Origin of the sequence: Novipirellula aureliae, assembly GCF_007860185.1 — a bacterium.
Taxonomy (GTDB): Bacteria; Planctomycetota; Planctomycetia; order Pirellulales; family Pirellulaceae; genus Novipirellula_A; species Novipirellula_A aureliae.
The window spans coordinates 1-57,671 of record NZ_SJPY01000008.1 but is presented as its reverse complement, the minus strand read 5'-3'; the positions used below and the strand labels follow the sequence as shown (position 1 = coordinate 57,671).

At 52.7% G+C, this 57,671-nt stretch carries 41 protein-coding genes and 3 pseudogenes (1 of these 44 running past the window's edge); 16 read left to right on the top strand and 28 right to left on the bottom strand.

From position 1 onward, the window contains the following. The 6 genes from Q31b_RS22595 to Q31b_RS22570 all read right to left on the bottom strand — a co-directional run. Positions 1-177 carry the start of a hypothetical protein gene (locus Q31b_RS22595; RefSeq protein WP_231617771.1) on the bottom strand. The gene continues 744 nt to the left of window position 1, outside the view, so 177 of the gene's 921 nt are visible here — the first part of the coding sequence; the start codon lies at positions 175-177; its stop codon lies beyond the left edge, outside the window. 6 nt (positions 178-183) lie between these two features. Beyond that, a complete protein-coding gene (locus Q31b_RS22590) occupies positions 184-468 on the bottom strand; it encodes a hypothetical protein (RefSeq protein ID WP_146601941.1) in 285 nt (94 codons plus the stop codon). Positions 469-473: 5 nt separating this feature from the next. Next, positions 474-818 carry a low molecular weight protein tyrosine phosphatase family protein gene (locus Q31b_RS22585; RefSeq protein ID WP_146601940.1) on the bottom strand — a complete coding sequence of 115 codons (345 nt, stop codon included), beginning with the start codon at positions 816-818 and terminating at the stop codon, positions 474-476. Positions 819-854: 36 nt separating this feature from the next. Further along, on the bottom strand, positions 855-2,018 hold the full coding sequence (locus Q31b_RS22580) for an AAA family ATPase (protein ID WP_146602123.1): 1,164 nt from the start codon (positions 2,016-2,018) through the stop codon (positions 855-857). Continuing rightward, complete coding sequence (locus Q31b_RS22575) at positions 2,011-2,391, bottom strand: hypothetical protein (protein ID WP_146601939.1); 381 nt, start codon at positions 2,389-2,391, stop codon at positions 2,011-2,013. Before Q31b_RS22575 ends, Q31b_RS22580 begins: the two co-directional genes overlap by 8 nt. A gap of 529 nt (positions 2,392-2,920) precedes the next feature. Then, on the bottom strand, positions 2,921-3,628 hold the full coding sequence (locus Q31b_RS22570; protein ID WP_146601938.1) for a transposase: 708 nt from the start codon (positions 3,626-3,628) through the stop codon (positions 2,921-2,923). 523 nt (positions 3,629-4,151) lie between these two features. Here Q31b_RS22570 and istA point away from each other — a divergent pair. Continuing rightward, positions 4,152-5,252, top strand: a pseudogene (gene istA, locus Q31b_RS29730) (IS21 family transposase); the annotation flags it as partial. Between the two features lie 220 nt (positions 5,253-5,472). After that, entirely contained in the window at positions 5,473-6,354 is an 882-nt protein-coding gene (locus tag Q31b_RS29725; protein ID WP_390622345.1) for an ATP-binding protein, read from the top strand. 83 nt (positions 6,355-6,437) lie between these two features. On the opposite strand, the pseudogene Q31b_RS22560 reads toward Q31b_RS29725, so the two are convergent. The 3 genes and pseudogenes from Q31b_RS22560 to Q31b_RS22550 form a co-directional block, all read right to left on the bottom strand. Further along, positions 6,438-6,959 (bottom strand): annotated as a pseudogene (locus Q31b_RS22560) (transposase); the annotation flags it as partial. A gap of 62 nt (positions 6,960-7,021) precedes the next feature. Then, entirely contained in the window at positions 7,022-7,729 is a 708-nt protein-coding gene (locus Q31b_RS22555; RefSeq protein WP_146601935.1) for a transposase, read from the bottom strand. Positions 7,730-8,419: 690 nt separating this feature from the next. Beyond that, positions 8,420-10,054: a sialate O-acetylesterase gene (locus tag Q31b_RS22550; RefSeq protein WP_197172100.1), complete on the bottom strand. Its 1,635-nt coding sequence runs from the start codon at positions 10,052-10,054 to the stop codon at positions 8,420-8,422. A 312-nt stretch (positions 10,055-10,366) separates the two neighbouring features. Between Q31b_RS22550 and Q31b_RS22545 the strand changes: the two genes are divergently transcribed. Next, the gene (locus Q31b_RS22545; protein ID WP_146601934.1) at positions 10,367-11,017 is read left to right on the top strand and encodes a hypothetical protein; all 651 of its coding nucleotides are present in this window, start codon (positions 10,367-10,369) and stop codon (positions 11,015-11,017) included. Between the two features lie 387 nt (positions 11,018-11,404). On the opposite strand, the gene Q31b_RS22540 is transcribed toward Q31b_RS22545, so the two are convergent. The 4 genes from Q31b_RS22540 to Q31b_RS22525 form a co-directional block, all read right to left on the bottom strand. Continuing rightward, a complete protein-coding gene (locus tag Q31b_RS22540) occupies positions 11,405-12,115 on the bottom strand; it encodes a hypothetical protein (protein ID WP_146601933.1) in 711 nt (236 codons plus the stop codon). A 169-nt stretch (positions 12,116-12,284) separates the two neighbouring features. Beyond that, on the bottom strand, positions 12,285-12,551 hold the full coding sequence (locus tag Q31b_RS22535) for a hypothetical protein (RefSeq protein ID WP_146601932.1): 267 nt from the start codon (positions 12,549-12,551) through the stop codon (positions 12,285-12,287). Further along, the gene (locus Q31b_RS22530) at positions 12,548-13,894 is read right to left on the bottom strand and encodes a D-arabinono-1,4-lactone oxidase (RefSeq protein ID WP_146601931.1); all 1,347 of its coding nucleotides are present in this window, start codon (positions 13,892-13,894) and stop codon (positions 12,548-12,550) included. The genes Q31b_RS22535 and Q31b_RS22530 overlap by 4 nt, the downstream gene beginning before the upstream one ends. A 334-nt stretch (positions 13,895-14,228) precedes the next feature. After that, positions 14,229-15,269, bottom strand: coding sequence for a TlpA family protein disulfide reductase (locus Q31b_RS22525; protein WP_146601930.1), 1,041 nt, complete (start codon positions 15,267-15,269; stop codon positions 14,229-14,231). 317 nt (positions 15,270-15,586) lie between these two features. Here Q31b_RS22525 and Q31b_RS29720 point away from each other — a divergent pair. Both Q31b_RS29720 and Q31b_RS22510 read left to right on the top strand, forming a co-directional pair. Continuing rightward, positions 15,587-15,715 (top strand): annotated as a pseudogene (locus Q31b_RS29720) (peptidase M28); the annotation flags it as partial. 61 nt (positions 15,716-15,776) lie between these two features. After that, positions 15,777-16,061 (top strand): hypothetical protein, encoded by a 285-nt coding sequence (locus Q31b_RS22510; RefSeq protein ID WP_197172097.1) that lies wholly within the window; start codon positions 15,777-15,779, stop codon positions 16,059-16,061. A 63-nt stretch (positions 16,062-16,124) separates the two neighbouring features. On the opposite strand, the gene Q31b_RS22505 is transcribed toward Q31b_RS22510, so the two are convergent. Beyond that, on the bottom strand, positions 16,125-18,644 hold the full coding sequence (locus Q31b_RS22505; protein ID WP_146601927.1) for an HzsA-related protein: 2,520 nt from the start codon (positions 18,642-18,644) through the stop codon (positions 16,125-16,127). A gap of 429 nt (positions 18,645-19,073) precedes the next feature. On the opposite strand from Q31b_RS22505, the gene Q31b_RS22500 reads away from it, so the two are divergent. The 4 genes from Q31b_RS22500 to Q31b_RS22485 all read left to right on the top strand — a co-directional run bounded on the left by Q31b_RS22500 (position 19,074) and on the right by Q31b_RS22485 (position 24,910). Further along, the gene (locus tag Q31b_RS22500; protein ID WP_197172094.1) at positions 19,074-22,844 is read left to right on the top strand and encodes an SUMF1/EgtB/PvdO family nonheme iron enzyme; all 3,771 of its coding nucleotides are present in this window, start codon (positions 19,074-19,076) and stop codon (positions 22,842-22,844) included. 253 nt (positions 22,845-23,097) lie between these two features. Further along, positions 23,098-23,418: a hypothetical protein gene (locus Q31b_RS22495; RefSeq protein ID WP_146601925.1), complete on the top strand. Its 321-nt coding sequence runs from the start codon at positions 23,098-23,100 to the stop codon at positions 23,416-23,418. Positions 23,419-23,738: 320 nt separating this feature from the next. Next, positions 23,739-24,419, top strand: coding sequence for a multiheme c-type cytochrome (locus Q31b_RS22490; protein WP_146601924.1), 681 nt, complete (start codon positions 23,739-23,741; stop codon positions 24,417-24,419). 32 nt (positions 24,420-24,451) lie between these two features. Further along, complete coding sequence (locus tag Q31b_RS22485) at positions 24,452-24,910, top strand: hypothetical protein (protein ID WP_197172091.1); 459 nt, start codon at positions 24,452-24,454, stop codon at positions 24,908-24,910. On the opposite strand, the gene Q31b_RS22480 is transcribed toward Q31b_RS22485, so the two are convergent. Further along, entirely contained in the window at positions 24,876-26,057 is a 1,182-nt protein-coding gene (locus tag Q31b_RS22480; RefSeq protein ID WP_146601922.1) for a sialidase family protein, read from the bottom strand. The genes Q31b_RS22485 and Q31b_RS22480 overlap by 35 nt on opposite strands. A 602-nt stretch (positions 26,058-26,659) precedes the next feature. On the opposite strand from Q31b_RS22480, the gene Q31b_RS22475 reads away from it, so the two are divergent. From Q31b_RS22475 to Q31b_RS22465, 3 genes are all read left to right on the top strand, one after another. After that, positions 26,660-27,280, top strand: coding sequence for a hypothetical protein (locus Q31b_RS22475; protein ID WP_146601921.1), 621 nt, complete (start codon positions 26,660-26,662; stop codon positions 27,278-27,280). A gap of 266 nt (positions 27,281-27,546) precedes the next feature. Continuing rightward, positions 27,547-28,602: a DUF1559 domain-containing protein gene (locus Q31b_RS22470; RefSeq protein WP_146601920.1), complete on the top strand. Its 1,056-nt coding sequence runs from the start codon at positions 27,547-27,549 to the stop codon at positions 28,600-28,602. Between the two features lie 62 nt (positions 28,603-28,664). Further along, entirely contained in the window at positions 28,665-29,528 is an 864-nt protein-coding gene (locus tag Q31b_RS22465) for an SAM-dependent methyltransferase (RefSeq protein WP_146601919.1), read from the top strand. 1,014 nt (positions 29,529-30,542) lie between these two features. Here the strand turns inward: Q31b_RS22465 and Q31b_RS22460 are convergent. From Q31b_RS22460 to Q31b_RS22415, 11 genes are all read right to left on the bottom strand, one after another. Continuing rightward, a complete protein-coding gene (locus Q31b_RS22460; protein ID WP_197172088.1) occupies positions 30,543-32,900 on the bottom strand; it encodes a heparinase II/III domain-containing protein in 2,358 nt (785 codons plus the stop codon). 86 nt (positions 32,901-32,986) lie between these two features. Next, entirely contained in the window at positions 32,987-33,892 is a 906-nt protein-coding gene (locus tag Q31b_RS22455; protein ID WP_146601917.1) for an HAD family hydrolase, read from the bottom strand. 3 nt (positions 33,893-33,895) lie between these two features. Continuing rightward, positions 33,896-35,701, bottom strand: coding sequence for a hypothetical protein (locus tag Q31b_RS22450; RefSeq protein ID WP_146601916.1), 1,806 nt, complete (start codon positions 35,699-35,701; stop codon positions 33,896-33,898). Between the two features lie 6 nt (positions 35,702-35,707). Then, entirely contained in the window at positions 35,708-37,114 is a 1,407-nt protein-coding gene (locus Q31b_RS22445) for an alpha-L-fucosidase (protein ID WP_197172084.1), read from the bottom strand. 129 nt (positions 37,115-37,243) lie between these two features. Beyond that, entirely contained in the window at positions 37,244-39,052 is a 1,809-nt protein-coding gene (locus Q31b_RS22440) for a sodium:solute symporter family transporter (protein ID WP_146601915.1), read from the bottom strand. Further along, positions 39,049-39,771 carry a sugar phosphate isomerase/epimerase family protein gene (locus Q31b_RS22435; protein ID WP_197172081.1) on the bottom strand — a complete coding sequence of 241 codons (723 nt, stop codon included), beginning with the start codon at positions 39,769-39,771 and terminating at the stop codon, positions 39,049-39,051. The genes Q31b_RS22440 and Q31b_RS22435 overlap by 4 nt, the downstream gene beginning before the upstream one ends. A gap of 1 nt (position 39,772) precedes the next feature. Further along, positions 39,773-39,907 (bottom strand): hypothetical protein, encoded by a 135-nt coding sequence (locus Q31b_RS29410; protein WP_261343878.1) that lies wholly within the window; start codon positions 39,905-39,907, stop codon positions 39,773-39,775. A 12-nt stretch (positions 39,908-39,919) separates the two neighbouring features. Further along, the gene (locus Q31b_RS22430; RefSeq protein WP_197172078.1) at positions 39,920-41,767 is read right to left on the bottom strand and encodes a glycoside hydrolase family 3 protein; all 1,848 of its coding nucleotides are present in this window, start codon (positions 41,765-41,767) and stop codon (positions 39,920-39,922) included. Between the two features lie 38 nt (positions 41,768-41,805). Next, the gene (locus Q31b_RS22425) at positions 41,806-44,001 is read right to left on the bottom strand and encodes an alginate lyase family protein (protein ID WP_197172075.1); all 2,196 of its coding nucleotides are present in this window, start codon (positions 43,999-44,001) and stop codon (positions 41,806-41,808) included. A gap of 251 nt (positions 44,002-44,252) precedes the next feature. After that, a complete protein-coding gene (locus tag Q31b_RS22420; RefSeq protein ID WP_146601911.1) occupies positions 44,253-45,293 on the bottom strand; it encodes a LacI family DNA-binding transcriptional regulator in 1,041 nt (346 codons plus the stop codon). Between the two features lie 65 nt (positions 45,294-45,358). After that, positions 45,359-47,134 (bottom strand): alpha-L-fucosidase, encoded by a 1,776-nt coding sequence (locus Q31b_RS22415; protein WP_231617769.1) that lies wholly within the window; start codon positions 47,132-47,134, stop codon positions 45,359-45,361. Positions 47,135-48,249: 1,115 nt separating this feature from the next. On the opposite strand from Q31b_RS22415, the gene Q31b_RS22410 reads away from it, so the two are divergent. The 4 genes from Q31b_RS22410 (at position 48,250) to Q31b_RS22395 (ending at position 56,372) form a co-directional block, all read left to right on the top strand. Beyond that, entirely contained in the window at positions 48,250-49,692 is a 1,443-nt protein-coding gene (locus Q31b_RS22410; protein ID WP_146601910.1) for a DUF6298 domain-containing protein, read from the top strand. Positions 49,693-49,804: 112 nt separating this feature from the next. Beyond that, a complete protein-coding gene (locus Q31b_RS22405) occupies positions 49,805-50,185 on the top strand; it encodes a hypothetical protein (protein ID WP_146601909.1) in 381 nt (126 codons plus the stop codon). Positions 50,186-50,478: 293 nt separating this feature from the next. Further along, positions 50,479-52,050 carry a type I restriction endonuclease subunit R gene (locus Q31b_RS22400; RefSeq protein ID WP_197172072.1) on the top strand — a complete coding sequence of 524 codons (1,572 nt, stop codon included), beginning with the start codon at positions 50,479-50,481 and terminating at the stop codon, positions 52,048-52,050. A gap of 23 nt (positions 52,051-52,073) precedes the next feature. Continuing rightward, entirely contained in the window at positions 52,074-56,372 is a 4,299-nt protein-coding gene (locus Q31b_RS22395; RefSeq protein ID WP_146601907.1) for a hypothetical protein, read from the top strand. Here Q31b_RS22395 and Q31b_RS28570 read toward each other — a convergent pair. Together Q31b_RS28570 and Q31b_RS22385 are read right to left on the bottom strand one after the other, a co-directional pair. Beyond that, on the bottom strand, positions 56,342-56,701 hold the full coding sequence (locus Q31b_RS28570) for a hypothetical protein (protein WP_197172069.1): 360 nt from the start codon (positions 56,699-56,701) through the stop codon (positions 56,342-56,344). The two genes, Q31b_RS22395 and Q31b_RS28570, sit on opposite strands and share 31 nt — an antisense overlap. Before the next feature lie 96 nt (positions 56,702-56,797). Beyond that, positions 56,798-57,187: a DUF2721 domain-containing protein gene (locus Q31b_RS22385; RefSeq protein WP_146601906.1), complete on the bottom strand. Its 390-nt coding sequence runs from the start codon at positions 57,185-57,187 to the stop codon at positions 56,798-56,800. Between the last annotated feature and the right edge of the window lie 484 nt (positions 57,188-57,671).

Here is a 57,671-nt window from a genome sequence, read left to right as displayed (position 1 = left end):
ACCCAAAGAGACCCTCAGCATCTCCAGCCATTCGCGAGCCAATTCTGTCCAAACTTGGTTCAGTGAACAATTGCGAACATGTGTATCAACCCATTCGGCAATCGCCGACCAGTTTGGCTGTGGAAAACGCTCCCCGTTCTCAAGTGCGTTTGGAATGGACGGAAGAATGAGTTGCATCGTCAATCAGTCGCAGTGTTCCCAGGACTCGTCAACAAGAATTATCAACGAATGATAGTGTATGCCATCGGCTTCCGCGAGTTCGACCTCGAACCAAGGTGCGCCGAACTTGTCGATGCGCACAATTGTCACTACCGGATCCATGGCGATGATTCGTTCGATAATAGTTGCAGTCGAATCAGAGGTTTCAGTTCCATCCATAATCTCACGTTCACGCTGAGCTAGGTCGCATTCAGGAACAAACATCAACCGGATCTGATCACCAACACGAAGTTTGTTTCGGTCTGGCATTGAAATCAGTTCCGCTGGATCGTAGCGATAATCGGCTCAGTAGCCGATCGGATCAGGACTACCAATTCGTCATCCATGAATGGGTAGTCGTCGGGGATGTCCAACACATGCACTGGCGTCAACTTTGATTCGTCGGGGAAGTCGGCCAAGATTCGTTGTCGGTGTTTGTCTTCCATCACCAAAACCGCGTCTGCCCAAACGATGTCACTCGCTCGAATTGTTTGCACGGCGGACCTCGAGGTGCCGCGTGAGCGAACCGAAATGCGATCGTTGTTACGATAGATCGCTTCCGCCGTTGGACTCCGCCATGGGTTCTTACTGCAAACGAACAGGATGTTGGGACGCTTCATGATTGAACGGCTATTCTGTTTGCCTGTTAAGTTTTCCTAGCGTGCCGGCCAATTCCAGCCGCATTGACTGAGCAGGTTTGCATCTTGCATGATCGTTTCACCGAGTCGCTTTTCAAGTCGGATGGGGACGCAAATCTCGTCCGACTCGAGTTGCTCGACGAGCGGCTGGCTATGGCTTACCACAATCACTTGGCTCCTCTCGGCAGCAAGTGTGATGAGACGTGCGAGCGCGGGAACGAGATCAGGATGGAGACTATTTTCCGGCTCATTGAGCACCATCAACTCGGGTGGACGTGGCGTTAGCAAAGCTGCAACCAACAATAGAAAACGAAGCGTGCCGTCAGAGAGTTCCGCAGCGGTTAAGTCACGCAGCATGCCTGGCTGAGTCAACTTCAACTGCATCCCAGAATCGGTTGTTTGGACGTGAACGCGGGCACCAGGAAAAGCGTCATGGATTGCTCGGTCAAGTGCCTCGCGGTCTCCTACTTCCCGGATCGTCTGAATCGCAGCAGCCAAGTCGCTACCGTCGCCTGACATCACCGGCGTGCGAGTGCCTGCGGACGTCCGACGTGCGGGTGCGTCGGCGTCAGTGCGAAACGTGTCATAAAAACGCCAGGACCGAAGGATGTCTCTGATCACGATCAACTCCGGTGCAGCGAACGGATCTGCATACTCCGATAACATGCTGGCATAGGTCGTGATCGGGAAATCGACATCTTGCCATTTGCCTTTCTCGCTTCGACACCGTAGTGACGACTGCCGACGATCGGCACAAAGTGATTTCGCATCCATTGCAGTGCCACGCCACAAGCATTCGCGTTTGACCTCGGGGTCGCCATCAAACATGGATTGCGAAGGTTGCGGCAGCCCGAGTTCGAGAGAATAGCTGAACGGATCGCCGGTAAAGCCCATTCTCAGACTCACGGGCTTTTTGCGGACGGTGCCTTGGATCGGGACCTCGCCACGAATCATTTCTCTCGTAATGGTCTCGGGACCAGCCCATCTGACGGAGTCAAAGCCACCTTCTTGAGCCAGAGAATGCACGAGTCGTCCATCGGCCGCGTCCGCCAGAAGTCGCAATGCCCGGTACAGATTTGACTTACCCGAACCATTCGCTCCCGTAATGACATTCAGCCACCCAAGTTGCAAAATGATCGAACGAATCGACCGGTATCCGGAAATAGCAAGCCGATCAATCATGGGTTTGGTCTTTCGGATCCATTGTTTTTCGTTCATCGAAATACTTAACAAATAAACGCTCGGACCGGAACCCGGTGATCAAGGCGTTCGCAAAGTAGCCAATAGCCGCGTGAAGGTGCATCCCCAGTGTTGCTCCCAGTAGAAAAGCAACGACTAGAAATATCTCGTTGACGTTGACGCCAAGAGCATTGTTCGGATTGAGATCACGAACAAAATTGAACAAGAATACAAAAAATGCGACCATCGAGGCGATGACAATCGCGAACACGATCAGTAAGAGAACCCACCATCGATCCCAAAACGCAAGCTTTCTCGCGACGGATTCAACGTCGTCCCAATCCGATTGTTTCTTGCCGATCAAGTTGCGTATCATGTCAGTGAAAAGATGTTTGCGAGATTTTCAAAATCGTGACTTCGCCACGCTTGAAGAGACTAAGCCGTTCTGCGACGAGTGCCAGTATACCGAATTTTTCAGAGAACCCTTGCATCATCTTGTGGTACAAAGGAAGTCTGGACCGGCTAACAACAGAAACGGCTCTACATCAGTTATCGCCCCGTTTGATGCTGTCTTGCGGTGATTTCAGTAGTGGATCTTGTTAACGGCGTGTCGATTTAATCAGCCCGACTCGTCTTATTGTTTAACGACAAGCCGTAGGCGACCGTTTGCGGAATAGCTGACGCCTTCGGCTAAGCGTTAAACGATTAAATCGACACGCCGTTAAAGATCCCATGTGAAGATAAAGGTGTCAGGACTCATTTCTTGGTGAAGATAAAGGTGTCAGGACTCATTTCTTGGCAATCGTGAAGATAAAGGTGTCAGGACTCATTTCTTAGCAATCGGAAGATAAAGGAAGATAAAGGTGTCAGGACTCATTTCTTGGCAATCGAGGAAGATAAAGGTGTCAGGACTCATTTCTTGGCAATCGAGACTCGTTTGGTAGCTTTTTCTTCGGGCGTCCCCGAGGGCGTAAGGTTGACTCAAGGTCCAAGCGACGTGCGATTGACTCCACCCATCCTGGTTCCCCAAGCGGACTACCGCGCCGGATCGACCAACGGATTGAATCGATTTCTTTTTCATCAAGAGGCTCATTGACCCGTCGAATCCAATTCGCTTCGCGTGGAATCGGCCACGGAGTTAACAATCGAGGCAACGGTTCACTTGATCGACTCCAGCGATACAACGAACCCCAACGCCAATCTTCGGCATCCTTCACTAGTTTGGCGCGTTTCGCGTTACGCTCAACGTATCGGCACAAAACCAGGAAGTGATCGTCATCCTGAACCGGAAAACTTTTGAATCGGCCTTGATAAACATGTCCCTCCCCTGCGGTTTTGTAATGGGCATGATAACGCATCGTATGCGTCAGGCTAACCCAACGCAAGAAGTCGCTCATTCCGCCATCTACAGTGGGTTGAAGTACAAAGTGCCAATGATTGGGCATTAGTTGATAGGAAAGAATGCGACAGGAGGACCGCGTCAGACCTTCGGCGAGGATGTTTTCAAAAGCCTCGTAATCTGCATCCTTCTTAAAAATCGTCGACCGGCCATTGCCTCGATTCAAGGCATGGTAAATCGCATCTTTCTCGTCAGCACGTTTAGGCCGGGGCATGTCAATAGAATAATACCAATCAAACCGCTGGTAAAGAGTCCTGACACCTTTCCATCTGCAATAGAATAATACCAATCAAACCGCTGGTAAAGAGTCCTGACACCTTTCCATCTGTCAAACCGCTGGTAAAGAGTCCTGACACCTTTCCATCTGTCTAAAGAGTCCTGACACCTTTCCATCTGTCAGACGATTAAACACGAAGTGCTCAATGCGTTCTGCATCGTGACCGACGCACACCTTGATCACGTATTGAAAGAAACCGCCATCTGGTACAGCACCGAACGTTGTCACAGTGCCCGGGATCATTTGCCTCCGGTGCGTGAAGGCGATCCGGTGGCGACTGTGAAGTTCCGTGTCTAGCGACAATTAGTTTTCCCTCCCGGCGACAATTAGAATTCCCCTGTTGAGCTGATCTGGCGGCGTGTTTCACGACGGAGCGTTTCCCGAATCAGCGACAATTAGAATTCCCTTGTTGGGCAATTCAATAGCATCATCTCGGTTCACCCCTTTTCAGGAGACCGCGATGACCACGGATGGACAAGTTCTTGAACTTAGGCGATGGCTAGCTGTTGGCAAGTCACTCGCCGCTTCTGCCAGGATGGCTTCGATGGATAATAAAACTGCGCGGTCTTACCGTGATGACGAGCGACTTCCCTCCGAGCGTAAAAGCGACCGCAACTACCGAACTCGCATTGATCCCTTTGCCGAAGTCTGGCCCGATATCGAGCGAACGCTCCAAGCCGAACCACGACTCAAGGCAAAAACGCTCTTCGACGATCTACAGCGAATGCATCCCGCCGAGTTTCCTGACTCCACGCGCCGAACATTTGAACGTCGCGTCGCAGCGTGGCGGTCTCTGCATGGGCCAAACAAAACGGTATTCTTTCCCCAGGATCATCATCCCGGCAGATTCGCTGCCAGCGATTTTACTGTCTGCAATGAACTAGGGGTCAAGATCGCGGGATCCCAATTCAATCACAGCCTCTTTCACTGTGTCCTGACCTACAGCAACTTCGAATCGGTGTCGCTCTGTTTTTCCGAATCCTTTGAAGCACTAAGCGAAGGTATTCAAAATGCGTTTGCGAAGTTTGGCGGTGTACCACAGCAACATCGCACCGACTCTCTTAGTGCGGCAGTTCGTAACCACTCGGATCGGACGACACTTACCAAGCGGTACGCAGCATTGATGGATCACTACGGTTGCACAGCCCAACGAACCAACGCACGCTGTGCTAACGAAAACGGCGATGTCGAATCGCAGAATGGGCATCTTAAAGATCGAATTGACCAAGGTTTATTGCTGCGTGGTAGCCGTGACTTTGCAGACCGCGAAGATTACATGAGATTCGTTCAAAGCATCATCGAACGAGCCAACGCAAATCGTCAAGCTAGGTTTACGCAAGAACGTGAGGTACTGAGTCGATTACCCGTCGAACGGTTAGACACAGATGACTGCCTCGGAGGCATTCGCGTAAGTAAAAGTAGTACGATCACCGTTCGTGCCAACACCTATTCGGTCCCCAGTCGTTTGATCGGTGGCAAGGTCGATGTGCGAATCAGCGCGGAAACAATCACCGTCACCCATCAAGGCCGATTGATCCAAACAATGCAGCGGCTTGTCGGCAAAAAGGCGGCCAGTATCAACTATCGACATGTCATTGATTCGCTCGTCCGAAAACCTGGTGCCTTTGCCGATTACCGTTACCGCGAAGAGATGTTCCCGAGCAGCCAGTTTCGCTTCGCCTACGACATGCTCAGGTCCAACCACAGCGACAAGGTCGCCGACAAACTCTATCTGCAAATCCTGAAGCTTGCTGCCGACGAAAGTCAGCAAGCTGTCGAGGATGGACTGCGGGTTCGTATGGCCTCCGGTGAAGCGATCGATCTGGATCAGCTGCGTCAATCGGTTGCCGATGCCAATTCACTTCCGGCGGTTACCGACATTGATGTCGAGCCGCCGTGCCTTAGTGACTTTGATTGTTTACTTTACACGTTTGACAAGGAAGGTTCTAACGATGACTACGACGACCACCAAGACACGCCGCAAGACGACGGCGGCCTCTCGGGTAGCAGCCAAATCCGGCAAGATCGAAACATTGACGACGCAGTTCCGCGAACTTCGGATGCCGACGTTCCGGGATCAATTCGTGGCAGCGGCGACGCGAGCCGAAGCGGAGAACTTGAGTCACTTAGATTATCTTTTGGAGTTGACGACGCTGGAGTGCGAGACACGCCGCGAAGGACGGATCAAACGGCTGATGACTCGTTCGAGTCTTCCGCTGGGCAAGAGTTGGCAATCGTTTCAATTCGATCGCTTGCCGATGAATGTGCGTCGCCAACTGGAGACACTTCGCGACGGGACGTTTCTAAACCGCCGGGAGAACATCCTGCTGTTTGGCAAACCCGGTTCGGGAAAGAGCCATGCCTTGTGCGCGCTGGCCGAGCAACTCGTGCTGCAAGGCCGGAGCATGTTGTTCACGACTTGCAGCTTGTTGGTGCAGCAACTGTTGATGGCCAAGCGGGACTTGCGACTTCCGAAGTTGATCAAACAACTGTCATCATTCGAGGGACTCATCATCGACGACCTGGGCTACGTGCAGCAGAGTCGAGAAGAGATGGAAGTGTTGTTTACGTTACTGGCCGAGCGCTACGAGCGAGGCAGTGTGCTGTTGACGAGCAACTTGGCATTTTCGTGGAAGATAAAGGTGTCAGGACTCATTTCTTGAGAAGATAAAGGTGTCAGGACTCATTTCTTGTGGAAGATAAAGGTGTCAGGACTCATTTCTTGGCAATCGTGAAGATAAAGGTGTCAGGACTCATTTCTTAGCAATCGAGACTCGTTTGGTAGCTTTTTCTTCGGGCGTCCCCGAGGGCGTAAGGTTGACTCAAGGTCCAAGCGACGTGCGATTGACTCCACCCATCCTGGTTCCCCAAGCGGACTACCGCGCCGGATCGACCAACGGATTGAATCGATTTCTTTTTCATCAAGAGGCTCATTGACCCGTCGAATCCAATTCGCTTCGCGTGGAATCGGCCACGGAGTTAACAATCGAGGCAACGGTTCACTTGATCGACTCCAGCGATACAACGAACCCCAACGCCAATCTTCGGCATCCTTCACTAGTTTGGCGCGTTTCGCGTTACGCTCAACGTATCGGCACAAAACCAGGAAGTGATCGTCATCCTGAACCGAAAAACTTTTGAATCGGCCTTGATAAACATGTCCCTCCCCTGCGGTTTTGTAATGGGCATGATAACGCATCGTATGCGTCAGGCTAACCCAACGCAAGAAGTCGCTCATTCCGCCATCTACAGTGGGTTGAAGTACAAAGTGCCAATGGTGAAGATAAAGGTGTCAGGACTCATTTCTTGGCAATCGTGAAGATAAAGGTGTCAGGACTCATTTCTTAGCAATCGAGACTCGTTTGGTAGCTTTTTCTTCGGGCGTCCCCGAGGGCGTAAGGTTGATTCAAGGTCCAAGCGACGTGCGATTGACTCCACCCATCCTGGTTCCCCAAGCGGACTACCGCGCCGGATCGACCAACGGATTGAATCGATTTCTTTTTCATCAAGAGGCTCATTGACCCGTCGAATCCAATTCGCTTCGCGTGGAATCGGCCACGGAGTTAACAATCGAGGCAACGGTTCACTTGATCGACTCCAGCGATACAACGAACCCCAACGCCAATCTTCGGCATCCTTCACTAGTTTGGCGCGTTTCGCGTTACGCTCAACGTATCGGCACAAAACCAGGAAGTGACCGTCATCCTGAACCGGAAAACTTTTGAATCGGCCTTGATAAACATGTCCCTCCCCTGCGGTTTTGTAATGGGCATGATAACGCATCGTATGCGTCAGGCTAACCCAACGCAAGAAGTCGCTCATTCCGCCATCTACAGTGGGTTGAAGTACAAAGTGCCAATGATTGGGCATTAGTTGATAGGAAAGAATGCGACAGGAGGACCGCGTCAGACCTTCGGCGAGGATGTTTTCAAAAGCCTCGTAATCTGCATCCTTCTTAAAAATCGTCGACCGGCCATTGCCTCGATTCAAGGCATGGTAAATCGCATCTTTCTCGTCAGCACGTTTAGGCCGGGGCATGTCAATAGAATAATACCAATCAAACCGCTGGTAAAGAGTCCTGACACCTTTCCATCTGTCTAAAGAGTCCTGACACCTTTCCATCTGTCAGACGATTAAACACGAAGTGCTCAATGCGTTCTGCATCGTGACCGACGCACACCTTGATCACGTATTGAAAGAAACCGCCATCTGGTACAGCACCGAACGTTGTCACAGTGCCCGGGATCATTTGCCTCCGGTGCGTGAAGGCGATCCGGTGGCGACTGTGAAGTTCCGTAAGGAGGAAGTGGTTTGTAGAGACCGTCTGGGCGGGCATCTAAAGTCATATTTTCGACTGGCTGCTTGAGTCAGCATCGTGACAGCTCGTTCCACTCTCACTCGCTCGCGACACTCTGATCTCAAGATATCGGTGTGATGCCTGCTGCGCGGTGCGGCCATTTTGAACCGGCATTTTATCGACACCGCTGAATTTTGGTTCGATCTCGATCCAGAATTCGACCGCAGACGACAAACCAACCTCAGATTTCACCGACCTAAATGCTCGTTCGACTTGTTTGACCACACGCGGTGGTGCTCTGTGGATCCAAGAAAATGAAACGATTCACATAATGAAACCCAGAAGACGTCTTGGTGTAGGGTTAGAAGAAATTGAAACGCACGGCCCCGCTGCGGAACTCGTCGAATGTTGGTGGCATTCGTGATTCAATTTCACTTGGCTTGTCGCGTGCTCGTCTTGAACATCGAAGCCGGAAGGCCCGCCTTGTTGTACAGATTGGCAAGATCGGCGTTGGCTGCCCAGGCATAGCGGACTTCGGTGGGTTGCTTGATTTGAGGATGCCATACGGTCACGCTATCCGGGCCGGTGATTTCCGCCTTCGCCCAGACCCATTGGTTGTCGTCGCCACAGATTTGGAATCGCTCGAGGGGCTCATTCGTTTCAACGACCGGGTCCATCAGATGTTTTTTACCGGTCATAAGACCACCGTGGGCGTGGTCGAATGTGATGATGACTTTGTCACTTTCAATTCGGGAGTCTCGGAAGAGCGGGCCGCTAAATACGATGTCTTTTTTGCCATACGCTTTGTTTAATGCCCACAGCGAAAGGCGTTTGCCGGCATCAAATTTGTTTTTGGGGTGTACGTCGGTGGCGTCGCCGATATCGTTGAGGACTGCCATGCCGGTGTTGGGAAGCTTTAACGCATAGCGTTGGCCGTCTTTGACAAGCGCTTGGCCAACTTCATCACCAACCGGCTGGTCGTTCACAGGCTTGTAGGACGCCAGCTGACACCAGAGAAAGTGCAAATCATCTTGGCCCCAAGCTTTGCGCCAGCTAGTGATGAGTGCGACCATCCGGTTACCGTACTCTTTGGGGAAGTGATTTGAGTTACTTTCGCCTTGGTACCAAAGGAACCCGCGGATGCCGTAGGTGGCCACCGGGTGAATGATGCCATTGTAGAGCGTGCAGGGTACGCTTTTGTCTTTGGTGGGTGCCACGGGTCGGCGAGGTTCGCGACCAGCGTTCTTGCCTTCGGCTTTTCTTTTCTTCCAAGCTTCCAATGCATTCTTGTAGTCCGCACGCGACTGGTTTTCGTCCCAGAGACTCTCCGCGTTCTGATGTTTGGCGATCTGGCTACGGTAATACTCTTGGGAAGTGGAAGAGAGCTCAAATGCTTCGCGGGGCATCCATGCTTCAATAAGCGTTCCGCCAAGATTGCAGCTCAGAAACGCCACGGGCACATCCAGTTCACGTCGCAGCTCGCGAGCAAAGAAATACGCGGTGCCAGAGAATTCGTTGACATCACCAGCAACCGCTTTTGACCAATGGCCGCGACCTTTGAATTGAGGGGCGTCTGCATTCATCTCGGGGCCGCTGCGAAACTGGCGGAGCAACGGATCGTTGGCAGTGGCTGCCTCATTGCGCAGGTAATCGACAATCGGTTGATGTTCTTTTTGATTGGCGTCCCCGACCAACATGCGGAAAGGACGATACATGTTGGATTGCCCGCCGTTGAGCCAAACCTCTCCTACCAGCACATCCTCAATGGAATGTTCGATCCGATCATCACCCTGAGTGACATTGATTGTTAAGACACGAGACTCGGCCGACGCCTCCATCGGACTGAGCTTCAGACGCCAGTTTCCCGCTTCGTCGGATTGAGTTTTAACAACCTGCCCGGCAAACGAAACTTCAACCGTGGCGTCTGCATCGGCTTTGCCCCAAACCGGCACGTCCATCTCGCGCTGCAACACCATGTGGTCGGAGAACACGGCGGGCAAATCCAATTCGACGGCCGCGGCCGAGGTCGAGAACACCAAAACGCAAAGTGCAAGAAAACATTTCATAGGGGTTTATCGCTGCTTGAAGTTGTAGTCAGAATGCAGTTGGTTTGATTTGGGAACGCGAAATCATTATCGCACAACCGGTGGCGTAAATAAACTCAGCCGACAATAAAACACGAAAAAGAATGGTACTTTAAGCTCTGTGAACAAGGTTCCTCAGCTGAACTGACGTGCTTAGTCGCGTCGGCAGTCTTCCCGCAACCGTTCTCACCGGAACGGCGACAAACGCTGATCGCTCAGGAGCTTGTCAATGCTGGTTTACATTTCGTTTCGCACCAATGAGCCTTTCGGGTTTTCCAGACTACCGAGACGCCGATGAAATTCATTCTGCAGCCGTGGCAGTTAATGCTGATCATTCTTGCCAGTTCGGTCAATCGACAACAACAAGAAGTCATTGAGTACCTCCGCACGGAGAATGCCGTTCTCAAAGAGAAATTTGCTAAGAAGCGAATCTTGCTGACCGATGATCAGCGACGTCGATTGGCAGTTAAAGGCAAAATCCTCGGACGCAAAACACTCGAGCAGTTTGAGACTCTGTTCACAGCGGACACAATCATGCGATGGCATCGACAATTGGTTGCCAATGGGTGGGACTACTCCGATCGCAAAGAGAACAGTGGCCTGAACTTCGGCTACTCGTACTCACTTCTGGACTGGCACTTTTCCCGGTCACCCCCAGAGGTTTTTATCCTACCTTCGTCGCATCGCCGCGAAGTCAAAGTCATATTGGTTATTTCACGATTCCGTGTCCGGAGATGCAGCAACTCCATTGAACTCGACTTGGGTGTCCACGATGCGGATCACGCTCCCCGGTTTATTGAGTGTGTACTTAAAGCCGTTGACCGTCATGACTTCGTTTTCGAGCGTGATATTGTATCGCCCATTGGCGCTCTCGAAGAAATTGGTTGTGATTCCTGTATCATCATCCTGGTTAGTACCAGACGTTCCGCCTATAGGCTCCTCTGATGCATCGACACTCGTCAATGTGTGGGAGCCAAGTGTCGTTTTGTGCTCCGGAACGGCGTCGCATCCGACGAAGGTCAAAAGGATGATGAAGCAAAGCGAGAATACCGCTGGAGGTTGCATTTTAGGGTCAGGATTGTAGATTGGTGCTTTTTGTTTCGACATAACAAATTGCGATCTATGCGGGTTTGCATAGATGCAGAGCAGCATAGATCGTGCGTTGAGCTTCTCCGCGTTCTAGGGGTTCCGCAAGCCTTTTGCAGAATCAATCATGCCAACACTCACGACTCGCTCGGCTCACGCTTGATTGTAGTGCCTGCATTGGGGCAGTTGCAAGTGTTATGATCCGAAACAAGAACGCCACACAGGCTAACGTGTGGCGTTGTCGGGCTACGTCGCGGGCTGATCATCCGCTTCCGCTTCTCTGAGCGCGTTGCGCCAACTGCCGAACGTCCGTTTGACGGCGAGTGCCATGTCGCGGTTCTCCAAACAAACGTCCGAGAACTTCATGCTTCGTCCGGCTGAGTGTCTCTCTTTGATCCAGTGCAACAACGTGTCGCGGTTCATGTGCGGCGGGCGGCGGCGGGAGACGTTGACAAACCCGAGAAGCGACAAAGTCACCAGCACACTCGGTCCAGCAGAAGCGAATAATAGAAGTGCCAGAACCAAACTGAAAAGCAGTTCTCCAGGTTCTGAAATCCCGACAAAGAGTAAAGGAAGCGATGGTAAACTACACGTCACCAACGAAATGTTTCGTGAGCGTTGCCTCGGCTCGTCAATCGTTAAGCCACCGGCAACGCCTCCCAGCAGCCCACTGATTGCAGCGAGAAGTGGGTTGCCAAACAATAGAAACCCATCGAACACGCTACCGAGTCCAAGCAGTCGACTAAGTGGATCGGTCAGCACAATGATTGTCAAGCAGAAAGCAATTGCTGCAGCCAACGACGCGGTGGCCATGCCGCCTAGCAAAGCTGCCGTGTAACGGAGGATGCGACCAACCTCAGTACCCGAACTTCTCGAAACGGGCTGAGAGTCACTCAAGACCGATGATTTATACGGGTTGTTTGTGCTATCGGGCAACGACTCTGTGGTCGCTGGCATCTTGTGTCGTAGACCCACTTGTTCAAAACTCTGCTAATGAAATTGTTGTATGGTTTCACAATGTAAAGTATCTTTGCAACACCTCTGGCTTTATCAGCATCCTCGGCGCGCGGTGGTCGAAAGGGTTCGAACATGCTCGGCTCACGTGTGGGGATTCCCGATTGAAGCGTCAATTGACGTCAGCATTTCCAATTAAGTCCTCAGCTTCGCGACGCAACGCAATCAGTTCAGTGGCAGCATTTCCGTGAACATGGACTCCGACTGGCTGACTGTTCTGATCGATTAATGAAGTGGCGTTCGCCAGTGTTTTCCTTGCTGTCGCTTGATCGCCTAATTGCCACTGAAGCATCGATTGCCACAGTAGGGATTCGGTGTTTCTTTCACGCTGCTTTTCCTCAATAGCGATGGTCGTTAGTTGAAAGACGTCTCTGATCACTCCGCATTCTTTTCGAGCAAACCTTGAAGCCATGGATTCGCGAATGGAGAGGCTCCATCGGCCATCCGAACAAATGCTGCAAATTCCTCCCACTGTGGGTACAGACGCGTAAGCATCGTCGATTTGATAGGACAGAATTTTCCCCAATGGGGCCTCGCGTTGAATTGTTTTATCATCGTTTGCGCGACTTCATTCGCAAAGGCTTCAAAGCCTTGTCGTTCCGCAGGTCGCGCGTAACTAATAAAGCTGAGCGTGTACCACGGCTCATCCCCACCTGAAGCAGGTGAGACCAGCGTATCGTCGGGCAAGACACGACGAATACAGATCGGATAGTGATGCACGTATTTTTCCGATGATGACTTCGATGCGTAGGTTGTTAATAGATCGCGAGCTGTCTCGATCGCTGAATTGAGGTGTCGTCCCGCGACGAAGGTCTCGACTTCGATATGCCGAAACCGCTCGTGCTGCATCGTCAATTGTCGATCGGAACGATCCACGACTTTCCAGTTCTGAGGAATTAGCCGGGGAATGAGATGTCGGTAGGCCAGCTTCGTGCAGCGACTTGGCAACCAGCGCGCGAGTATGCAAATAAAAAGATGGAAGACTGTGTCCATCCCCAGCGACCAGAACCAGCGATAGGCAATCGCATGCCAACTATGCGTTCGATTCGATTCTCTGCGATGTTGGACAAAGTAGTCCCATCGCCAGGGAACGAGATAGAACTGTTGCAAAGGGTATTCGGCCTCTTTCGCTAACACTTCTTCGAGCGAGTTGTATCGCTTGAGATGCTCCTCGATTCCATACTGTTCTCGTACGGGAAGCACTACTTCGGTAATGATTCCAAGGCATCCCAGAGAACAGCGTGCCGCGCGGAGTAGCCTTGGTTGGCCTGAGTTAATCGAGCACAGCTTTGCCTTGCTGTCGCCATCGCCGAAGGTTGCAATCCGAACGCCAAGTACAAAATGCGAGAAACTTTCTTTTCCCGAGCCGTGAGTGCCTGTGGAGATCGCCCCCGCGACAGACTGTTCGTCGATCAAGCCAAGCGTTGGCAGGGTCAGTCCATGAAGTTGAAGCATGTGAATGACCTCTTTGATCTGACATCCTGCACCAACGCGTACGGCCGATACCCCCTCAAATTTCTCCAGCGACAATACGTCGAAATGATTCATGTCGACCAGCGCCCCGTCGGACTGTATGACGTTGCTCCAAGAGTGCAATCGTCCGATCGCACGAATATTCTCGTCACGATTTGCGTCAAGAAACGCCAGTAGCTCCGACTCAGATTTGGGGCAACAGTACTTTGCCGGCTCGATTTGGAGGTTGCGACCGAAGTTCTCAATCATGGGTTTTGTCTTTTTCCTCAGCTTTTTCCTCTGCGATCGAGCGCGTGTTCGGTTCCTCTCTCTTCGATTTCATATCGTGCCTCGCTTTCTCGGTTTCTTTCAATCTCTCAATGATTTCAGGATCGATCCGCCAGTCGGCTGTTGGGGTTCGTCGGACCAATACCAGTTTCTTGATTTCTGCTTTCTTACGGTCGACCTCAAGTCGAACGGTACCCTCAATTGTCGAACGAAGAGGATCATTTGGATCTGGCAGGAATCGGTTCAAGCCGGCAGTAAGCAGCGGAGTTACGAATGAAACAAGTCGGGCACACTTAGCTGCCCGCGAGAACGTCTTTCAGTGTTGGTTATTCTCCTGCACTGCAAACCTTGCTTCAAGCAACTTGCTGAGCTCGTCACCGCGTGCTGATACGGAGACAACGTTTCCGTCGCGATCAACGAGGATTGCTGTCGGAATGGAATGAACTTCATATCGGATTGCCATCGGATGCTTCCAGCCTGCTTCGTCTTGGAACAAAGATAGCCACGGCAAACCTTCCGTTTTGACATAGTCTTCGGCGACTTGTCGATTCGAGTCTAAGCAGATTCCAACCACCTCAAATCCTTGCTCGTGAAATCGCTCGTACTGTTTGAGAACATTTGGGATCTCCGAGCGACAAGGGCCGCACCAAGATGCCCAGAAATCGACCAGCACAATCTTGCCCTGGTAGTCTTGCCAGCTAAAGTCCACACCCGATAGCGTTTCGCCATCGAGTTCGATCGGCTTGCCGATCATGTTGAACTTACTCTGCAATCGGTCACGGTACTTTAGAAGCGAGGTCGTCATCCGTTTCACCATTTCGTCCTCAACAGACTGCAGCGTCTCAATTGCGAGATCGTAGACAACGATCGCATTATCGTATTCACCGAGCTGTTCGAATTGGCGACTCAGATCGGAGGCAAAGGCGAGCACTAAACGCACTTTCAATGGATCATCGGCATCGCTGAGCAACCCACGAGTGTCGTCCATGAGTTTCTGTCGCTCGTCCGGTGTCGTGGAATCGATTGTTTTTGATCGCTGTTCTAGCTCTCGAATGCGATTGACCAGTTTGATGAATTCCGGGTCGGGTCTCTTCGCAACGGATGCAATGCTCGCGGGCGTTTTCAGTTCAATCCCGACACTGGATTCCGCTTCAACAGGCACGTATTCCATTTGTTGTTTCAATTCATGAAACGTTACCTTTACCGTGGTCCCGGATGTGTTCAATGCATGAATTCCAACCGACACGGCGTTGGCAGTGGGCAGCGTTGCGGTTCCCATTTCATTCCACGATCCATCGACATCACGCACAAGTCCGCAACGAAGAACGCAGCAAAGCAAAACGTACCAAGATAGCACCGAAGTAGCACTGCAATTCACAATTTGCAATTTGCAATTTGCAATTACCTCGTCGGTGCCGGCGTCGGGGAAGATGGAATTCCGTCAAAGTGGATCGAAGGGATCGCTGAGTATCCCCGCAGCGTTCCATGGATGCGAAACCTTGGCGAGCATTTGGCCGTAGTGGATCTTGTTAAAGTTCCCTCGCAACAAGGATCTTTAACAAGATCCACTACTAAAGTTCCGACCATCAATCCAATTGCAGTTTTGCTTCGCAATCTGCTTTTCCTGTTCATTGTTCTTTTTCACGGCTTCCGCCGTCTCGCCTCACCATACAAATGAATGAGGATCGCGACCAAATCGAAGCCAACCTACGCTTGCATGTGGATCGACTTGCGGGATTGATCAGCGTACGCACTTTGAAGAAGCCAAAAACGATGGAAGCAACCATCGGTTATATCGAAGGAGCGATTATGGGCTTTTGCAAATGCTTTGCGTTCCGCTACGAGCATGCAACAAAACGAGGCGATGAAATCACGAAAGGCGTTCATGGAAAGATTCCGTGAAGAACGCAAATTAGCACCAACGCCCGACGAGCCCGCAACTGCAATTGAGAGTATGAAGGAATTGCTTGGCTATGCCGTAAAACAGTTCGCGGAGGGCACGGGGCGGCATCGAGTCCAGATGCAGTACATGGAAGTCTTTGATAAAGAGGTCGCCAAAAACTTCATTCAAGCAAGAGGGCGGTCGGGGAAGGTACCCTCTGCGTCTCTGCGATCTCCGCGTTTCGATCGGATTGCTGGTGTTATTTAACGCAGAGGGCGCGAAGACGCAGAGGGCCGCAGAGAAATATTTGAAATGAATCAGATTCTGTTATCACTGCATTTGCCGTTGGCTGGCTTGGTATTTGCGTTCACGTACTGCATCCTGGCCATCGAGTTGAAAGCCGGGCATGTCCGCACGAGGTCGCTCGATCAATCGTTTTGCACCGACTCGGATCAACTCCAACGCTTCATGGTAGCTTGCTGAATCTTGCTGACGAAGTGTCACCAAGCAAGGACTCATTTCGGGACGAGTGAAACTGATTTGCGATGCCTGCTTCTGGTCCTTCAGATTGATACCGGTCAATTCACTGAGCATGGTAAGTTCTTGCATGTTCAGCGGTGATCGACCATAGCGATTCTTGGGATATGCACTGGCGTACTCCGGATAGTAGGGGGCATTAATATCGATCCAGGTAACGATTCGATCAAATGCTTCACGATCAAGCTGAATGTCTTTGTCGATGTCCGCATCTTCATGCCCATCTTGTAGGACTGCGGCCAGCCGACTAGCGTGCGATCCCCAACTCTTCGGCAGCTGAATCGTCGCCGGACCGGCTCCGACGGCGTGGACCATTGATTTGCTTCGCAATTCTAGATAGGACGTGTTGAAAACCAACCCCAGATCTCCGGCAAGGTTCAACTGCTCGCCAGCGACTTGGTCATAATCGTGACAGGAAATACAGTGCTTGTCGAAGACCGGTTGGACGTCTCGGTTGTAACTGAAAGCTCGTGTTGCTCCATACCATGGTGTCAACTCATTTGGCTGACGCTTCATCGCTATTGCTCTGCCACCCGGTGGAATACTTTGATGTCGGTTGTCGTGACAGCCAACACAACCGGTCGTTTCGCCTGGTCGTACCATCGTGCCACTGCGCATCGATTGGAGCATCATGCCATTTTCGTCCAACAATTGAAAATAGACAAACCTATCTGCTGGAATGCGAAAGTAAGCACTACCGTCGCTTTCCACCGGAACGGTCCCCAAAATACGCTTATTGTTGAAATCGTCAAACGCCATGGCGGGCGCTTGCGTGCCGCTGCCGTTCCAGGATTCAGGAGTCCAGAATCGCTTCTCGGGCACCTCGACCACTCGCAACCATTTCACCGTTCCGCGTTCAATCTGCTCCATTCCCGAACCCACATACACATCGACGACATAAAACGTACCCTCTTGTTTTGCTAAGTCGATTCTTGATGGCAAAGCGACTGGCTTAGGTCTTGGTGCGAGCGGCATGGGGTCGAAGCAACCGGCGTCTTCACTATGAACCAAAATCTCATTGCCAAACAAATCCACCAGATAGATTCCCATTCTTTCGCCTTCGCCGGTCATCCGTGAACACAAGAAATAGTTTGCCGACAACGGGTAGGGATCTTCATATTTAGGTTGGACTTTTTTGAATGTGTCATAATTGCCAACGTCGACAAGATCGATCGCCGATTCCGGCCATGTGCGCAGCACCGCCTGCTTGCCGTCCAAGGCGCGACTCGGGTCGATTAACGCCAACGCACCCCAGGGGCGATCATGGCAAGAGGTGAAGGTCGCTAAAATGAGATCGGTACCGGGAACACTGCATCCCTCTAACACGCCGCCGGGCGAGGCGGTATTGTTTCCGTAGACAATAGCATGGTTGGTGCCGTCGGGATTGACAACCCATAGCCCCTGAGCATCACCAAAGTTGCGATCAACATATTCCCAGCGATCGTACATCACTCGTCCATCGCTCAGCAGCGATGGATGACCTTCATGCAATGTGCTGTGCCCGATTTGATCCAGATTGCTTCCGTCCAAATCCATCGTGAACAGATTGCACATAATGTGGCGATTGCACTGACAGTACTTCGGCTCGCGAGTGGAGCTAAATAGAATCTGACCATCAGCCAGATAGATCGGGTCGATGTCCGAAATGCCTTCGCCACTGGTCAATTGTTGTCGCTCAGAACCGTCAGCGGCAAGTTGGTAAAGATGGTAGTCGTCGCTAGGGTTCAGTCGCATCGAAACGAGAATCGATTTGCCAGTGAAGCAAACATCGGGATCGCGCACGATCCCTTCGGGCAAATCGACCAACGTCGTGACTTTGCCGTCTTGGGAAAAATCAATCGTCTTCAGTGCACCGCCCCCTTGAAAACTCGCTTCATTGATCTCACCCGTTTGAAACATCGTGGCGCTGTTGTGATGATCGCGTTTGTATTGATGCCGAGTCACAAACAGAAGTGGTTGCTCGCACAGCAGCGGATTAGCCAGTAACGCATCGTGGCGCAGTTCAGAACACGCAATCTGCAATTGCTCCAACTCGGCGGCACTCGTTCTTTTCGACACTAGCATTAATTCACTTTCGAGTGAATCAAGACGGGCTGCGTAGCCTTGGCCGCTTCGGTAACGATCTCCAAAGGTGTCGATCAGGTCGTTGATCGCTAGCTCCAACGCATCGCATTGCTGCTGCAACTCATCGATACGCTCAGACGCAGTTGGCTGAGCGAACGAAGTCGGCGATGTCAGCAGACCCGCCGCGCTGATGACGAGCAAGACAATGATTTGACGCCAGAACTTTGGTCGAGAAGTAGAGCGAAACATGGCTGGTTACGGGGGGCAATGGGATTAGCGGTAGGAGCGTTGTCTTTGCTTGATTCGAATGTTGAAATTCATTGTAGACGATTTCAGTTGCAGGGTCGGTAGCAAAGCAATCTTCATGGCCGCGTGCCCGCAATGTCGTTCTGCTCTCCGCTCGGACAGCAGAACGACAATCGCACCAAATCATCTCTTCACGATATGCGGCATACACGCATTTCTCGCCTTTCTGATACCTGCGTCAATTAGGGTTCTTCATTGCTAATTCGCGATCAATACGCTGGTACGTGTCTGTTTGGAGCATCAACGGGTGGACAGTCTCATCCACCCGATGTTTAGAGCTGCTACCATGTTTAGAGCTGCTACGATGTTATGGCCTACCCCTACATCTATTTCCACGCGTCTTTACTGCCTACCCGAAGATGGAGAATTGTGATGAAGTTTCCTGTCCGCGCATCCCTGTGGTTTGCTTGTGTTGTTACTTTCCTGCCCTGGTTTAGCTCGTCGGGCGCTGTCTTCGCTGAAAGTGTCGAAGGCAGATTTGTAACCATCACTCTGCCTGGAAACAGTCGAACGCTTTCTGTTGCCGAAGTACAGGTCTTCAGCGGTGAAAAGAACGTAGCGTTGGGGAAAGAAACCAAGCAAACCTCGACCGCGCACGGTGGCGTTTCTGCGCGTGCTGTGGATGGCGATACCAATGGCAATTGGACTTCGGGTAGCGTTACACACACCGTCAATGATCTACCCACGCCGAGCTGGGAGGTTGATCTCGGAGAGTTGGTGGAAATCGAGAAGATAACGATCTGGAATCGCGACGGTTTTGAATCCCGCTTGAAGGACGTTCAAACTCTCGTGCTCGACAGCGACCGCAAAGTCGTTTGGGGCGCCGTCGTGCGCAGCCCCCAAACGGGCCAGACCGTCCTCGATGTCGCCGAAACCAAGAGTGCCGTCAAAGTCGGCCGAAAGGTTGCCAAGCTGAAAGAAAGCAAAAATGCCAAAGCTGCCCGGCCTACCAGCAGGGAACCCGCAGTGCCCCTGCCGGAAGAAAACGGCGGCGTGCTCAACGGCCCCTTGATGAAGGGCGGCCACCATGCCAGCGGCGAAGGCGATCGTGAATCACTGCGACTAGCCATCGAAGACCTGATCAACACCTACGGCGACAAATACGCCAAAGGAGAAGAATTCTTGAGTCGGCTCGATGCGATGGACAACGAAAAAAGTGAAGAGTTTGCGGCGCTTAAAAAAGAGGCGTTGTTAGCCAACCCGCTTTTGGACTTTGACCACCTGCTGATGGTCCGCAGTAAGAAGGGCAAGCGATTCTCTGCGAATTGGCAAACTCGCGTTTCTTGTGGTCCAGCGGGTGGATTTGACGACGAATTGGTGGTCATGTCGCCGATTTGCGATGGCGAGATCAAGACTGTCTACAAACCGGACGGTGGCAAGTTTGTCGGTGATGTGGATTTGCATTTTGATGGCGACCGATTGTTGTTCGCCTCCCATTGCGACATAAACGAACTGAGCGCTGCTCCAGGTAAAGGTATGGGGTATGCCGTGTTTGAACAGAAGATCGATCCCCGTAGCGGCGAGCCGCTTGGCAAGCCACAGAGGGTCACTCCGGACATGGGCGCCGACATCGATTGCTATGACGCCTGTTACCTACCCGATGAACGAATTATCTTCGCCTCGACCGCTAGCTATGAAGGCGTCCCGTGTGTTGGAGGCAAGTCTTACGTCGCCAATTTGTACCGCATGAATCCAGATGGAACAGGTGTTCGTCGGCTGACTTTTGACCAGGATGCGAGTTGGCATCCGGCGATGATGGAAAGTGGCCGCGTCATGTATGCTCGCTGGGAATACACCGACTCGGCTCACTATTTTAGCCGCGTATTGATGACGATGAATCCGGACGGAACGGACCAAAAGGCGTTCTATGGCAGTAACTCCTATTGGCCAAACAGCATCTTCTTCGCCAGACAGATCCCAGGCCACAACACTAAGTTCCTGGCGACGGTGACTGGCCACCATAGTAATCCGAAGGGTGGGGCGTTGTGTTTGTTTGACGTCTCGAAGGGGCGTCAGGAGGCCGACGGCGCCGTCCAACTGATCACCGGCCGAGGCAAAGAAGTTGAGCCGCTGGTGATTGATAATTTGTCTAAAGTGTATAGCCCTATGTTCTACACCCCCTACCCATTGAGCGACAAATATTTCCTGGCGATGACGGGCAACTCCGTCTACCTGCTCGACGTATTTGACAATATGTTGTGTTTGAAAAAAATGGACGGTGAGGGAGGCTACTTCGAACCGCTTCCACTCCGCGCTACAAAACGCCCGCCGATCATGCCGGACCGGATCAACTTGGAGAGTCAAGAGGCCACAGTGCTGATCAACGATATTTACGAAGGACCAGGACTGCAAGATGTCCCCCGTGGCACTGTGAAAGGCCTGCGGGTCTATCGTTATGAATACGGCCCGCGTCACAAGGGAGGCCATTATTCGATGGCGATGGAGGCTGGTTGGGACGCGAAGCAGGTCCTCGGAACCGCGCCAGTCGAGGCGGACGGATCTGCTAGTTTTACCGTCCCAGCCAATACGCCCTTTGCAATGCAACCGCTCGACGAGCAAGGTAAGTCGCTCCAACTAATGCGAAGTTGGACGGTGGCGATGCCCGGTGAGAGGCTTTCGTGTGTCGGCTGCCACGAAAGCCAAAACATGCCTCCAGTGCAACGACGCGCCACAGCCATGCTGCGTGCACCGAGCGAACTGGAATCGTTCTACGGGTCGACGCGAGGATTCAGCTTCCAACGAGAAGTTCAACCTGTGCTTGATACCTATTGTGTGAGCTGTCACGATGGATCGCACAACATGACGCCAGACGGCCATGATAAGGCGGGACGCTATCAGGTGGCTGATCGCATCATCGGAACCGGACCGAACACAGGCCGCAAGTTCGCCGAAGCCGGCATCCCTGATCTTTCCAACGCGAAGGCCGCCCACGCGATGCTTCATCCCTATGTTCGTCGCAACGGTCCCGAAGGTGATTATCATCTACTGACCCCGCTTGAATTCCATGCCGATACGAGTGAACTCGTCCAAATGCTGCAAAAGGGACACCACAACGTGGAGCTTGATCAGGAAGCGTGGGAACGCCTCATTACCTGGATCGATCTGAACGCTCCTTATCATGGCACGTGGAGCGAAGCGGGAGCGAACGCAACCGTTCTCGAGCGACGAAAGGAATTGCGTCGGATGTACGATTTGGTCAGCTATGATCCAGAGGAAATACTTAACCCTTACGAGAAGGCGAAAAAGATCGTCCTTCCGAAACCGCTTGAACGCGACGTCGTCCAGCCACGACCCTCGCGCGTCGGTGCCCATCAGCAGAAGACACTTGACTTCGAGCTTGGTGATGGAGTGACAATGAAGCTTGTCAGTGTGCCATCGGGTGAGTTCTCGATGGGAAGCAACGACGAAACGCCCGTCGAGCAACCAATCTCACGCGTCGCGATCAGCGAGCCATTCTTCATCGGAGCCACTGAAGTGTCCCTGGAGCAGTTTCGGCAGTTTGATCCCGAATATCTTAACGGCGTCTACGATATGCACTACAAGGACCAGGTTAAGCGGGGTTATTACATGAACCACATGCAGTACCCGGTGATCCGTGTCTCATGGGACAAAGCAAAGGCGTTCTGCGATTGGCTCTCAGAGAAGACCGGTCGCAAGGTGACGCTGCCTACAGAGGCTCAGTGGGAATGGGCCTGTCGAGCTGGAACCGATACGCCGTTGTCCTTCGGCGACCTCGATACTGATTTTTCCAAACACGCCAACCTTTCGGATATCTCGGTCCAACAGATGGCGGTCAAAGGTGTGGATCCCAAACCAATGAGCAACCCCAATCACACGGTTGATTTCAAGTTGCAAGACCCTCGATCAGACGACGGGACACTTCACCTTGCCAAGGTCGGCAGTTTTGAGCCCAATGCGTGGGGGGTGTTCGATATGCATGGTAACGCTGCCGAATGGACACGATCAGATTACGTAGCGTACCCGTATTCCGAAGGTGACGGACGCATCAATGACAGCGGAGAGAAAGTTCTCCGTGGTGGCTCCTGGCACGATCGCCCGTTCCGGGCCACCTCCAGCTATCGGCTGGGATACCCCGCTTGGCAAAGGGTTTATCACGCCGGGTTCCGAGTGGTTGTCGAATAGACGCGGACAGGAAGTTCGTGAATTGCGGCCACGCCGTGCGGTCAAAAAACTCAGCCGAGCATTAGACACTGCGAAAACCGGTCATTCAAGCTATCGACATCGACGGATCTCGGACGCAAAACACTCGAGCAGTTTGAGACTCTGTTCACAGCGGACATGACCCTGCGATGGCATCGACAATGGGTTGTCATGGAGCTGAAAACACGGCGAGTCAATTTCGCGCTCCTGCACCACGAATCTGAACGAGGCGTGGATGAAGACAATTGCCAGTGAGTTGACCAACCATGAAGATGGCTTTCTCAAAGACAAAAAGTACTTGATCATGGACCGGGATTCAATGTTCAGCAAGGCGTTTCGAGACTTCCTACGCGGGCGAAGGCGTGAAGCCAGTTCGGCTACCACCGCGCAGCCCGAATTTGAATGCCTTTACAAACTGATTCTCTTTGGTGAGACCGCGGCGAGACAAGCTGTGCGGGGTTTCCTCGTTCATTATCACACTGAAAGAAACCACCTGGGTTTGGGCAACGAGCTCATCGTGGCGATGAATCGTCCGCCTGACATCGATAGCGGTTGAGAGGATACCTGCGATGCCTAAAAAACCTACCATCTAGTAGACAAAATTCTAAAGTCCACCCACCGATTCTTCGGAGGAGGCTTAAATAAAAACAGAAGGGGGGCGTCCTCGCTTTCGTTTTACCAGCCTGAGGTCTGACCCTCGCTAAGCAACTCCAAGATGATGTGGACTACAAACGGTGATAGAATATAGCTTCATCGCCAAGTTTCTCTCTCCGAAAACGGCGACACCCAGCCGTAGATCGTTCGCTTAGGCCCCCACCCACTGATCTTCGATCTCTTCGTTTCCAGATCGTAGATGAGTCAAGAGAAAGTGAACTCATGTTTTTTCTGTCAACGCGTTTCACCCGGTTGTTCGTGTTGTTTTCGAGTGGACTGCTTTGTTTCGTTGGCTCATCGGCACCCTGGCCTTCTTTCGCCAAGGATCCCCCCACAGCATCGGTCGCGAGCGATCGTGCTGACCGCGTGGATGCCGCCGTTTCGCTGAGAGCGCAGAATGAGTCCCATTTTCTTGATTCAAAGAACTGTGCGGTTTGTCATTCCAATTCTCAGAGGGCCATGGCAATGCGAGACGCGAAACGACGTCCCGTAGCTCCCTATGATTTATGGCAACCGTCGATGATGGCCAACTCTTCTCGCGACCCATTTTGGCGAGCCGTTTTATCCGCTGAAGTTGCTGCAACGGCGTCCATGAAAGGGGCGATCGAAGAAAAATGTACTCGTTGCCATACGCCGACGGTCGCGCCTACGCCGAAAAGTCCGGATGGTGAAGTTTTAGCGTACTTGACGAATCAGGATCAGCGTTCCCAGCTTGGAGTGGACGGCGTTTCATGCACCGTGTGCCATCAGATCGCGGATCAAAACCTTGGAACGGATGCCTCCTTTACGGGGCGTTTTGAAATCAACCAAGAAAGGAAGATCTTTGGTCCGCATGCCGATCCTTTTACCATGCCCATGCAACACTTCGTCGGTTACACACCGACGATAGCAACCATGTTTTGAAATCGGGACTCTGTGCGACTTGTCACACGGTGATGACCAACGCCGTTGATGCCGGCGGGCGGCAAACTGCAGGTGAATTTCATGAGCAAACGCCTTACCTTGAATGGCGCAATTCTGTATTCAACGATGAAGTCGACCATCCGAGTAAGGAGGCGAAGAGCTGTCAAGCTTGTCACATGCCGACAACCGATGTCGACGGAGATCCGATCGCGACTCGAATCGCGCACAACCCGGGCGGGCGTGATTTTCCGTTTCTTAGGCAACGAACCCCCTTTGGACGGCATGCCTTCCTTGGAGGCAACACTTTGATGAAGCGGATTCTGCGTGACAATGCCGAGTGCCCCAGCCGTGTGACAGCGAAGATGACCATCAGTGACAATCGAATCCAAGAAGCCGAAGCTTTTGGTAGTTGTGGACCGGCTGGTGGCTGTGACCGTCAACGGTCACCTAATTGTTTCACTTGTCGTCTGAAACTTCGGGACTGGCAGTAAGCTGCGACAGCTTGATTTTAGTGAAACGAATCGATTCGTAGGCGTTTTTTTGGCCGGCTTCATGGAAGCACGCAATCGTGCCATTTGGCAACACAGCGAGATCGGAATAGGCAGCCGCTGCCGCGAACAGCACTCGTTGTCCCGTCCAAGTTTTCCCGCTGTCGTAACTGGCTCGCAGCGTCATTTTCGTCCGGCTGCTTGTCGAAGCGGGGTTGCTGAATAATAACACGCTCTCACTTTCACCCTTTTCGAAACAGAACCGCTCGATCGCGGCTTGGCAGATGGGGTCGACCAGAGTGGTGTCGAACGTTTGGTCTTTCCAGGTTTCGCCACCGTTGTCGCTGAACGCGATTTGACGACTCTTTTGCGATCGATCATAGTTTCGCATATTGAGCATCAAGCGACCTCCCGCTATCTCGACGACTTGACATTCGTTAACGCGGTGATTGGGTGTGCTGTCGCCAAGTTGCCATGTCTGACCGTGGTCGTCTGAGAAAATTGCGTGCGAGTAGTAGCGTTTGGAATCCGCTTCGATGTGGTCGCAGGGGATGACCAAACGCCCCTGATGTGGTCCCTGCTGGATTTGGATGCCGCTGCCGGGCCCGGTCGCATACCATGTCCAATCCTCGAGCTTTACATTATCGGTAATTTGCTGCGGCTCGCTCCAGGTCAGTCCATCGTCTTGGGACGCCAGGACAAAAACTCGGCGAGTGTCTTTGCTCTGCTGATTGATGATTTGGCGTTCGTGATCGGAGCCATGATTCCACGTGCTAAGTAACCAAATCGTGCCCGTATCACGATCGACGACGGTGCAAGGGTTGCCGCAGGTATTCCGCTCGTCGCTCCAGATCACATTCAGATCGCTCCAGGTCTCCCCGCTGTCGGTGGAACGTTTGATGACGAGGTCGATGTCGCCAGCATCGCTGCTAGCGTTCACGCGGCCTTCGCAGATCGCTAGAACGGTCCCCCTGTTAGTGACCGCCAAGGCCGGGATTCGATACGTGTCATAGCCGTCTTCCCCTGCTACGAAGATGGCATCACCTGAGTAAGCTGTCGTCGCCCTATCATCGGCATTGCTCGTACCGTAAGGCATTAGCAGCATGAAGACGATTAACGATCGAGTTTGCATACACTTGGGGTTCATCATTGTCTCACATTGAATTGAAGGGGATTTCGGTTTCTTACATGAGTAATCGCCGCGATTGATGCTATTTTGCGCGGACTTTCACGTTGGCGAGTCTCTCCGAGACTCGCAAATCCAGCGTCTCGGAGAGACGCTGCTACGTGTTGCGACGAAGCCGCCTTAAAATAGAGTCCACTAGTATAACCTCCCCGTACACAACTCTTTTCGAACGGACTCTATGTTTTTCTGGTTCTATTGTTTGTCTTAAGCTATTCCATCGTCTGCACTTACATGATGCGAGATCGTGACAAGAAATACACCGAATCGTTTGATGGCGTTTTCACATTTGCAGACTGCAAGATCAAGAAAACGCCTATTCGATCACCGAACTTGCAGGCTCATGTCGACGCGTGATCCAGATGATTAAACACGAAGTGCTTGGGCGCGTTCCGAGGACGCATAGGGAGAGGACGCATAGGGAGAAGCAAATCGCATTGGACTTTTTTCGGGGGGGACCTATGGGGAAAAAGCTGGCTCCGCTAGAATCTGCAGCGTGAGGAGCGAGCCGATCGCGGTCCGTTTTGGGCATCGTGCCAATTTTGTTTGCATTTTTTCAACAGCCGCTGGTGTTTCGACGCCTCTATCGCTTTGCCAGCTTTCTCTTGTTGGCTGTGTTCGCTGCTGGACTGACAGGAATGCCGATGGCCAAGCCGTCTGCTGTCGTGGAGGGCCGGTATCCTTGCGAAAATTGTGCTTGTGGTTGCTCGACAGCCGAGTTTTGCTGGGACAAATGCTGTTGCCATAGCGATGCAGAAAAACTTCAGTGGGCACGTGAGAATGGTGTCGAACCGCCCACGTTTTTGGTTGCCCGATTGTCGAAGGCAACCACAAAAATCGCCAGCGTAGGTGAGCCTGCATCGAAGAGTTGTTGCTGTTGCAGCAACTCGACAGGGTCGGCAACTTGCGAAGCGTCTGAAGCGGAAGAGACACGATTAACCTCGCCAGAAAGTTCGTCAAACCTTCGCATTGTACTTCTCGAAGACTCTGCGAAATGCCGAGGCATTCAGTGGTTGTGGTCGGTCCTCTCTTCGACCACGGTCGAGAAACCGCGACAGTTAACGCCAAGGCTCGACCCGCCATTCTTGTTCTGCGTAGCGATCTGCAATGACGATGCAGACACTCGCAGCGACGCTCCCGAGCCGCCGGTGCCGTGGCGAGCTGCTTCTTCATTGCTGAGCTTCGGCTAGGCAATTTCTGTCGTAGTGGGCGGGGCAACGATTCCAGCCGCACAGGACACGTCGCCTCGTCCACTACCAAAAGCAACCGAACCTGTTCGCGTTGACGGCTGCGCCGATGCCACGATCGCATTGGAGCGTTCGTCGATGCGCGATACCGCTTCCGCGCTGGCTATACGATCGTTTGCTCCTCACAAAGCATTGTTTTCGTGGCTGGCGCGGAGCGACCTTCTCCGACATTTCGTTTTTTTAATCAACCTTTTTTCCGCTTCCACTAGATGAATATCAATCGAACCAACCCAAACCACCAACGAAGAGCCTTCACCTTGGTCGAACTGCTCGTTGTCATCGCGATCATCGGCGTCCTCGTCGGACTGCTACTGCCGGCGGTTCAAGCTGCTCGCGAAGCTGCTCGACGGATGCAGTGCAGCAACAACCTGAAGCAGATCGGCCTAGCGATGCACAACTACGAATCGGCCTACAAAGTCTTTCCTGGTCCACAATACTCGACCTCCAATGCCAGCATGGTTTACGGGTTCTCGGTCCAGGCTCAAATTTTGCCATTCATCGAGAACAAGAGCCTCGAGGAGTTGATCGACTACGCGAATCCGCTTTACACAGGAATGCAAAACAATCAGCAGTTCAATCCCGTCCACGCTCAAGCAGCCCAGACCGTGGTTCCCACATTCCTTTGCCCAACGGAAACCCAAGATCCGATCAATACGGTCGGCACGAACACGTTTGCGGGGACTAACTATGTCGTCTGTACAGGATCAGGCACGGACAAGAACTATGACTCACGAGCGAAAACCGATGGCATGTTTTGGCGTGGATCACAAACGGGATTTCGCGATATGATGGACGGTTCGTCGAACACGCTGATGCTCGCCGAATCGCTGATCGGTGGCGGAGGCACGTATCCGACACCACCACCAACCCAGGCGCTTCCGCACTACCGCTACATGGCTTCGTATCCGGGAGGTCCAGGCAGTATGCAGGGATCTGGACTTGGTTTTAACGGGGCACCAGGCGACAACCCAGTCTTAGAAACCGCTGTTATTGGTGCTGCATCCTGGTCCGGTGCGCGATGCAACGCTTGGATTCATGGCAAAGACGGCGACACCGCCTTCAACGCTTACGCATCACCCAACGCCAAAACTTCCGATGTGGTGAAAAACAATTGGGGCTTCTTGGCGACACGAAGCCTTCACACTGGCGGTGTCAACGTCGTGTACGGCGATGGCAGCGTCCACTTCGTCACTGATACCGTCGACACGACGACCTGGCGAGCGATGTCAACTCGAAATGGGCGTGAAGTCATTGAGCTTCCTTAGGCGAAATACTGTCCCTTTTCTTGCTATTTTTTCCACTTAACTCCCTCAACACGAAGCCAATCATGTTTCAATCCATTCGATCTCTGCCATGCCTTCTCGGTCTACTCACCTTCGCTGCTCTCGTGCCAGCGGAATCATCACGTTGCCGTGCTGACGAACACGAGTCCACACACTTCTATCTTGTCGGAATTGGCCCTGGGGATGCCGACTTGATGACGCTTCGAGCCGCGAAGGTGATCGAAAGTGCCGATCTTGTCCTTTGTCGTGGCGATCACGCGGAGACGTTCAGCGACTACCTCAAAGGGAAGGAGGTCCACAGTGAGTTTTCTGGAATGATTCCGTTCTATAGCCGCGATCCTTCACAATATGAAGGAGAAGATCGCAAGCGAGCGGAGCAGTATCAACAGAAACGTTTAAGACTCGTTCGTCTGGTCCGTGATGCGGTTCAGGCCGGTCGGACCGTTGCGGCTTTGGATAACGGCGATCCGATGATCTACGGTCCGTGCACGTGGATGCTCAAAGAGTTCGAGGATCTAAACCCGCAAGTGGTCCCTGGACTCAGTTCGTTCAACGCCGCCAATGCCGCGATCGGAATGGGAATCACGTCCGGAGGAAACACGAAGAGCGTTACATTGACGGCTGGCGATTGGATCAAAACCGACGATACGATCGAGAAGCTTTCCGTGCATCGCAACACGATGGTGCTGTTTACGATGCGAGCGGAGTTGCAGCATTTCGTCGAAAAGCTGTTGCTCAACTACGCTCCCGAAACTCCGATCGCCATTGTCCAACAGGCTGGTCAATCGGTTGGCGAAAAGGTTATCTACAGTACGCTAGGCGAAGTTCTCGTCGACGTCGCTGAAGAGGATCTGCCGTTTGAGTATCTCATCTACGTCGGCAATTTCTTGAATCAGCGAAACAACTAGAAGACCCTCCCTGTGATTGTGGCTGCTTTCAAATCGGACTCAGGGGGGGAAAGGGCTATTAAGCAAAGAAATACGCGCGCACCTGCGCGCGTCTCGAAAAGGGACTGCCACATGGGGTTGCCCAGCGTGCACCGCGATTGGCCCCCAAGCCGAATCGGATAGCTGGCAGTCGCGATCCCCATTGCCACTCTTGCTCGACTCCCTCGATGCCTCGGAGCAAGAAGCGAGGCCGATCGAACATCACCTTGATGACCGCGAACGGTGTTTCGCCGAAACGATGGCGGCGACTGTATGCGATCTTGGACTCCTCCTTCGGCCTCTTTGCTCGGTGCCGACGACGTGAACGCCATCGAGCACTTCTCGACCGACGTCGCATTGTTTTCAGGCCGGAGGCCGACATATCCTTGCCGGTGGTGTAAGCCACCGAATCAAATGCGTTTAGGTCGCTGCAAGGCCGGAGGCCGATACATCATCGCGGGTGTTTCGCCCTCCGGGCTTGTGATTCGGTTGTGATCCACTACCGGTGGCTCACACCACCGGCAAGGATGTGTCGGCCTCCGGCCTGTGGGGCGTTTCGGGCTCCGGGCTAGCCCGGATGATTCATGGGCTTGCAAATTGCTTTGCTAACGTCTACGCCTTCAAGCGTTTACGTTCATTGCTCGAAAAAACAGTCTGCGTATTAGCCGTTTTGCCGTTAGCGGGCTGTCGATTTAATCGGTTTGACTCGACTTATTGTTTAACGCCAAGCCATAGGCGACCGATTATGGAAAAGCTGACGCCTTCGGCTAAGCGTTAAACGACTAAATCAGCAGGCCGTTAGCCACGGTTCACACGACAAATCACGCAGCCGTGGCTGTCGCCAAAACGGCTAATGAATAATCCGGGCTAGCATTGAAGCCAAACGTTTTATTCACGATGACTGGAAAAACAGCCCGACCAAACAAAGAGCAGATTGAACGTTGTCAGCCCACTCTTGGTCTAGTCCTCTCTTGTCGTGAAGTTGCGGGCAACATGTTACGGCGCTTTCACCGATAGCCAGAGGTTCTTTGCTTCTTGGTTGTAGGCCGGGTGAACGAGCTGGCCGTTCAGCCGAACCTCTGCTGGTTTCTTCGTCGCCCTAAGCAAAGCGTTGATGACTGGCTGGCCTTGCAGGAGCACTTCGAAATCGTCGCCCTGGGGTGACATCGTCAGATAGACTTTTGAAAGCGAATCGAGCACAACGATGCCATCGCGGCGCAGGTAGCTGCCATCGATAACCATGTAGCGAATGATTGCATCGGGATCGTTCGGATCGGCACCTTCAGGATAGCTCATGCCTAGCAGGTAAGCGTCCGTTTCCCAACCGTTGGGCATTTCCAGATTGGCGTTGCGATGGCGGACGCTTCCGTCGGCTTCCAGGTTTATGTAGAGATCCGTCACCATGGCATTCTGCCGCACACGCACGCCGATGTGTTCGATCCCTCTCAGGCGTTCAATCTGAGGAAGATCGACGCCTTCGGTGACAGGCAAGATCGCGGTGATGAACTTCGTCCTGCGCGTCAGTTTCGCTGGTGCAAACCCGTAATAGGTGGTTGGGCGGCGGTTGCCTGTTAAGCCCTGCTTCTCGACCAGACGCATATTCTCTGGATAGTCTGTCGGCAATCCTCCTTCGGGAAAGGTTTCAGGGAAAAGCGGTCGTACGACAACGCTGGAATTGTCCAACGAAATACGCAGATCCAGGTTGGTTCTTTTGGCCGTCGCCTCGGCATTGGGATGGAGTAGGAACTCGAACTGGCCGGGCTCGAAGCTCTTTACGTCATCGATGATGAAGATGGCGTCACCGACCCAGACGAAGCTCCGATAATTCCGAATAAAGTTGTTCGAGGTTGGCCCCGTCGCGTCCGCGAGAACGTAGCGCAGGTCGCCGGCGTCGAGCAGGTGTGACATCGTGCCAGGGAATTTCGAGCCGAAATAGGTGTCTTCGGGGTTTTCCGCTTTGCCGTTGAACGTCATGACGTTGTGCGCGATACTCTGACGGAAATAGCCATCGTACTCCTTGGTACCATATCCGCTATGGCCGTTTTCTCCGATCAGATACTGGCCGTTGTGAAACAGACTGAACGTCCCCGTATCCGCATAAGAGTGGTTCCAGGTCCAGCCAGACTTGATCGCCAGCATGGTGGCATCGTTTTCCCAGGAATCACGCAAGATGGTCCAGCCAATATCGCCATAAAGTTTTGCCGTCGGCAGGTCGGGTTGCGAGGGGATCGCCGCAATCTCGGCCGGCGTGGGTGCAAAGAGCAGGTCACGCGGCGAGTTCGAGAGCAGCCCACGGTTGGCGAGGTCCGAATTGAACTGGCTCAAATACCACAGATAACGAGGTTTGCGGTAACCGACATTCCATAGCAGGATGACCGACCGAGCGCCGCTCGAGTTCAGACTGCTGTCACCGAAGTCAACCGCCATCGGTCGCCCCGATCGGGGGTACAGCGTATTGATGAACCACTCGCCCATCTGGCTGGTGATCGGAGACTCGGGCAGTCGCTCTGTAAACGCCAAGTTCCACGAGAGCATGAAGGGTAGGTAGGCCGAGATCCCGAGGTCCGAGTAGCCGACGCTCTCGTAGAACGCCCCCTTGGAATCAAAATTGGGTGGCTTGTTTTCGAGTACGCTGCCAGCGTATCGCAGCCACTCGTCGGAGGCGCCGCGCACGCGGCGTACCCAGTCGAGCGCCCGTGGGTCTTCGTCCATGATCGCCATGGCACCGATTCCAGCACCGAATACTGCGGTGGGCCACCAGTTATGCCCCATCGTGTCGAGCGCATGGATGCGTTTGTCGCCGAGCACCCAATCGTTGAGCACTGGCAAGACACCGTTTTCAGCGAGGTTGTGTGCGAGCGTCTTGCGTTCGTCGGGCGTCAACATGTCGTAGATCGTGTCGTAGGCGATACCAAAAGCCTCGGGGGCGTTGCCCGAGCCGAGGCCCGCGTGCCAAGGAGGATCACGCTTCATGAGACTGCCGCCACTGGATACTCCGCCGCCGACGGGGCGACGAGCCTGCATCTGGGACATCAACGTCGCTTTGACGGGCTCGGCGTATTTCAACTCGCCGGTCATCCGGTAGGCGAGAAGGAGTGCATCGGTTCCTCCGCCCCGGTTACCGCGCCCGCCCCTCCGGCCTTGTCCACCGTTGTCCGCCGAAGACGCGAGGGCGGAATCCGCGTCCGCGAGGATCCGGCGCCAGGCTTCCGCCACGATTGGTTCGTTTTGCACACGCTCCTTCAGTTTGGCGATGTTTGCATCGGTGTAGAGCAAATAGGGGTGACCACTGCGCCGGCCAAATTCGTCGGCGACTTGGGCGTTGAGGCTGCTGACATGCAGCAGAACAAGCAAGGTAAAAGTGAATCGGCTAAAAATTGTCATGGTTGTCATTTCTAGGGGTTAGGGGGTCTCTGGTTGGTTCTTTCCTGACTTTCCGACTACCAGGGCGGATGATCAGGTAAACAGGCGTCAAACTCATCCATGAGACTCTGTTGGTACTGTCCAGCGTACGTTTGGCTCAAGAATTTCTCGATGGCCTCCTCATGCAAACGGCGCCAACTTTCCATCTCGTGACCGGGGATGATCGGATAAAAGAGTGCCCCGACGGTCTGTGCGGCTCTTCCATCCCCAGGGGCATCACCGATCATCAAGACATGATCCTTTTCGTACTTTCCTTGAGTAGCCAGCTTCAGATGCTCAGCTTTGGTTCCCATTTCCTGGCTGGCGATCAACTGCACATAGTCGTCGAGCCCGTGCTCTCCCCACTCTCGCTCAAGGGCCTCCATGGGGGTGCTCGAACAGACCATGATGTCCGCTTGGTTTTGCAGGCGAGCTAGACATTCATGGACACCGGGAATCGGCGGGATGTCCTTGACGATCTCGGCAACCAATTCATCGACGCGCAGACTCCAAGTTAAGGCTTGCCTCAACTCGCGTTTGGCTTCGTCCGATGTTGCCGCATCCGCAGCTTCACGCAATCCATCAATACTGAGCAGACTGTTGGGATCTTTGACCCAAGCGCAATAATGCGAAAATTGAGGGACGATGAATCCTCGTTCCGTCACGATCGGATGGGAGGGCAGGAGCTGCTCAAGAATCCGAACAATCGTGATGTGCCGGTTCGAGCCGCGTGTCTTGCTGTACAGATCGGCAAAGACCTTGCATTGACGGGCCGCCCGAGCGACGGGTTGCAGTCCAAAGTAGCCAATCATCGCAGGGCAGAAACACTCCTCCTGTTTGATGCCCATGTTGTCAAACACACAGCCATCCGAATCCACACCAACAAAAAAGGCATGCTCCGGTAGGAACTCTGTTAATCGAGATTTTTCAGTTGATTGCCGCATACGTTACCTTCCCAATTGAATCGTGTTGTCCGCTTCGCCCTGATCGCTCACCGGTCCTTGGCTAATGATGGTGTTACCGATGGCATCAGGAAACAGTAGGACACGAGCAGAAGTCTGGTTGTTGAGGGTGATACCACGTGCGCTGCGTTTCCCTTTTTGGAAGCTGCCGTAGCCGTTCTTCGATGCCAGTTCGATCGCCATGTCCCTGGGAACAAACGCGGGCTCGGATGTCCGCAGGGTGATGTCGTGTTTGCGCCCATTGATTTTGGCCACGAGGTTGTTGGCCATTCCTTCACGACTGTCGAGCAGTTCCAGTTCAACTCTCGCGCCTTCAGAACTCAGATAGGGCACGCAAAGAGCCTCTGCATACTTGGCGTCGGCGGCACAGCCAACAAGAGTGTCACCGGATCCGATGTTGAAGCCCGCCGCGATACAGTTTCTGACCTCACAATGGATCACTTTATCAGACGCAGCGCTAAGCCCGGTACAAATCCCTCGCCGCATATTCGTGACGGTGCAATTCCGAATGATCGAGGCCCCCGAATCCACACCCTCGCTGCCCGGATACATGCGGATGCCATCCTCACTCAGCGAAACGATTTCGCCCGCCGGGATCAATCGGTCTGGTCCGATTTGCACACCTTCGCCGTAACCGGGAACTCGGAATCCCTGCTCGAACGCGTAGCCGGAGGATTCAGCCAGAATCTCGTCGGTCGGTCTTAGCAGGCCATCCACGTGACAATCTTCGATCAGGGTGTCGATCGCCCCCTGAACAAAAATCGCATGTCCCATCGCGCGCATATGAACTCGGCTTCCAATCAACCGCGTGTTTCTGGCTGGCTGACCAATACGAATGCCGTTCATTTTGCGGACCACTCCCCCCGCAATGCCAAATAAACTGCCGTAACCCCAGGGATTTGATCCACTGGTAAGGGCCGTCACGTTGCTGACGAGACAGTCCGAACCGGTGATATTGAAGAGTTTGTTGCGGCTGGATAGGCCATAGCCTTCGCCGTGATTTTTCACGGTCAGACCCTCCAAAACATTCCGGTCGCCGGTCACGTCAATCACACAATAAAACCCGTCCGTTCCTTGATCGCGTCCGAATTGGCGGAACAAGTCAAGCGAGGCGCTGATCGTGACGCCCGTCAGGTCCCAATGGTTATCATTGCCGCTGAATTCAATAAAGTGGCGGAAGAAGGCCGTGTCGAGTTCATAAACGCCCGGCTTCATCCGGATCATCGACTTGTCCGCACTGGCATAGCCACGCAACTCGTCGAGGTCGTCCAACACAATGAAACCGTCCGCATCGGTGACCGGTGCCGTGACGTCCTTGGTAACCGACACGTTTGAAATCGAATGTGACCATCCCTTCAGCAGCTTCGCGCCTCGAGACCTGCTGACACGAAAGACCAACAGGCCCCGCGTTGTCAGGTTGCTGAGTTCCACGCGCTGCGGCGCATCGCCTTGGCCCTCGTAACGCCAGAGTTCCCGACCGGTTACATCAAGCAACTGGACCGGCATCTGGGACGCGTCACCCGTCTGCGCATAGTCGAACGACAAGGCCGTGATGGCTCCAGACAATCGATAATGCAGCGAAACATATTCAGGGTGGTCCTTCCGCTGGGACGAATTGGCGCCGAGCGATTCGATCCTGATGCCGCTGGAGGTGATGATCGGTTTGAAAAGATTCGCAGACGACGGTTCAATAAAACGAATACTCCAAGGCTCTGCCCCAGTCGTCGCACTGGGAAGCCACGACACGAGAAATGCCAGGAACATCGACGTTGTTAGGTTGGTGGTGCTCATGGCAGTCTATTCTCTCTCAACCAGTACCAGCTTAATCACCGTGGCGATTGGGTCCGGCGCTTCTTCGGGAACCACGATTGAATCGCCACCATTACCATGCTCAATCTCGAGGGCGTCACCTGGTCCTGCCAGCAACCAAGCTTTCTGGACCTTGACACTCGGGTCGATCGGAAGCCGACCGTCCTGGGGCCAATCGAAGACGTGTGCATAGACGTGACCGTGCTTTGAGGTATAGCGTCCCCACTGCGGTTTGTTGAACGGGCTCGCTTTAGCAGCGTAGATGGCTTCTCCATTGACGGCCAGCCAAGCCCCCATATCCCGCAGCCTTTCAACACTGGCGGCCGGGATCAGTCCCTCGGCAGTCGGCCCCACGTTGAGCAACAGATTTCCGCCTTTCGAAACGATCTCGATCAGGCTTTGGATGAGCACCTCCTTACTCTTCCAATTCTCATCGGATCGCTTGAACCCCCATGTATTGTTCATTGTCAGGCATGATTCCCAGTCGGCTCCATCCAGGCCAGTGTCGGGGATTTCCTTTTCTGGTGTCCCAAAATCACCAAGGAAGTTCCCTTCTTCGTTCATGCCCGCCATGCCTTTTCGGCCCTTGTCTACCCTGTTGTTGATAATCGTGTTTGGCTGCGTCTCACGAATGAAGTCGTGCATGTCCCGGGCCATTTCACGCGTGTAGTCCGGGATCCAGTCACCATCAAACCACATGACCCCCACGTCTCCATATCGGGTCAGTAGTTCCTTTACCTGTGGTTTCAGATAGCCATCGTAGTACTGGGGAAATGCGGGATTGGAAACCGTTTGATCTCGCTGACCGGCGTTGTAGTTGGGATAGAGAGGCGCTTGTGCCTGCGGGTGATGCCAATCCACAATCGAATGGTAGAAACAAAGCCGAATCCCCTCCTTTTCACACGCGTTTTGCAATTCGTGCAGGATATCACGCTTGAAGGGCGAAGCATCCATGATGTCATAGTCGGTAATTTCAGAATCCCACAGACAAAAACCGTCATGATGTTTTGTCGTAATCACAATGTATTTCATGCCTGCGTTTTTCGCGATGGACACCCACTCATCAGCATCAAACTTGACAGGATTGAACTGGCCGGCAAACTGTTCGTATTCCTTTACGGGAATATCCAGTTTATCCATGATCCATTCAGCGTTCCCTCTCACCCGATTCCCTTTGTGTTCCCCCGCTGGTATCGCATACAAGCCCCAATGAACGAACATGCCGAATCGAGCGTCGCGCCACCAATCCATTCTTTCATCCTGAGTAGGCCCATCCGCCTGAGTAGGCTCATCCGCCAAGCGTGGCTCATCCGCCAGGGATATCTGGTTGGAATGAAGCATCAGTGGCATCATCAGCATGACTGCAACCATCCAGTGAACTCTTTTCATTTTCATTTTCTTTCGCCTTTCGTTCGCGAGTTGATCAATCACTCAAGATCATGAGCCATCAACTTGCCATCGCGACTCGGCGACGAAGGTGGCAGCTCGGTAAGGTATTTGAAATACGAATTGTCGATTTTACTGTTAACCGTGTTCATTCGAACTCGCTCGCTTGCTGAGCCCTTTGAGTACAAGACCAATTGCCGAAACGATAGCTGCGCAGCAAAAGACAATCAGCCGCCCGGAAAGTGGATTGGGAACAAAAATCAGGAGCAGAATAAAGAGACCGTAACCGAAACAGAGATTGCCCAACACTCGATACTGGCGGGCTTCATTGTCATGGTCGCCGAGCTCCGCTTCTTCAGGCTGAATCGGGGTTTCCATATCAGCGAAGAATTTATCAGCGTCATCCACGTAGGGTTTCTCGTCCTTGCGGTAGAACAACATGGAGAAGAAGAACCATCCCGTACTCACCGCAGCCACCACGCCGGTGGTCAGCGCAAGCTTCAGATTTAGAATTTCGCGAATACTCAGATCATCGGTCCGCCAGATCATTCCGATGACGTCACCGGTCGTCATCTTAGGATTCTGCCAAACCCACTGGACAAACCATTCGACTTGAAAAAACAATCCCAAAATCACCGCTGGCACAAAACCGGCGACCATGGTGCTCCAGCCCGCCCACGAGGGAGTCTTCTTGAAGAAGATCCCTAGAAACAGTGGCGCGGTCAGCGGCAGAACGGTCGCGGCCGCTATCAAAAGCAGTAGGTTGAACAGATCCAGCCCTTCCATCTGCTGGAAGCCAAGGCCCAATAGAATCCATAGCGCTCCGTAAGTCAGCATGAAGAGGCGGCCGACCTTAATCTGATCTTTCTCTGAGGCTTCTGGACGGATCACTTGGATATAGATATTCCGGACAAAGCTACCACCGATGACATTCAATTGACTGTTCAAGGACGTCACCGTGGCGGCAAAGATGCCGCAGACGAGCAGTCCGAACAGACCCGCCGGCAGTAGGTCAATGGCCATGGCAACATAGGCCGCTTGAGTGGCATCGTCTAACCTGGGAAACTCTGCGGCGATGTTCGGATGCGTGACGGCTGCCATCATCGGGGGCACGATCCAGATTAAGGGCAGGAGAATCAGGCCGGCCATTTGTACCAAGACTGCCTTTTTGGCGCTAGGCGCATCTTTCACAAAGATAAAACGTGCAGCCCCTTCGAGCAGACTGTTCATTTGGATGCACTGATTGATAAAGAGCGTGACGATGAAGATTACCAACACACTCGGTCTGGAAAATTCCGTCCAATCGAAATGGCGGGCAGGAACTATTTCTAGGAACGCCCCAACACCACCCACCTCGACGAGTGTCAGAACACCCATGATGATCGTAATGATGACCACCACAATCATCTGAACAAAATCACCAGCCGTAGCAGACCAGGAACCGCCAAGGACCGTCATCAGGGTAATGATCGTCCCCAGTCCAATAATCATGTAATGCATGGGCACGTTGAAGACGGCGGACATAAAGACGCCAATGCTAAACAACATGGCCCCACCGTAGAGAACTTTAACCACCACCAGCAGCCAGCTCAGTATCTGTTCACTGGTTTTGCCAAAACGCCTGCGCACCCCCTCCATAACGGTGATGATCCGCATTTGGCGGTACTTGGCTACCACGAAGAAATAGCAGAAAACCAGAGATAATATATTGCAGACGAAGATCACCAAAAAAAGCGTGCCGGTTTTGTAGGCCTCGGCAGCACCGGCGGTGAAGGCCCAGGCCGTAAACGTTGTCATAAATGCGGAACTGCCCACGACCCACCATAGCATTCCTCCCCCACCACGGAAAAAATCACTCGATGTCTTGCTGAAGCTCTTGTAGATCGGCCCCAGCATGAACATGAAAACCAGATAAAAACCGATCACGATGTAGTCATAAATTGTCATACAATAGTCCTATGTGCCAATAGCCGGTGCAAGGTCGCAGCATCCTTGTGGAACTGCTCAACCGAGTCTCCCTTTACGAATTCCAGTAACACGTCGAGCGAATCATGGTGCTGCCCGGCAAAATCCAAATAACGAGCCCACTCCAACTCGCCTTGCGCCAGAGGATGCCGATCCAAGTCCGTGGGTTTCCAGTGGAAAACATGCAGACCAACCAGCCATGGCAAGACACAGCGAAGTTGATCCAGATTTTGGTTCACGTCCAGCTCCGGGGCAGGCTGCCAATAGGCTCTCGCATTGCAGTGATCCACTGCTTCCATGAGAGCCGCACAGGACTCGCCGGTTTGCGTCAGTGACCCCTGATGGAATTCAAAAACCAGTTGAATTCCCGCTTCCGCCGCCAAGTCAGCGATACGCCTTGCTTCGTCCGAAATTTGTTCTCGGAATCGGGTCGACGCCTCATCCGGGCTGCGGTTTCCAGCCCAGACCCGAACCATACGAGCCCCCAAGGCCTTCGCAGAAAGCAGTACATCGGAAAACGAAAGTCCCCGACGTTCGCTTTCCCCGAGAACGTAGTACGAGCCGTATGCAGCGACACCTAGACCAGCCTCCACGGTGGCCTCGCCAATGCGGCGAGCGGCCTTCACGTCGCCATGCACGACATGGTTGAGGCCGTGCCACTCGATCGTCTTGAGCCGGGCGGCCCGCGCGTATTGGATCACCTCAACACACGTCCTTTCTTTGAACGTTACTGAAACCAAACCAGGTTGAAATACCACAAAGTCCACCCATCACTTCCACGACCTCCGCAGCGTGCATGCTGCCGAGCCGGTAAGAACCGACTCGGCAGGTCATCATTTGCTTTTCCACTCAGAACACGACTTGGTCGATCTCATTGTCACCCGAGTCGGTGATGCCACCTTTGATCTCGTAAGTCGACTCCATGTTGGCCTCGGTGGGCTTCGCGTAGTGCTTAAGCATCCACGTGCCTTGGGAGTCCAGCTTGCCGTAGATCATGCGGGCCGCAGCCTTCAGACTCTCTGGCGTTACGGAGTAGTTGCAAATCACGGTCACAGCCTCAGGCACCGCACCCAACTCGTAAGGACAGTTGGTCACGACAATGACTTTTTTGCCCTTGGCGATGAGTTGCCGAATCAGCGCGGTGTTGTTGGCCGGGCATAGACGCCAGTAGTAGTTGGTGGCAACGATCACGTCCACTTCATCCACATAGTTCATGAGGAAATCAGTATCTTCCTGAGTTGCCTTGAACTTGGTGTCGACGCAGTAGATGTTCTTGGACTGCTCAACCATGGCTTGGTTAAAGCATTTGTTGTTGCAGAAAACGTCGAATCCACTGTAACCGTCCAGCACCTGTTGCTCGATGACCATGACGGTCTGCTCAGGCCTGAGCGGTAGCAAACTCTCCGTATCACGTAGCAAGGTGCAGCACTTCTCTGCCACGGTCGTGGACAGTTTGATGAGTCGCTGGTCACGGATCGGAGCACCGGCTTGTGCCGCATCGACTTGCCCCATTTTATCGAACTGACCAAGATTGTACTTCATGGTGAGTACGCGTTTGACGGAAGCATTGAGCTGCTCTTCAGAGATCTCGCCATCTTCGACGAAGCGTTTGGTTTCGATCCAAGCTTGATCGCGGAATTCGTCTTCGACCTTGTTGAGGATCAGGTCGCAACCCGCCTTCAAGGCCAGAGCACACGACTTGGCCACGCCGTATTTTTCCATCAGGGCACCCATCGTGATACTGTCGGTGGTGATCACACCTTCGAAGCCCAAACGCTCACGCAAAAGACCGGTAACGATTTCCGGAGAGACGGTTGAAATCTGCATACTGGGATCAGCAGCAGGTACCGTGGTATGAGCCAGCATGACACTGGGCAGGCCACCTTCGATCAAAGCGCGATAGGGTCTGAGTTCCACAGCGTCAAGACGATCCCAGTCACCCGGTACATTGGGGACGGCATAGTGCGCGTCGATATCAGAGTCACCGCGACCGGGGAAGTGCTTGGCGGTAGGAACGAGTCCACCATCCATATAACCCTTGATTGAGGCCAAGGCGTATTCAGCAATGATGTCGGGATCATCACCGTACGCACGAATGTTAATCTCGGGGTTGTTGGGGTTTATGTTGACATCCAGCACGGGTGAGTGCAGGTTGGTGACGCCAATGGCACTAAGCTGCAAAGCCACGGCCTTGCACGCTTCATAGACCAATTGAGGATCGCCGGTGGAGGTCAAACCCATCGCGGAGGGAAAGAGGTTGATTCCGGCGAAACTAAAGTCGCGGCTGATATCGCCCTCTTGATCAATGGACACATGCAAAGGTACACCCGGATTACGGTTGGCGGCCAACGCTTGCAACTGATTCAGACGCTCTGCATACTGCTCGGGTGAGACATAAACAGCAGGACCAGGAATGAACAGATTCTGCTTGATCTTTTTGTAATCCTTGGGATAGTCATAGTCATAATTCAAACTCTGGTGGTAATGTTGACCACGACGAGAGTTCTGGCCAAACGGAGTGACACGGATACCGCCAATATGCAGCCGTTCCACCGCCTCCATGACATAGGGAGTGACCATGGAGCCACCCCAGTGAATCGTAAAGCATTGGCCGACCTTTTGGTCCAGGCTCATCTTCGATAGGAGGTCATTGATAAATGCCTCACGTTTCTTTGGGTCTTTGTTATTGTCGTACAATTTCGTCATCTCCTTGTTAATGGTTTTCTTCGTAACGTTTAGCTTAAGGTGTTCGAACGATCGACTTTGTGTCGAACCGTGGCGTCGAGTATTGTTTGCCCCTGATACTTAATGAGACTGGCCTTGGCAGCACTGCAATCAGCTAATTTGCCATCCGCATCAAACTCGGCACAGAGCATCTCGGCATCGAATTCAAAGTCGCCAATGGTTTGCGGCGTTCCGTCACCCAAGAGGATGACGAAGGTCGAATGGCGATTCGCCACCTCAAAGTGATTTTCGCCAACTGACTTGGCCGTGACTTCAACATCACCTGCCTGAAAGGGAACCAGCAGTGTGGCCAAGGTTGTCTGGCCCGCGGTCCGTCGGTACTGTAGGGCCGGAGCCGGAACCTTGACGGCATAGTCATAGGAAACCCAGCCTTGAATGGGATCTTCACTACCGCGGTGATGCGTCAAAGACAAGCCGTCGGTTCGCACTGGCTTGACCAGGATACCAACCTCGTTCTGATAGATCGCAGTCACACTCAAGTCCTTGCCCTCGGTAACCTGAGCCTCGGGACCAAAATGCCAATACTGGTCGTACTGATGTTGGGCCTTAGCGGTCAGCTCATCCACGACCAGCCAAAAATGGGGCTTCACGAAGACGACCCTACGACGATGCGTTACCGGATCACCTAAACGCTCAAAGCCGTCGTGGGACCCGTCGACATAGTCAAACTTTTCGGTGCTTGAGAAGCAGCGTAGCGTGCTCTTGGCTTTGGTCTTGAACATCCACTCATCAGCCAATTCGGAAGAATCCTGGCCATCGACGGTGATACTATTATGAGCAGCGGTTGACTTGAACCAAACGCGCCAAGGACCTTCGTAGAGATAGCGACCTGGATCTATCAGCAGGGTCTCGCCGTGGCCCGAAATGTCGACACTCAAGGCATCGGCATTTCCGTGCACACAGCTCTGATCCATCACCCCCAGTTCACCACAGGTGTAAACGCAGTAGAGATCATCGTGGTCCCAACCGCTGCGCATGACCGCAAAACCCGAATCCGGCATTGCCAAAGATCCGAGGGTTGGCTTTTCGCCTTGCTCGCCATGGGTTGCAATCCAAAGCATATCCGGTCGATGAAACAAGCGTGCCCCAGCCTTCAGGACCCAACGCAAATCATTGTGGTCTTCGAGCATGTTCAGATTATTGATGTCTTCCCACAAACCACCGGAGGCGCGTTCACCAAAGACATCGCTCTCGTCGGCATCTTTCAGCATGGGATAGACGCCGTGCGGTTTCATGATGCTGACCACAAAGTCAATCATCTTTTCAGCGTTTGCCATGTAGGTATCACTGACGCGCACCTGATTACGGAGAGCCAAATCTAAAATTTGCGTAAAACAGAATGTGCAAACCAAATGGTAGCCCGAAGCGCGTTCGACCTGCATGCCTTCCTCACAAATTTGCATGCGAATCTGTTCTTCAAAGCGACTCATGGCCTCGGCCTTCCAGTCAAGGGCCTCTTTGAATTCTGGAAAGAGAATGCCCATGTGAGCGAGACCATTCGATTCCATCAGCCCCCAGTTGGGCGACACATTGAAGTAGCTCTTGTGACGCGTGTAGTAGAGACGCGTATGGCGGGCATGCTCGACCATACTGGTCAACATGGTAACCAAGAACTTCGGCGTTAACTCGGGAGAATCGAGGAAGTGATAGAAGCAAGGTACATAGGAGGTATACATACGGATGCCGATCGTCAGCGGACGCCAGGTTCCTTGCTTCATGAAATGTGGGCGACTTACCTCGCCATCGACATGCAGCATCCACTCCATGTCGGGCATCGGATTCTTCACGATCCAGTCGCCTAGAATTCGCTTCCAGGCCTGGGTGTATTTTTCATCTCCCGTATACCAATAGGCGCGACCAAGCTCCGTCAGGAATTCATGACGGTTCAGACAATAGGTCCATTCCGGATCGCCATGCGGATCCGCGTGCCAATCGATGTCTTCAGGGAGATCCACATGCACCAGATGGTTACGGCAGATGGCGTCCGCTTTGGTGGTGTCAAAGGGAGTACCGGGCTTCGGTTTTTCCCAGCCATCATAATACGTTACGTTGTCGCGAGTACGAAAATACGCCAACAAGGCCTCGGCAGCCGCATCATCGTTGTTTCGCTCGACCTCAGCCTTAACCGCTTCGAGCCCTTTGCGGTCCAGGTCCAGCCAGCTAAAGAACGTTTTAATATCTTGCATAAAAAAAACCTGCATCTCAATGGCAGTGAATAAGGCGGCTTCGCCGCAAAAAACGTAGCCTAGGCTTCTAGCCTGGGACCACAACAAAACAAAACCCAGGCTGGAAGCCTAGGCTACGGCCAAGTCGCCGCAAAACAAAACCCAGGCTGGAAGCCTAGGCTACGGCCAAGTCATCGCAAAACAACATCAAGCGCGGCGATAACTGGTGTAGGACTATCGTTCTCATCAAATTTTGGGATCAACGAAAACCCTTACTCAAGAAACTTCGGTGGCACCTCGATGGTGACTTGGCTCTCTTCTTCTGGATGTTGGATTCGCCAGCGCAGTTGTGCGACGGCTTTCCTTCCGATTTCTTCGGGTTGGATGTCAATGGAAATGGGACGAGGCTCCAAGCCCGCCAATAGCGACGTCTCATTGTTGCAGGAGAGGATCTCAAGATCGCGACCGATCTGTATGCCCAGACTTTTTAAGATGGGGTAGAGTTTTGCCGTCAGTGCATCGCAGGTCACAAACATACCGGTGGGCCGCTGCCCTTGGGCCAAGAAGGCTTTCAGTGTCTTTTGGATCAAAAGATCACGATCTCGGTCAATCTCCAACAAATCCAATTGGGACTGCTCAATCTCACACTGCCTCGCACTCAAACCTTGCTCCTCCGCCAGCGACGAAAATGCCGCCCAGCGATCACACAAATTGACCCTGGAGATCAGCGAGGAAGGAGTCACGTAGGCAAGCGTTTTGCAGCCCTTGCTCGCCAAATAACTCACCGCCAAACGGCCAACCTTGCCATGGTTCACCCGCACGCGGTCAGCGGTAAGACGCTCGCTAATGCCGCTCATGACATACACCACCTTGTACCTTCGAAGTACTTCCATCGCCTCAGGCGATACAGCGTCAAGATGGGGCCACACAATCACTCCATCCACACCTCCCTTGGCAACAATCGGCGGCAAAGGTCGCTTTGAACCCACCGCTCCATGCACCATGCTCATTCCATGCGAAGCCAGAGCCTCTTCAATGCCCTGCAACACATTTGCCATGATGGGCGAACGCGTCAGGACCTTAAGGCTTTCGCTGGATGTCAAAAACGCAATATTGCCGGTTTTGAAGCTGGTATCGTTTAGACGTCGGGGACCACGGCGACGCGATGGAGGCTTGGGCACGTACCCAATGTCTTCCATGATGGCCCTGATCCTATCCGCCGTTTCAGAACGCACACTCCCCTCGCTATTGATAACGCGAGACACGGTGGTGTGGGATACACCGGCTAGTTCGGCGACTTTAACAATGGACATAACACCTCAATTCAACAAACAACAACATCCAACTTGGCGACAATTCCTCTCCCTACGGTCTTTATTCATTGCTTTTTCAGGACCAGCTTGCGAAGGTTGATGGGCTGCCAATGGCCCTTGTCGGGCTTGATACGGAGGCTGCACTTACCCGCCTTGTCAATGCTAAACTTCCCCAGCGATCGATGGACATAGTTGCCATACCCTCCGGTCGAAGCGACTTCCACTAACCCTTGCTGATCTGGCAAGTCGACCAGAAAACGGCTTGAATCTTGCTCGACGGCCAATTCGGCTATGATCTCATATTGCCCTGGTCGATCGACCTGAAACGACCATTCCACCCAAGCGTTTTCATCGGTCCAATAACCAATATTGGGAGTGTCCTCTTGGTGTTGTACACGGGCTTGGTCCGCCCCTTCGTTGTTGTGGATATAGGCCACGTCGGCGGAAAGAACCAAGGATCCCTCTTCGTTGGGCATCGCTAAACCGGCCTCAATGTCCAATGCTCCGCGGACCTTTAGCACCACAACGCTGTTGATCGAGTCGGGGGCCCGTGCAGGCAGGGCAACGACGATTCCCGAATCCTGTCGGCGAGTTTCTAAGGCCGTCGAATCGGCCATCAGGTAGGCCTGCTCGATCTGGCTCTTCAAACCGGGCACCAGCAGTTCTCCATCTTCGGGCCAGTCAAAAACGTGCAGATACAGGATCGTACCGTCGCCGACTTCCTTCTTCGTGCAACGTCCCCAAGCCAAACGGCCCAAGGGACTGGCAGTCGTGCCATAAATCGATTCGCTGTTGGTCTTCATCCAGCGACCGATCGCCTTGAGTCGATCGACGGCTTCGGGCAACAACGTCCCTTCGCCGGTGGGGCTAACGTTCAGAAGGTAATTTCCACCCTTGCTAGCGATATCTGCCAGATTTCGAATGAGAGTCGACGCAGACTTGAAATTGGTATCGGACTTCTTGTACCCCCAACTGCCACTGATGGGCATGCAAACCTCCCAGTCTTGTCCCGCCGGAGCAAGCCTTGGGATATTCCGCTCAAAGGTCTTGTAGTCGCCCGGTGAGTTTTTGCCTAGACGATCATTGGTGATGATGCCGGGCTGGAGGGCCGTCACACCGTGCAGACTTTCAAAGGCCTCCTTGCTCATCTCTCGAGGAGTGTCCCACCAGAAAATCGAGATGGGGCCATAATCGGTCAGCAACTGTTTTGCTTCGGGAACCGCCTTCTCTCGAACATACTCGTCAAAACTGACTCGCTCGATCGTCTTGTCCCAACTGTTTCCCATGCCGCCAGGATGATGCCAATCCTGGCACTGTGAATAATAGAAACCAAATCGAATCCCTTGCTCTGCACAGGCGTCGGCCAGTTCCTTCATGATGTCACGCCCAAACGGCGTGGCGTCGACGACGTTGTAGGGACTGCACTTCGAATGAAACATGGCGAAGCCATCGTGATGCTTGGCAGTGATGACGAGATACTTCATGCCCGCCTCTTTGGCCAGTTCCACAAACGCCTTGGCATCAAACTCGGTGGGGTTGAACTTATCGACATTCTCTGTCTTGTAGTCCGCAATTGGAATCCGGGCCTTGTTCATCATCCATTCAGCGCTGTTGGTCGGCATCTTACCCTTGTATTCGCCGCCGGTTACGGAATAGACGCCCCAATGAACAAACATCCCAAAGCGAGCAGCGTTCCACCACTGCAATCTTTCTGAACGCTGCTCGGCGGTTTCCTGCGATTGCGAACCAGCCATTCCAGCTTGCTCGGCCCAAAGCATAGGACCTAGCAACGCAAAAAATATCACGCAGCATGTCACACCTGCTTTACGCATCACTGCCATCACTCCACCTCCAACAAAATGTTCATGAACGGGGCTCCATACGATGGAACGCGTCTCTCAACAAAATTGATGCGAAGCAGGCCATCCAACCCCTCGGCACCTTTGCGACAGTAACAACGCATAAATCTCTGCCCTAGAGTGCCAATCTACCACACAATTCACAATTAATGAACAGTTCTAATGCCGTATGCACAAATTTTTTTTAAAAAAACACGATCGTAAGATTGCCACGTTTCGACGGTCCCATTTTGAGAGCCGGGCCCACCGGTCATAAAAGCGTTGACGAAAGGATGCCCGAGCCTGGCGTCATCGGCTCATGAATGCAGGGAAAAACAAGATTGGGACCGCCGAACGAAACGACCGCCACTCTTCCCGGAACCCCACCGTTGACCGTGACTTCCTCATTCTCCGCCGTTCGATGTTAATTAAATGTTAAATGCAGGATCGGCTGACGTCGCCCCCCACAATTAACAGAACGCAACCGCTTCCCATTGCCTCGTCGCTTCTTCGTGGAATTTGAGTGGGTTTTCCCCCTGATGTACTCGGATAGGGTCCAGCAATTGGGCGGCGGTTTTAACGCGGTGAACTCCACCGGATCAAAAACCAACATCCCCCGCCGCTCCCCGGCCTGTCGATTTAATCGTTTAACGCTTAGCCGAAGGCGTCAGCTTTTCCATAATCGGTCGCCTATGGCTTGGCGTTAAACAATCAGTCGAGTCAAACCGATTAAATCGACAGCCCGTCCCGACGGCGGTAGCTGCGGTGCAGACCAACCGGGAAGCAGACAACCTCAGAAACTCTCTGGTTCTCGAATAGCGTGGACTAAAAAACGGAGCGAGTTTCACAGCGGGTGTTTTTCCTGCTTGCGTCCAGCTTGTCCGGGCGGAGCAACACGTGGCAGCTACATGTCAAGCTCGACGGAAGGATGCTTCACGTTTCAGAATTCCTAAAGTCCATACCATTCCTCTGGTTCTCTATTTAATATGGCAACACCGGCTAACACCCTGGTTAGCACATCGAGGGTGGCGATTTTCAACTCAGGCATGAGTGGAATTGAAACCAGTTCCACGATAGGGTAACGAAGTGAAAACGTTTCTTTCCTTCCGGATACCATCATGAACCAGTCAAGCTCGCGAATCGCTTACCTTCCCTTGTTCGCCATACTCGTGGTGGCCAACTGCAATTCAGCCATTGCGATCGAACCGTGGCCCGAAAATCCTTGGTATTGGTCCGCTGGCGGTCGGCCCGTCATGCTGATGGGCGGCAGCGACGATGACAGTTTGTTCCAGTGGCCCAAAGATCAATTGATTCCGCAACTCGATCGTATTGCTGCCGCAGGCGGGAATGTGATTCGAAACACGATGAGTGATCGTAACGACAAAGGCTTCGAACTCTACCCTTTTTTGTGTCTTGAAAATGGAAAATATGACCTCGGCCAATGGAACCAAGAGTATTGGCAACGCTTTGAGCGAATGTTGTCTGAAACGAAACGCCGAGGCATCTTTGTTCAAATTGAAATTTGGGACCGCTTCGACTACACGGATTCCGGAAAAAATTCGCGTGGTTCAACTCATTGGCACGACCATCCCTACAACCCTTTGAACAACGTCAACTATACGTCTGCCGAAAGCGGCTTCGAAAAGCGTTATCCCGATCACCCGGGCAGCAATCGACAGCCGTTCTTTTTCACGACGCCAAAGCAACGAAACAACGAGACCGTGCTGGCGTTTCAAACAGCATTCGTCAGCAAAATGCTTGATCACTCGCTTTCTTATGATCACGTCTTGTATTGCATCGACAATGAGACCAATGGTGACCCGGCATGGTCGCGTTACTGGGCCGAATTCCTGCATCGCCGCGCTGCATCCGATGGGAAACAAGTCATGGTCACGGAGATGTGGGACGATTGGAACTTGAACGCTCAACGGCATCGGCAAACGTTTGACCACAGCGAATTGTACGCCTATGTCGACGTCTCGCAGAACAATCACAACAAAGGTCAAAAACACTGGGACAATTTTCTGTTTGTCCGAAAATATTTGAACGATAAGCCACGTCCGATGAACACAACCAAGACTTATGGTGCGGATGGCAACAAGTTCGGCCACAGCGACCAGGATGCGATCGAGCGTTTTTGGCGACATTTACTTGCGGGTGCCGCATCGATCCGTTTCCATCGTCCTGATGCAGGAATGGGGATCAACGACAAAGCCGTCGCTTGCCTCCAAGCAGCACGGCAAGTCGAATCGCAGGTGTCGTTCTGGGATTTAGATCCGGCGAACAAGCTTCTAACGGAAAGGTCCGAGAACGAAGCCTATGCAGCGAGCAACTCCGACCGCAGTCTGTCGGTGGTTTACTTTCCTAAAACGGAACCTGCACGAACCGTCAGACTTGAGACCGGAGCGGCATCCACCAAGTTTGAAATCCGCTGGATCGGAATAGATATCGGCGCAGAGACGCAAATCGAAGACGCTCGATCGGATGAATCGAAACGCATTCCTTTAACACCGCCGCTAAGTGGCAATGTCGTAGCGGTTGTGAAACGGCTACCGTCATGAAGCACCTGTATCGCGTCATCGTTGAAAACAATACGGACACGCTTTTTGGGCGGTCATGGCAACGGAAGTGAACCGACTGACGCCGCGACGATGTAGCCACAGGACAAAAGCCATGTCAACCTTCGCCGCTTCAGCCACCTTGATTTCCGCCGACCAATCGACCATCGAAATTGATTCCATCGGCACGCCGGAACCAAAAATCAAAGCGACGAAGTCTGAGACAATCGAAACGGACGATCCACACGTTGAACTTACTCGTATGCTACTGGTCCAAGCCAACACGCACACCGGCCTCGAAGACGGCGGACGGTACACCGTCAAACGTTATCGCTCCACCAAACAAATCACTGAAGACGGCTGGCAATACAATACCATCGAGCTACAACCACTCAACAGCAACTGTCAGCCAATCCAAATCACCGAATACAACGCCGATGATGTGCGAATCATCGGTGAATTCGTCTGTTGGGTTGCAAGTCACGATGATAGATGAAACCCTCCTTGCGGCTGACGTTAGATGAACTCACTGCCATGCATTCCACAAATTCTTGCGGGTCCATTGTTTATTGGGCACGCAGCACTCGCACCTTTTCACCCAACTGCGTTGTGTTACCTCCCGTGATTGCGACGCCAAGTCGCAGAATGTATCCTTGTTGAGCGTTTGCGTGAACAAAACGAGTCGTTTCTAACAGGCATCTTCCTCGCGTGACTCCAGAACAACTAGCTCGGCTGAACATCGACCGCGATTTGTCGGCGGCTGGTTGGATTGTGCAGAACCTTTCCGATATGAACATCTCGGAAGGGCGTAGTGTTGCGGTTCGTGAGTTCCCTCTCAAGACAGGTTTGGCCGACTACACCCTATATGTTAATGAAAAGATGATCGGGATCGTCGAGGCGAAGCCAGAAGGGCATACACTCACAGGCGTCGAAATCCAATCAGCCAAGTACGCGGATGGATTGGAGCCAGGTATTCCGCATTACTCGATCCCGTTGCCGTTCGCCTACGAATGGACGGGGCTAGTGACTCGCTTCACAAACTCGCTCAACCCTCATCCGCGAAGTCGTGATGTCTTCACATTTCATCGTCCTGACGAGTTGCTGCAATCGTTTCGCAACACCTACAACCCGCGGATCGCAGTCACCGTCGACATGATCGCCACCGGTACCGACGTCAAACCGCTCAAATGTCTGATCTTCATGCGGAACATCAAATCGTGGTCCTACTTCGAGCAAATGAAAGGCCGCGGCAGCCGCGGCATCGACTCGGACTCGCTCAAGTCCGTCACGCCCGACGCCGCCTGCAAAACCCGCTTCGTCATCGTCGACGCCGTTGGACTGTGCAAACAGGACAAGAACCATTCAAAGCCGCTTGATCGCCAGCCCACCGTCTCGCTTGAGCGCGTCCTGAAAGAAGTCAGCAAAGGCGTCGTCCATCCCGACCTCGCCAGCACTCTCGGAGCCAAGATAAGTCGCCTTGCCGGGAACCGCAGCGAAGGCTGGCACAAAGACGTGGAAAAGCAGATCGACGGCCGGCCCGTCAGCCACGTCATCTCCACGCTCTTCGACAGCGTCGACGCCGACAAGAACCGCGAGCTGGCAGCCAGCAAATTCAGCGTCACGCCCGACCAAGTCACCGACACCCAGCTGGACGAAATCGAAGCCGAACAAGTCCGCACCGCCTTGCTCCCGTTTCACAACCCTCAGCTCCGAGAAATCCTGCTGCGACCCGAGCATCAGGTGATCGACAAATTCACGCGCGACCAACTGCTGACCTCCAGCTTCGATCCCGAAGCCAAAAAGCGAGCCGAAACGCTGGTCACCAGTTTTCGTCAATTCATCGAAGACAACAAAGACGAAATCGAAGCCATCAGCATCCTCTACAGCCGTCCGTATGCCGCCGGATTGCGGTGCAGCCAAATCAAAGACCTCGCCCGCCGCCTGTCGATCAAACCGTTTCACGTCGACGAGTCCCAACCGCAAACGCTGCTCAAACTTTGGCAAGCCTTCGGCGCGGTGCATCCGGACAAAGTCGACACCAACGGCAAGCACTGCAAACACATCGTCGACCTCGTGGCGTTGGTCCGTCACGCGATCGACCCCGACTCGCCGCTGCGACCGGTCGGCATGACCGTCGAGGAGCGATTTACCGAGTGGCTGAGCGACCAGCAGTCCAGCGGCGGCGAGTTTACTGACGAGCAGATGCAATGGCTGGTCGCGATCAAGGACCACATAGCCAGCAGCGTGATGATCGAGCAAGACGATTTTGAATATGCCCCGTTCAATCAGTTCGGCGGCATCGGCCGCGCGTACGAACTGTTCGGTACGTCCTTGAAAGCTGAAATGAGTTTGGCCAGTTAGCAAGTAGGAATGACGAGTCGTCAATGAACGGAATTTACAAAGACGATCCTACCGCGACCTATCGTGGCTACCGAAGGCAGGCTCTTTACTGCTTGTATCGACTATTTGATGACGGACTGTCTGATGACACTATCATTCAGCCCGAAGGCAACGAAGACCTTGAAATCCAAGACAGTTCTGGGCAGCGACTCGAAGTAGTTCAAGTTAAAGACTACTCAGCTAATCTCTCAGCATCGAATTTCAAGCCGTCGTTCTATCGTCGTATCAGTGATCTTTGTGCCAGTGATGCATCGGTCAAAATCAAGATTGTTTCTTTCGGCGAAATTGGGCCTGAACTCTTAAAGGCGTATGACAACGACAAAGATACCCCCAAACGCTCCATAGACACGCTGACAAAAGACCGCGATGAAACGGACAAGGATGGAAACAAGAAGACCATCAAGGGGTTGAGTGAGGCCGAAGCGAAAGAGGTCTTTAAGCGTATTGAGGTTGAGGTTGTCGATGAAGAAACACTCACTAAGCACGTAGTCGACAAATTGAAGGCCACCATGACCTCAGGTAATCCCGAGGTGGCCTTTGTAAATCTAATGTGGTGGTTGATTTCATCAGCGGAAAAACAAAGGCGTTTGACTCGCTCGAAAACCGTCGAGAAATTGACGCAACTTGGCAAGTTCGTTGCCTACCGAAATGCACACGCTCAGGAGTGGAATGTATCAATCAAACCCATCGAGTCGGCATCGTCAGATGCTGAAACTCGCGAAAAACTGAGCCAAGAGTTTTTCCAAGGGGGGCGAGTTCGAGCGGAACACGTTGCCGCAGGGTTGGACGTTCCACGAGACCCCGCCATCACGAGCATTCACGAGGCGTTTCTGCGAGAGAATGTAGTCATTCTTCGAGGTGCATCTGGGCAAGGCAAAACAACGTTGGCCTACCGCTACCTACTCGACTGGGCGCCGTCAGACTTTCGATATCAAGTTGAGAAGGCGGCGAGTCTCGAACATGCCCGCCTCATGGCAGCAGCAATCGCAGGACACGCCGACATCATCGACGTGCCGTCGATGATCTACATTGACGTACGTCCCGGAGACAACTGGTGGGTCGAAGTCGTCCGAGAATTGGCGGGCGTTAACGGAATCCGCGTATTGGTGACACTAAGAGAAGAGGATTGGTTCCGATCGCGTGTTTCTCCGGAGGATTTTGCATTCGCAGACGTCTCGATGGATTTCACCGAGGAATCGGCCAGCCAGATATTTGAGAACCTGCGGAATGCAGGCTATGGCGACAAGCAACTGGATTTTCAAGATGCATGGTCAAAACTTGGGGACCGAAAGACGCTCTTCGAGTTTGTTTATCTGGTAACTCAAAACGAAAGCCTATCTCAACGGGTTAAAGCTCAGATTGGCATTCTCAAAGACGAAGTTAACAAGGGTGAGTTGGTCGACAAGGAACTTCACCTACTGCGGCTTGTTGCAGTGGCTTCTGCATATGAAGCGAGGCTCGATCTAAAGGCTCTTGCGGAGTCTATCGCGCTGCCAGAACCAACGAGGGCATTGGAGCGATTCGGGAACGAGTATTTACTTCGTACGTCGGCAGACGGAAAGCATGTCGAGGGATTTCATGCAATTCGGAGCGAGATGATTGCGCGAGAGCTAACTGATCCAGTTCTTCAACCTCGCGGGAAAATTGAATCTTTACTTCCGCCGCTTGTAATAGAAGACGATTTAGAAAGCTTACTGCTTTGTTCATTTTCTCGGAATGAGAACGCCACCTCCGATGTTGTACGGAGGCTCGATGGAATTCAACTCGATACATGGACTGGCGTACGAGGAGTGCTGGTTGCGCTCCAATGGCTTGGCATCAAGCAATACGCGGGGAAGAACACGGACCTCGTGGCAGAGGTGCGGTCAATTTCGCCAACTAGTTGGTGGTTTACATTGGACTGGGACCTAGCACACGTCAAAGGCGACAAAGGTTTCGCAATTCTTCAGCAGCTTGCGAAAACGACACCATCTTTTGCCGCGGCGGCCGCCGTTTCTAAAGGCTATCAAAATCGCCAATCCAACAAGAACGAGGTCTTTGATTTCGCTCGACAGTGGCTTGGTTCTTTCCCAATACCGCAAAACGATCTCGATTCGGTAACGCACTTCGCTGCGCTCGGAGAAACACTCTACTGGCTCGGACATCTTGGACAGGAAAACCCCAACGTATCGGGTTGGCTGAACGATCAAACGATTACTGACGCATGGAACCTATTACCATTGCAACTGTTTGCACGTTTCGCAGCAGGCATCTTCAAGTTCGCTCCTGAATTGTACACAGGTTGGGTGCGGGAGCATCGCGAAGAAGTTGAACGACGAATTCGCTCTGATGCGACAATCATCGCACTAGTTGAGGATGACGACTGCTTGGTAGCTCATTTCGTAATCGACATTGAGCGGGAAGCTTCGGATTTGAAGAGCGCGGAGCAGGAAACCAGCGTAAACGACTTAGCCGTACAACGTGTCGAGATTGTTTCGGCGTGTCTGCCGGGATATGCGAGGTATGGTGCTGCGGGTTACGGCCATCAAATGAGTCTGTTTGAATCGTTGGGAGATGACTCAACTAAGAGAATGCCGCTTGAAAACATAACGATGCCGTGGCTGCCGGAATTCAATGCTCTTTCTCGTGGTGCGGTCGAGTTCGGGTTTCGCCCAGAATCATGGGACGACTATTTCGCAAAAGTACGTGAACTTCGAGAAAAGATCGGAAATGCGTTTTCCAATTTTCGGCAAGTGTTGGCAAAGAACGGAGACTCAAATCTCCTTGATACTGCCGCATGGGACGAATGCAATAAATGCCTCAGTGGCGAGTTTCTGCTCCCAAAATCCGCCGTGGATGAATGGGGGTTCATGGCGGAATCACGGTCTGATAAGTCACTTGGGGAAATGGCGACCAGTTCCGCTGTTTCGAGCTTCATGGAATCAATGGGCAAGAAGTTCGTCGCCAAGTCAAATCTAGACCCCTTTAACAGAGCGCTCAACGAATTCACGAACACGCTCGGCAACTTTTTTTCACAGGCCATTCAGGCTCTCGCGCTAGTACCCGACTTGAGAACGGCGGTCAGTGAACGTGCACGTCAAGCCATTCTCGACAAAGGCAAAGAATTGGGAGTGATTGAGGACTCAATTCGACTATCCGTTCTAAATGGCATGGATGCGTTAATCGCCCTTCGGAAGCTACAGGAAACGGAACGGACTCTAAACCTCACTGATCGTTTAGAGTTCGACGACGGTTTTAGCCAGAAAGAACTTCGAGATTTCTTAGAGACCATGCGGTCATGGATGTTGTTTTGCTATCCGGATCAGGTCCTGCCTAACACATCGAAACAAAAGAAAAAGAGGCGAAAAAACACAAAGGTCCGGAGTTCAAAAGAACTGCGAGATTGCCTGCAAGCGACAGCCAATCGACTTTCACAAGAGCTCAAAAAACTCAAGAAGGGAGGAATTGACGCGAAAATCATTAGTGAAACTGTACCATGGTACGGAGAAACATGCCTCTGGATTAGCTTTGATACAGAGCATCCACTTGGTTCGCTTGTTGCAGTTGAAGCAATGTGGAAAGCGCTAGTTGAGGCCCTTCGCCCCGATCGCGACAAGATTGTTCGCTCGAAAACGATCGACTATCTCTGGTCCAAGATCGTTTTGGTACCGTTGGTTCAAGGGCGCAGTCTTGACCGACAGGCCTATGCTCACATGAAGGGCGCGTCTTATGCGCTGGATGAAGACCCTGCAACACAACTTTGGCGATTCGTTCCGGAAGAGATTCCGATTTCCGCGTGGGGCGAACTCGGGTTGCCACAATGGAGTCATCCGGATCAAAGAAAAGTTTTCGACGACTTCACAATTGCATACGGGACTACATTTCAGCACGTCGATCACATGGCGGATTTCACGAGATGTAAGGTTGATCTCGACGAAGACGGAGAGAGGGTGTTCCTCGAATATGCGCAACGAGCCGCCAAACGCGTCGAACCATTTGTGCAAGAAACATTCGACTCTTGTGAAGAGCTTCTCAAACATTTCCCTGAGCTGAATGAGGAAGTCATTGAGGACCGTCCGAATATCTTGAACTGCATGAATTTGATTGTCGCAATGGGGGATGCAATTAAACCATCTGAAGACTTTGATGAGAAACAAGGCCTTACGATTGACGAGATGGCTGACTGGCGTAACAGGCTGAGGGACGGCCTAAACCTGTTGGGTGAGGCACAGTCGCTTTGGATGGCCGACTACTTGGGCATTCCGGGTTTCGACTATCCAGACGACTCCAACGAAGCTGAATAGTTGTTTGTAGTCTGCTTTCCTACATGGCTTACACCGAGCAGATCACGTTTCTGCTCTTTCTGAAAATGGCCGACGAGCAGTCGAAGCCTCCGTACAACAAAAAGATCGTGCCCAAAGGACTCGATTGGGCCAGCTTGCTGCAGCGCGACGGCGAAGAACTCCAACGACACTACCGGCATATCCTCGATGAACTGGGCAAGGAGTCCGGGATGCTCAGGGCGATCTTGAAAAAGACGCGGCAGGATATCCAAAACCCCGCCACACTCCGCCGCGAGAATCGTCGATTCTGTCGACACCGAGAACTGGTCCAGCATGCAGGCCGATACCAAAGGGGATATCTACGAAGGGCTGCTCGAAAAGAGTGCCTGCGAAAGCCCCAAAGGCGCGGTGCAGTACTTTACGCCAGAATCTCACAGCAAACGGTTCTACTTTTCCATATCGCTCAGCTGCAGATTCAACGCACCGATGGACATGCGGATTTCAATGAGTGAAATCGTCAATGATCCGACCATCAGTACGAGACTAATCGCGAAGACAACTTTACCGAAGAATACAATTCCTGCAAATAGCAACCCCATGCATAACGTGCATGAGAGGAGACTAGCGACACCGAGTGTTTGCATGTCCCTAATCAAGTTCACCCGCCGACGCAAGTTTGCGATCTGTGCGGCCGCTACGGGATCAGGTGTCTTTTGATACTCTCGGTGCAACGTGCGGATAACGGTTGCCAAGGCGAGAAACCGGTTGGTGTAGGCAAGCAACAGCAGTGATATGGTTGAGAAAAGCAACGCGGGGGTGGTGAGTTCAATGTTCATTTTTTCCTTTCCAAGACGACTATACGCGTCCAAACGAAAATAGCGATATCGGATGCCGATCCGACCCAGAAAAGCAAACGCACGCGGGGGGGACTTTTCCACGGGCGTTTCGTTTGTGGCGTAAGCTTCTAGCTTGCGATGGTTGGCTTGGTGATCGTTTGGTTTGCGAAGAGATCATTGCAAAATGAACATTGCAAAGGGTTCATTGCTTGGTGGGGCAAGACGGCGGAAGCCGCGAGAAAGAACAATGAACAGGAAAAGCAGATTGCGAAGCAAAACTGCAATTGGAACCTTGGTAGTGGATCTTGTTAAAGATCCTTGTTGCGAGGGATCTTTAACAAGATCCACTACGGCTAACCCGGATTATTCACGAGACACCAAACAAAAAGGGCCTTTCTTGCGTCTAAGTGTTTAACAACCAAGCACTTTCGACAAACAAGGAAGACCCTTCATGAGTTTACAGTCTGCGCAGCAATTTGTCTTG

Bases quoted from the DNA above. Each gene is read 5' to 3' on its own strand.
- Q31b_RS22425 (WP_197172075.1), bottom strand. From the start codon at position 44,001: ATGCAAGATATTAAAACGTTCTTTAGCTGGCTGGACCTGGACCGCAAA.
- Q31b_RS22410 (WP_146601910.1), top strand. From the start codon at position 48,250: ATGAACCAGTCAAGCTCGCGAATCGCTTACCTTCCCTTGTTCGCCATA.
- Q31b_RS22505 (WP_146601927.1), bottom strand. From the start codon at position 18,644: ATGTTTCGCTCTACTTCTCGACCAAAGTTCTGGCGTCAAATCATTGTC.
- Q31b_RS22470 (WP_146601920.1), top strand. From the start codon at position 27,547: ATGAATATCAATCGAACCAACCCAAACCACCAACGAAGAGCCTTCACC.
- Q31b_RS22420 (WP_146601911.1), bottom strand. From the start codon at position 45,293: ATGTCCATTGTTAAAGTCGCCGAACTAGCCGGTGTATCCCACACCACC.
- Q31b_RS22395 (WP_146601907.1), top strand. From the start codon at position 52,074: ATGAACGGAATTTACAAAGACGATCCTACCGCGACCTATCGTGGCTAC.
- Q31b_RS22415 (WP_231617769.1), bottom strand. From the start codon at position 47,134: ATGGCAGTGATGCGTAAAGCAGGTGTGACATGCTGCGTGATATTTTTT.
- Q31b_RS22585 (WP_146601940.1), bottom strand. From the start codon at position 818: ATGAAGCGTCCCAACATCCTGTTCGTTTGCAGTAAGAACCCATGGCGG.
- Q31b_RS22530 (WP_146601931.1), bottom strand. From the start codon at position 13,894: ATGATTGAGAACTTCGGTCGCAACCTCCAAATCGAGCCGGCAAAGTAC.
- Q31b_RS22440 (WP_146601915.1), bottom strand. From the start codon at position 39,052: ATGACAATTTATGACTACATCGTGATCGGTTTTTATCTGGTTTTCATG.
- Q31b_RS22445 (WP_197172084.1), bottom strand. From the start codon at position 37,114: ATGAAAATGAAAAGAGTTCACTGGATGGTTGCAGTCATGCTGATGATG.
- Q31b_RS22510 (WP_197172097.1), top strand. From the start codon at position 15,777: ATGAAATCACGAAAGGCGTTCATGGAAAGATTCCGTGAAGAACGCAAA.
- Q31b_RS22555 (WP_146601935.1), bottom strand. From the start codon at position 7,729: ATGCCCCGGCCTAAACGTGCTGACGAGAAAGATGCGATTTACCATGCC.
- Q31b_RS22485 (WP_197172091.1), top strand. From the start codon at position 24,452: ATGACCAACGCCGTTGATGCCGGCGGGCGGCAAACTGCAGGTGAATTT.
- Q31b_RS22540 (WP_146601933.1), bottom strand. From the start codon at position 12,115: ATGCCAGCGACCACAGAGTCGTTGCCCGATAGCACAAACAACCCGTAT.
- Q31b_RS29410 (WP_261343878.1), bottom strand. From the start codon at position 39,907: ATGATGACCTGCCGAGTCGGTTCTTACCGGCTCGGCAGCATGCACGCT.
- Q31b_RS22545 (WP_146601934.1), top strand. From the start codon at position 10,367: ATGAAATTCATTCTGCAGCCGTGGCAGTTAATGCTGATCATTCTTGCC.
- Q31b_RS22495 (WP_146601925.1), top strand. From the start codon at position 23,098: ATGAAGACAATTGCCAGTGAGTTGACCAACCATGAAGATGGCTTTCTC.
- Q31b_RS22405 (WP_146601909.1), top strand. From the start codon at position 49,805: ATGTCAACCTTCGCCGCTTCAGCCACCTTGATTTCCGCCGACCAATCG.
- Q31b_RS22400 (WP_197172072.1), top strand. From the start codon at position 50,479: ATGAACATCTCGGAAGGGCGTAGTGTTGCGGTTCGTGAGTTCCCTCTC.
- Q31b_RS22385 (WP_146601906.1), bottom strand. From the start codon at position 57,187: ATGAACATTGAACTCACCACCCCCGCGTTGCTTTTCTCAACCATATCA.
- Q31b_RS22450 (WP_146601916.1), bottom strand. From the start codon at position 35,701: ATGAGCACCACCAACCTAACAACGTCGATGTTCCTGGCATTTCTCGTG.
- Q31b_RS22550 (WP_197172100.1), bottom strand. From the start codon at position 10,054: ATGAAATGTTTTCTTGCACTTTGCGTTTTGGTGTTCTCGACCTCGGCC.
- Q31b_RS22570 (WP_146601938.1), bottom strand. From the start codon at position 3,628: ATGCCCCGGCCTAAACGTGCTGACGAGAAAGATGCGATTTACCATGCC.
- Q31b_RS29725 (WP_390622345.1), top strand. From the start codon at position 5,473: ATGGACTGCGGGTTCGTATGGCCTCCGGTGAAGCGATCGATCTGGATC.
- Q31b_RS22500 (WP_197172094.1), top strand. From the start codon at position 19,074: ATGAAGTTTCCTGTCCGCGCATCCCTGTGGTTTGCTTGTGTTGTTACT.
- Q31b_RS22465 (WP_146601919.1), top strand. From the start codon at position 28,665: ATGTTTCAATCCATTCGATCTCTGCCATGCCTTCTCGGTCTACTCACC.
- Q31b_RS22480 (WP_146601922.1), bottom strand. From the start codon at position 26,057: ATGATGAACCCCAAGTGTATGCAAACTCGATCGTTAATCGTCTTCATG.
- Q31b_RS22490 (WP_146601924.1), top strand. From the start codon at position 23,739: ATGTTTTTTCTGTCAACGCGTTTCACCCGGTTGTTCGTGTTGTTTTCG.
- Q31b_RS22580 (WP_146602123.1), bottom strand. From the start codon at position 2,018: ATGATTGATCGGCTTGCTATTTCCGGATACCGGTCGATTCGTTCGATC.
- Q31b_RS22575 (WP_146601939.1), bottom strand. From the start codon at position 2,391: ATGATACGCAACTTGATCGGCAAGAAACAATCGGATTGGGACGACGTT.
- Q31b_RS22590 (WP_146601941.1), bottom strand. From the start codon at position 468: ATGCCAGACCGAAACAAACTTCGTGTTGGTGATCAGATCCGGTTGATG.
- Q31b_RS22455 (WP_146601917.1), bottom strand. From the start codon at position 33,892: ATGCGGCAATCAACTGAAAAATCTCGATTAACAGAGTTCCTACCGGAG.